We start from the raw sequence: 40888 nt of genomic DNA, 5'->3' as shown, positions 1-40888 counted from the left end.
GTCCGGACCGCCCCGCGGTCCAACTTTCTGTCCGCACCCCCTAATAGTTATTGATGAGCGCCGAGATATAGCACTCGGGATCCTTTTTGAACATCTGCGCCCAGACCTCAAAATAGGCCTTGATGTCCTCCTGCGAGGCGTACTCGTTAAAGCAGTTCTTGACGGCATCGGACTTGTCAGGGTTGTAGCGGCGGCCCAGGTTCTCGTACTTGAGCACGCGATCGATCACGACGCGCTCCTCGTCGGTCACCAAACCGTCGCAGGGCGCCTCCACGATGGTGCCGTCCTCCTTTACCGTGGGGTTGACACCCGAGTTGAGGCCATCGTGCTTTTGAACGAAACGAGCCGTCTGCTGGAACGGAATCGAGAGAATTTCGCGCTTGGAGCCGGGCGTGATGTCGTGCGCCGGCATAAAGACCTTGGTGAAGTACATATTAGAGGCAAGGCAGAGCGCGAGCACCGCGAGGACGCCAACCCAGCGGAATCGCGGCGTGACGCATGAGACCGCGGTGCCCGTCTGCTTAGCCGCACGACGAGCGACATGTACATCCCATGCGCAAAACGCCGCCGCGATCATACACGCCGCCAGCGGAAACACCAGGCCTCCATTGCGCAAAAACGTGGAACCCATGGCAGCAAGCGCAAACAACAGCCAGTCATGGCGCGCAAAGAGCACGGGGGCCTTCTCGCCCGCACGCTCGGCATTGGCATCGCGACGGGGCAGGCCGCAGGCCACGAGCTTCACGGTCTGCACCAACAGCACCAAAAACGCGTCGGCAAAGAGCACGTCTTTGGTGAGCAGGGCCGCGTAGTTAGAGAACATGGGCATAAACACAAAGAACAGCAAGATCACGCCGCGGACCGGCAGGCTCACGCCCAGTTTGCGCAGCGACGAGACGGAATAGGCCATGCAGGCGGCCGTAATGACGAACTGAGCGCAGGTGTAGATGGCAAGCCCCGCATTGGCGCTGTTAAAGACCGAAAGCCCCAGTTGAACGCACGAGCCGATAATGGCCGTGTGCACGACCGGGTGATGCCCGTTGAGCAGGACATTGGGGTTGAGTAGGCGCAGGTAGTCGCTCGTGCCGTTGGGATAGTTGAACCACTGGCGAATCTGCGCACCCGTATCTCCCATAAAAAGGCCGGGCAGCGAAGCGATGAGCGTGGGCGCCCAGGCGATCATAAGCACCAGGAAGGGCCCGGCAAAGGGATGGGCCGAGAGCACGGCGTGAGCCACACGCCATACGCGGCCAAAGTGCGCTTCGAAAAACGGAATGCGCCGAGAGCTCAGCCAATCTAGACACTCAAAAGCCAGGTAGAAGGCAACGATCGCCAAGAGCATCCAGCCCGCGCCGCCAATCCAGGCACAGATGATGCGGGCCTTGTCGCCAAGAACAATCTCGGCCGAGTCGGTGAGGTCGTAGCTGCGGCCGAACACCATGCAGATGGCGAAAAACAGCGACGGCAGAATGATCGACGGGCGCCAGGTGTCGCCACGGCCAAAGAATACGTAGCGAAACGGCAGCGTGAGCAGGCAGGCAAGCGCAAGCAGCATGACCGCGTCGGTATGGCCGGCAAACGAGAGGAGCACCTCGTAGCACACGTACAGCATGCCCGAGGCTTTGGGGTCAATCGCCAAGACTGCGTTGCTCGACACCGGGGCGGGATCGATGGAAAACGCCGTGGTCGCCAACAGCGCGAGCAGAAATGCGATGAGCGTCTGCTTGGCGGGGTAGCGCTTAAACCAGACGATGCGGGCCGCGTCGCGCGCAGCCGTTGTGGAGAGATCGGAATCCTTCACAGTCCAAAGAGCCTTTCTAGAAACCTGCCAAAAAGGGACAGGTTTATTTTGGCAGGTTTTATCTGGGGAAACGTTACGGTTCTGTCATCGTTGCCCAGCAAACCACCACAAAAGTGCCTGTCCCCTTTGTGGTGGTTAGGAGTCGAGGTAGATGCGCTGGGGACGGTTGCGGCGGAGGGCAAAGATGACGAGCGCCAGGCCCGCAATCACGAGCGGAAGGCTCAGCAGCTGACCCATCGTGATGACGCCGCCCAGCAGATAGCCCAGCTGGGCATCGGGCACGCGCACGAACTCGACGAGGAAGCGGACGATGCCGTAACCCATCACAAACACGCCCATAAACGTGCCCTGGGGCAGCAACGGCTTTTTGCGGCTGAGCACCTGCAGGATGCAGAAGAGCACAATGCCCTCAAGAAATGCCTCGTAGAGTTGGGAGGGGTGACGCGGCATATCGCCCGCAGTCCCGCCAAAGACTACACCCCAGGGCAGATCGGTCGGCTTGCCCCACAGCTCACCGTTGACAAAGTTGGCACAACGGCCCAGACACAAGGCCAGCGGCGCGCCGATGACAGCAAGGTCTGCCAGAGTCCATGCGTCGAGCTTATACATGCGGCAAACGATGATGCCGCCGATAATGCCGCCGACCAGGCCACCGTGGAAGCTCATGCCGCCTTCGTTGGTGGCAAAGATCTCGAGCGGATGTGCCCAGTAGTAGCCGTCGCCGTAAAAGATGACGTAGAACAGGCGGGCGCCGATGATAAGGCCAAAGACCACACCGACCACGACGCTCGTCAGGTCGTCAATCGTGATGCTAAAGCCCCAGCGACGCTGCGTGCGATACATGACGACCGCCGTGAGCAGAGCTCCGACCACATAGGCCAGACCATACCAGTAAATCGTGATGGGCCCCGCCGAAATCGCGACGGGATCAAGCATATGGTAGAAGTCGTTGAGCATGTCGACCCTCCTACTCCCTACATACAAATGCGGCCGCGGGCCTTGCGCTCGCAGCCGCATATTTGGGCGTAACGTCTATGCGGAGTATGCCGTCCGCAGCTTTCGCATCTTAGAACGGCGCGTACTCGTCGTACAGGTCGTCGGTCTCGCCGGAGGCATTAACCTGCTCGACACGGGTAACGCCGGGCACATGCTCCTTGAGGATACGCTCGATACCCATGGACAGGGTCAGCGCGCTCATAGGGCAGCCGGCGCAGGCACCCTGCAGCTCCAGTTTGACGACGCCCTCGTCGTCAACACCCACATACTCCATATCGCCGCCGTCGGCCTGCAGGTTGGGGCGAATCTCTTCAAGAACCTTCTTAAGCAGCTCTTCGTTAACAGCCACAGGGGCTCCTTTCTCACAATAACGCGGGCACGCCCGCGGACAGGGGCTATGTTACTACAGCCATGTACCCGCTCACGAGCCATCCATGCGCGCGGACACGACTTTCACGAGCAGTCAATTTGGGACGGGGATCTTTTAGCTGCCTGTTGTTACCAGCTGGCATTGTCACGCGCTACTGCTGAGCCTGCCCCTCGGTACCGATGTGAACATCGACGATAACCTGGCGGTAGCTAATACCGCAGGAGTCGAGAATGCGGCGGCTGATGCGGCCGTCGTCGGTGTCGGCGTACTTGTTGTCCAGGTAGACAACCTCGCCCACACCCACCTGCGCCAAAATCTTGGCGCAGTCGTGGCACGGGAACAGCGTGACGTAGACCGTGGAACCCTCGAGGTCCTTGAGCGAGCCACGGTAGTTGAGCACGGCGTTGGCCTCGGCATGGACCACGTAGTTGTGCTTGTCCTGCAGCGGGTCGTCGCTCGTACCCCACGGGAAAAAGTCGTCGTTGAGCGCCGAGGGCGTACCGTTGTAGCCCACCGAAAGGATACGGTGGTTGGTGCTGGCGATGCACGCACCCACCTGCGTGTTGGGGTCCTTGCTGCGGCGCTGTGCGGCGATGGCCACGCTCATAAAGAACTCGTCCCAGCTAATGACGTCCAGGCGCTTGCCTGACGAAGTTTGATGAAGATCGTCCGACATGGCAGACACCTCCGTAATCGCAATAGTTTGACCCATTGTAGCAGGTGAAAGGTGGGGGGCGTTTGTCCCACCGGCGCCCTCACTTTTACACGCGGCGGGGCTTTTGGTTGATGCGGTAGAGCTCGGCGAGTCCTCGCAACGTCAGCGCGTCGTCTACCGTCAGGCTGTGGCCGACCAGCGACGCGAGCGCCTCGGCATCGTCGCCGGTAATGACGATGGGCACGTCGCCCTCCCCCGCGGCCTTGGTCGCGCGCATCTCGGCGAGCACCATGTCGAGCATGCCGTCGATGCGGGCCACCTCGCCCAGAACCACGCCCGAACGCATGGCCTCGCGCGTGTTGCGGCCGATCACATGCGTGGGTGCCGAGGGCTCGACCTGCGGCAGACGCGCCGCAGCAGCCGAAAGCGAGCGGGCGCCAAGCGCCAGACCCGGCGCGATGACGCCGCCCACAAAGGTGCCGCGCGCATCGATGACCTCGATATTGGTCGTGGTACCCAAGTCGATCACGATGCACGGAGAGCCGTAGACGGCACGGGCCGCCACGGCGTCGGCAATGCGGTCGGGGCCGATCTCGGCCGGGTCGTCGTAGTGCACGGGCATGCCGGTCTTGAGGCCCGGCCCCACGGTGAGCACGCGCCCCGTACAAGTGCGGGAAAGCGCCGTCTTCCACGGGCGCTCGAGCGCCGGCACCACGCAGCTCAGCACAGCCGCAGCGGGAACGAGCGCGCCCGGCATGCCCGCATCGGCGGCAAGCGCGCCCATGACCTGCACGAGACGCATGCGCGCCTCGTCTGCTGTGATGCTCGACGGCGTGGTGATCTCGCACGTCGCAAGCGGGCATTCCTGCGCCGCGGCCGAATCCTCGGCAAACAGGCCAAAGCGAATGAACGTGTTGCCCACGTCGACCGTCAATATATATGCGCACCCATTAAGCATCGTCGGCGCTCCTTTCGTCTGCCCAGCAGTATATCGCCTACCTAAACCAGTCATCCCAAAATGACTAGCTTGCGGCTATACTGGTGCGCGGTCGCGCGCGAGCTCACGCGGCGGCCCTTGGTAACCCGACTTCCCGCGCCGTATCCGTAACGGCGCTCCCGGGGGAAGCGGATATACGCAAAGGAGTTTTATATGAGCAATCCCTCGAACCGCGCTTCGATGCGCGGGCAACTCACGCTGCGCGGCGTCGTCATCGGCGTCCTTGGCTGCGTGATCATCACGGCAAGCTCGGCCTACACCGCCCTCAAGATGGGCGCACTCCCCTGGCCGATCGTCTTTGCTGCCGTCATCTCGCTGTTCTTCCTCAAACTCATGGGCAACGCCAACCTCAACGAGGCAAACGTCACCCACACCATCATGTCCGCAGGCGCCATGGTCGCCGGCGGTCTGGCGTTTACCATCCCGGGCGCCTGGATGCTGGGCTATGCCGACCAGATTAGCTGGCTCGACATGTTTATCGTGGCACTCGCCGGCACTATCCTGGGTCTGCTGGCCACCGCGCTCATCCACCGTCACTTTATCGTGGACGCCGCGCTTGAGTTCCCCACCGGCAACGCCGCAGCTCAGACCTTGCGCGCGACCGAGGCTGGCGGCAAGACCGGCAAGCAGCTCTTTGGTTCCATGGCCATCGCCGGCATCTATAGCGTGCTGCGCGACGCTCTGGGCATTGTGCCCAGCATGCTGTGCACGCTCAACATCCCCGGCGTGACCTTTGGCATCTACAACTCGCCCATGCTGCTCTCCGTCGGCTTCCTCGTGGGCTTCGCCCCGGTCGCCTTCTGGTTTGCCGGCGCCCTGCTGGGCAACTTTGGCATCATCGTGGGCGGCACCGCTGCCGGTCTGTTCGACGTTGTGACTGCGCAGGGCATCGTCAAGTCCCTGGGCATGGGCCTCATGATGGGCTTTGGCGTCGCCGTCGTCCTCAAGGACATCCTGCCGCAGGTCGCCGGTATCGTCCGCGGTCTTGCCGCCGACAGCTCCACCGACACCGACGAGCAGTCGCTCATCTCGGGCTCCCTTAAGCTCGACGCCGGCATCATCGGCCTGGGCGCTGCCGCCATCGCCGTGATCGTCGCCATCGCGCTCGACCTTGGCCCCGTCCCGGCCGTCATCGTCACGCTGTTCACCTTTGTCACCACCATCATGAGCGCGCAGAGCTGCGGCCAGACGGGCATCGACCCCATGGAGATCTTCGGCCTCATCGTCATGCTCATCGTGGCTGCCTTCGCACAGATCGCCCAGGTCAAGCTGTTCTTTATCGCCGGCATCGTGGCCGTGGCATGCGGCCTTGCGGGCGACGTCATGAACGACTTTAAGGCCGGCGCCGTGCTGGGCACCAATCCGCGTGCGCAGTGGATCGGCCAGGCCATCGGCGGCATCGTGGGCGCCCTGGTCGCCGCTGCCGTCATGGTCGCGCTTGTCACCGCCTATGGTCCGGATGCTTTCGGCCCCGACAAGAGCTTTGTGGCCGCGCAGGCAAGCGTCGTCGCCACCATGGTCTCGGGCATCCCGAGCGTGCCGTGGTTCGCAGGCGGCTTTATCGCCGGCATCGTCATGTACTGGCTCGGCATTCCGGCCATGATGATCGGCCTGGGCGTGTACCTGCCGTTCTACATGTCGCTCACGGCCTTCTTGGGCTCCTGCGCCAAGCTCGCCTACGACAAGTGGGCCGCACGCCGCGACGCCGCTGCCGGTCTTTCGGACGAGGAGAAGGCCTCCAAGGATGCCGCCTTCCAGGAGCAGGGCCTGGTCGTCGCCAGCGGCCTGCTCGGCGGCGAGTCCATCGTCGGCGTTATCCTGGCGTTTGTCTCTGTTGGTCTGAGCCTGCTGGGGTAGGCCGAACAACAACGCACCAGCGCAGAGCGCGGGGTCGGAATCAAACCGGCCCCGCGCTTTTTTGTCTATTTGACTCTTATGATCCTCACGGCGTTTTAGCCATGTCGATTGTCCTGACTTCCAGGTCAACAAACCTTGTCTGACACCTCGCCTAACGCGGTGTAGAGTAAAGACGACAGACGCAAGAAGCGGCTCAGAAGCTAAACGAGGTAAGCATGGAACTCGACAAACAACAGATCAAGCGGCTGCGCGAGCGTCATCATCGTCGTCACGGTATACGCCCTGCACACAGCGAGGCCATGGAGAATGCCACCCGTTTCCTTAAGCAGGCGTTCAACATACGCGAGGGACGCGCGCCCTATCACGTGATTCGCAAGCGCTTTGTAAACGGGGCGCGCCTGACTGGCTCGCACTTATGCATCCTGATCATTGCCATGTTGATCGCGAGCATCGGCCTCGATATCGACTCGGACATTGCCATCGTGGGCGCCATGCTCATCTGTCCGCTCATGGGCTCGGTCCTTGCCATGGCATACGGCATCGCCACGCTCGACCGCGAGATTGCCGTCGAGGCAATTGCCGGCCTCGCGCTGCAGATGGTCTTTTGTCTAATCACGTCCACGCTGTACTTTAAGCTCTCGCCCCTTGGCACCACCACGGCCGCCATCATCGACAACTCGACACCGACTGTGTGGGACCTTGCCGTCGCGCTCGCGGGCGGCTTTGCGGGCGGACTGGGCAACTCGCGCGACCAGGAACCCGCCACGCTCATCGCCGGCGTGGCCGTGGCGACCGCGCTCATGCCGCCCCTGTGCGCGGCGGGCTATGGCATCGCCATCGCGAGCGGGTCGCTGTTTCTCTCGGCCCTCTACGAGTTTGGCATCAACGTCGTCTTTATCGCGCTGGCGGCCGAAGCCGTACTACTTCTTTTGCGCGTGCCGCTCAAGCGCGACCTCAACGGCGACGGCATTGTGACCGCCGAGGAAAATGCCGAGGTCGATGAGCTGTCACACAAGGTGCGCCGCCGCATCATCGTGGGTACGGTGATCTTTGCCATCCCCTGCATCGTCATGACCGCGGGGTCCATTGGCTCGGCACAGGCCGGCGTGCAGGACGGCTACGGCGTCACCGAAACCACGCGCGAGCTTGCCGCGGTGCTGCCGGGCTTTAAGGATTACACCGTTGCCGTCGAGACCTCGGCCACCGAAGGCGAGGAGGAGGGCCTTGTCGAGCGCGAGGTTGTCGCCCACGTGACGACAAGCGAGGCGCTTGGGGCACACGACCGCCGTGTAGCCCGCAAGCTCATCGACCTCAATGTGCCCGAGCTCGATCGCGTGGAGTTTGATGTGCAGTAATACGCGACGTGGGATGGATGCGCGCAGCCGCGAGTCACGACATGGCGCAGACGTGACGCGGGCCACGAGCAAATAGCGGGGCGCGGTCCATGGCCGCGCTCCGCTCGCTGATTTATTGCCGTGAATCATCTGTCCGCATCGACATCGCCAGACTCCACTGTAAACGCCGGACCGGTACTCACCAGATAAAAACGGGTCACCCTGGTATCTCTAAATAGGTAGAGCAAGCCCTGATCGCGTCGGCGCGAAATATACGCCACGTGGACCGCACCGAATTCTTCGCCGTTTTCCTTCTTTAATATCAGGATGTTGGGGTCATCCGTACGCTTAAACTGCCCGTCTGTGCAGATTCCGTCTTGGTCGACCAGCTGCCATCGACAGTTGTCCTCCTCAAGAAAAGCCAGGGTTTCCCGACTTGTTTCGTCATCCCGATAGTAACCATCAATGGCAAAGCCTTCGGAAACGCATTCCTGCATATAGGATGTTTCTCGATTTATAGCAAACTGCCCTGCAGCGCCCAGGAGCACAGCCAGGCAGACCACTGCGAGGGCTATCGAGATAGTACGGCGGTTCATGTCAACCAGCCCGATACTTGTTTAACGGAGTGCAAAACATACTTGGTACCTCCGGTATCATGACGAACGTCACCTACGGCCTGCCGGCAATCATATGTTTACAACATCAAACCATATGGCAACCACTCGCGAGAGGAGTATCGGCGAACGGTGCATTTTTGCGTTCTATTGGCCAAACGTCAACGCGCGCTACGGCTCTTGCTCGACCTATTCAGATCTTGTCGCATACTACCGTAGATCCCCAACGCTTCCGCCCCCAAGAGATCATTTTTAGTACGTAAAGAAGCCCTCGCCCGAGCTTTCGCCCAGCTTACCTTCGTCGAGCATCTTCTTGAGGACGGACGCCATAGCCTTAAAGTTGTAGGGCATCATCATCTTCTTGAGCAGCGGGCTCACCAAGCCCGGCACCTTCTGATACTGCATGACGATGTTGTAGGCCGTCTGGATACCCACCGTGTCGAATACGCGGAACGGGCCCTTGGGAGCGCCGGTGCCACGCGTCCATGCGAGGTCAATGCTCTTGGGGTCGCTCACGCCCGAGACGTACAGGTCAAGACCCGAAAGCAACCACGGTACCAGCATGGAGTTGAGCAGGTAGCCGTTCTTTTCCTTGTTGACGGGCAGGGCAAGCATGCGGATGTCGTTGGCGAAGTCGACGAGCTCGTCGAAGTAGCGCTTGTCGGTTTGGTCCTGTGCCATGACCTCGGTCATGTTGTTCTTCCAGATAGAGTTGGCAAAGTGCAGCGACAGGTACTTCTCGGGACGGCCGGTGTACTTGGCAAAGGTGCTCGGCAGCAGCGTGGATGAGTTGGTCACGATGACGGTCTTTTGCGGCAGAACCGGGGCGAGCTTCTTGTAGAAGTCGATCTTTGCCTGGGTGTCCTCGGCCATAGACTCGATGACCAGGTCGGCGTCGGCCACGGCCTTGGCAAGATCGAGCTCCAGCTTGAGTGTGGAGTAGGCACGCTCGACGGCGGCGAGCGCCGCTTCCTTGTCGAAGGGCTGGGTGCCATCGGCGATACCGGCGCACCACTCGCCCGTACCGTCCGCCATGCCCTCGATTGCCGCGATGTACTCCTTGCGCACGTGATCGATCTTGGGCTGGGTGCGGCCGATGCTGCCCTCGCTGCGCAGCCAAATCGTTGCACCAAAGCCGCAGTAGGCAGCCTGAAAGGCAATCTGGCTTCCCAACACGCCGCCGCCGGCAACACAAACGGTCTTGTAGCTCATGGAACGGTCCTCTCTTACGTAATTCCATAGATGTGTATTTATTCAACCGTAAGGATGGCACGCGCAGGGGTTGGGTTCTATAAACGGGCGGTATTTCGCGGCAAACGGCTACATATGTTCATTATCTCAGGGTTCTGGAGGCAATTTTTGGTGCCACCGAGACGTTGTTTTCGGAAGTATGCGGCAAATTCCGGAGCCCTCGAGCACACCCCGGTTTTTCACCAATAAAACCGCAGGTACAAAGCTTGGGCATATCCAGTGTGCTCGGCCTATTCAAATTTTGCCGCATACTTCCGAAATCCAAGTTCGCAGGGGGTGATAGTTGGACCGTTTACGCAACAGATGTCCAGTAAAAACGGGTGGTAACCGGTACGGCTGCCACCCGTTTGTCCCATATCTAGCCCATAGCAGGCCAGTTACTTCTTAATGCCGCGTCCCAGGCGCTCGGCGACCGATGCCACGGCCTCCTCGCTGGCCGGCCCGCAGCTCACACAGCCGTCATGAGCACGCATCTGGCCGGTGACCTCGTCCATCGCGAGCGGCGCCACCTTCTCGAGCTTAAAGCCCTTACCGGCGCGCATGTTCTCCTTGGCCACGCTGATCATGAGCTTAATACGGTTGAGCTGGTTGACCTCGGATGCACCGGGGTCGTAGTCCACCGCGACAATATTGCTCTCGGGATGTTGGCGGCGCAGCTCCTTGATCACGGCCTTGCCCACCACGTGGTTAGGCAGGCACGCGAAGGGCTGCGTGCAGATAATGTTGGGTGCACCATGGTCAATCAGGTCGAGCATCTCGGCCGTGAGCAGCCAACCCTCGCCCATGTTGTTGCACACCGAAAGCACCGTGCGGGCCTTGTCGGCCATGGTGCCGATGCGCTCGGGCGCCTCAAAGCGGCGAGACTTCTCGAGCATCTCCTCCACCGGCGTGCGCATCCAGTCCACAAGCTTGATGAGCGCCTGCATGCCCGCGCGCGTAGTGGCAGAGCTTCCCAGCTCGTCCTTCTGCAGCTCGGCGTTGCTCATGGAGTACAGGAAGAAGTCGAGCAGGCCCGGTACCACGGCCTCGCAGCCCTCGCGCTCGATCACGTCGACCACGTGGTTGTTGGCCGTGGGGTGGAACTTGACCAGGATCTCACCGACCACGCCCACGCGCGGCTTAGTACCCTCGCCCACGAGCGGCATGGTGTCGAACGCGCGGATGGCCTCGCGGCACAGCTTGGTGTAGTTGTGGCGGTTGAACTTGGGCGCCAGCTTGCGGGCGCGCGCCATGTACTCCTCGTAGAGTGCGTTCGCCGCACCGGGCGTGGCCTCGTACGGACGGCAGCGGTAGAGCATCTGCATCATCACGTCGCCAAAGAGCACTGCGTAGACTGCCTGCTTAAGCAGCGCCGGCGTAATCTTAAAGCCGGGGTTATCCTCGCCGAGTGCCACGGCCGAAAGCGAGATCACCGGGATCTCGGGGTGGCCGCTCTCGCGCAGGGCCTTGCGGATAAGCGCGATGTAGTTGGTGGCACGGCAGCCACCGCCGGTCTGGCTGATGACCACGGCTGTCTTGGACAGGTCGTACCGACCGCTCTCGATGGCCTCCATGATCTGACCCGTCACCAGGATCGACGGATAGCAGATGTCGTTGTTCACATAGCGCAGACCGGCCTCGACGGCATCGTGGTCAGTCGAGGGCAGCAGCTCCAGGTTGTAGCCGGCACCGCGGAACACCTCTTTGACCAGGTCAAAGTGGATCGGCGCCATCTGCGGGCACAGGATGGTGTAACCCTCCTCGCGCATCTGCTCGGTAAAGGGCACCTTGGGCCATGCGGTCGAGGCGCTCTCACGCTGCGCCTCGAACGTGTACTTGCGGCTCGCGAATGCGGGAGCATCCATGGAGGGTGCCACCGGCGCGGCGTCGCCCTGCTCGTAGGCCTCGCCCGCTGCCGTAGCCTCGGCCAAGCGCTCGGCCTCCTGGTCCTTGAGCGCCGCCATGAGCGAGCGGATGCGGATGCGCGCAGCGCCCAGGTTGGACACCTCGTCGATCTTGAGCACGGTGTAGATCTTGCCGCTGGCCTCAAGGATTTCCTGCACCTGGTCGGTGGTCAGAGCGTCCAGGCCACAGCCGAAGGAATTGAGCTGGATCAGATCCAGGTCGTTGCGCATCGTCACAAAACGGGCGACGGCATACAGGCGGCTGTGGTACATCCACTGGTCGACGACGCGAATCGGACGCTCAGGCTTTACCAGGTGCGCGAGCGAATCCTCGGTAAAGACCGCAAAGCCAAAGCTCGAGATAAGCTCGGGCAGGGCATGGTTGATCTCGGGGTCGTTATGGTAGGGGCGGCCGGCGAGCACAATGCCGTGGCCACCGTGGTCCTCGACCCACTTAAGAGCCTCCTCGCCCATGGTCTGGATGTCCTCATGGAAACGCGCATCGGCCTCAAAGGCAGCGTTGACAGCGGCATCGACCTCGGAGCGCGTGATCTTGGGCCCACGCACGCGACCGCGACCGGCTTGCGCATCGGCCACACGGTCGACGGCGAGCACCTGGTACAGACGGCGCTTGAGCTCGGTCTTGTCGTGATACGGCACAAACGGATACAGGAACTCGATGTTCTGCTCGCGGATCTCGTCGATGTTGAGTGCCAACGCCGTGGGGTAGCTCATGACGATGGGGCAGTTATAGCAGTTGCCAGCCGTCGGATCCTCCTTGCGCTCCCAGCGCACGCACGGCATCCAGATGAAGTCGACGTCACGGTCGATAAGGTTCATCACATGGCCGTGGCTCATCTTTGCCGGATAGCACACGCTCTCGGACGGCATGGACTCGATGCCCGCCTGGTAGGTCTTCTTGCTCGACTGGTCGGACAGCTGCACGCTAAAGCCCAGGCGCGTAAAGAACGCATGCCAGAAGGGGTAGTTCTCGTACATGTTGAGTGCGCGCGGGATACCCACGGTGCCGCGCGGGGCCTCGTCGGGGCTCAGCACCTCGCGGTTAAACAGCAGCTCGTTTTTCTTTTTGAAGAGGTTGGGGGCCTCGGTCTTTTGCTTTTTGTGGCCGGCACCCTTCTCGCAGCGATTGCCGGTGATAAAGCGCCTGCCGCCGCCAAAATCGTTGACGGTAAGCTGGCAGTTGTTGGAGCAACGGCCGCAGCGGACGTGCTTTTGCGTCACGGTGAGGTGCGCGATGTCCTCGGCCGAAAGGATGGTCGAGATGCCGTCGGCGCCGGCGCGATCGCGGGCGAGCAGGGCCGCACCGTAGGCGCCCATACAGCCGGCGATGTCGGGGCGCACGGCGTGAACACCGGTGAGCTGCTCAAACGCACGCAGCGTGGCGTCGGACATAAAGGTGCCGCCTTGGACGATCACCTGACTGCCGATCTCCTTGGGGTCGCGCAGCTTAATGACCTTGAACAGGGCATTCTTGATGACGGAATAAGACAGGCCGGCCGCGATGTCGCCCACCGTGGCGCCTTCCTTTTGCGCCTGCTTGACGCGCGAGTTCATAAAGACCGTGCAGCGGCTGCCCAGGTCGACGGGGGCCTTGGCATGAATGGCGGCATCGGCAAACGCGCGCACGTCCATGTTCATAGACACGGCGAAACTCTCGATAAAGCTGCCGCAGCCCGACGAGCAGGCCTCGTTGAGCATGATGTGCTCGATGACGCCGTCCTTGACGCGCAGACACTTCATGTCCTGGCCGCCGATGTCCAGGATAAACTCGACGCCGGGCAGGAATGCCTTGGCGCCGCGCAGGTGCGCGACGGTCTCGATCTCGCCGGAGTCGGCCTTGAGGGCCTCGATGAGCAGCGCCTCGCCGTAGCCCGTGGTGGTCACGTGGCCGATGGTGCAGCCCGCGGGAATGTGGTTGTAGAAATCGGCCATGATGACCTTGGCCGTGCCCAGGATGTCACCGTTGTTGTTGCCGTACCAGGTGTGCAGCAGCTGACCGTCCTCGCCCACGAGCGCGGCCTTCATGGTGGTGGAGCCGGCGTCGATGCCGATGAACACGCGGCCGGTGTAGCCGTCGAGCTTGCCCTTGGGGACGACTTCCTGGTCGTGGCGGTTCTTGAACTCAGCAAAGTCCTCGTCGGTGGCAAAGAGCGGATCCAGACGCTCGACCTCGGCACCCTGCGTGTCGCCCAAGCTGTCGATGGCCTCGATGAGCTGCGGGAACGTGCTGAGCTTATTGGACTCGTGCGCCATGGCGGCGCCGCTCGCCACAAACAGGTGAGCGTTTTGGGGCACGATACGGTGCTCCTCGTCCAGGTTGAGCGTGAGGTAGAAGCGGTGGCGCAGCTCGGAGAGGTACTGCAGCGGGCCGCCCAGGAAGGCGACGTTGCCACGGATGGGACGGCCGCACGCCAGGCCCGAGATGGTCTGGGTCACGACGGCCTGGAAGATGGAGGCGGCCACATCCTCGGGACGGGCGCCCTCGTTGAGCAGCGGCTGGACGTCGGTCTTGGCAAAGACGCCGCAGCGGCTGGCGATGGGATAGATGGTGGTGGCGTTGGCCGCGAGCTCGTTGAGGCCGCTCGCGTCGGTGTGCAGCAGGGTTGCCATCTGGTCGATGAACGCGCCCGTACCGCCGGCGCAGGTACCGTTCATGCGCTGCTCGATGCCGTTATCGAAGTAGATGATCTTGGCGTCCTCGCCGCCCAGCTCGATGGCGACGTCGGTGGCCGGGATGAGGGTCTCGACGGCGCGTTTGCTGGCGATGACCTCCTGGACAAACTCCAGCTCGAGCCACTGGGACAGCAGCAGACCGCCCGAGCCGGTAATGGCGCAGGTCATTTGGGCCGTCGGCAGCACGGTCGCAGCACCCTCGAACAGGTCACGGGCGCAAGCGCGGACATCGGTGTGATGGCGCTGGTACTTGGCGTACACGATCTGGTTGTCGTCGTTGAGCACGGCGAGCTTGACGGTGGTGGAGCCCACGTCGATGCCCAGGTGCAGGTTACCGTGGGCGGCCTCGGGGTTGAAAATCGCGCCTTCGGGGGCGTGGGCGGCGGCTACGGGCTCAGTGGCGGTAGCGGGCTCCCTAGTGACGGACGCCTCCCCTGCCACGTTCTTGGCATCGGCAACTGCCTCGGCAACTTTCTCGACAGCCGCGGTCGCGGCCTTCTGCGCGGCGTCCATCACGGTGGGCGCGGCCTCGCGTGCGGCAGCGACCACACGATCCTTAATGCCCTCGACGAGCTTGCTCATTGTCTCTCCTCTTAGTTGTTGGACTCGACGGTTGCGGCGGTGTCGGCCGCGTCCTCGAGCTGCAAGTTCAATAGCTTCATGCCGTATTCCGGCACGTTGATATCGATGGGTTGGCCATACAGGTCACCAGGGCGCACAAAAGCGAGCACCGTCATAATGCGTGCCATGGCCTCGGGCGATTCGGTGAGCCCACTCTCAAACCAGCGCTGAATCAGGCCGACCTCGGCACTCACGACGTAGGTGACGTAGTAGTCAAAGAACGTGCCCAGCGCCAGGCCCAAAATGCCCGTCTGCGCACGCGGCACCACAGCCTCACGCGCGGTGTCGATGATCCTTTTAATGAAGGCCTGGTCGCCGCCCGGACCCAGCAGCGCACCAATTAAGTCGCGGTTGGCCGCAAGATAACGCAGCAGCTCAACCGAACCGGGCGCCGGCTCGAGCTCATCGATGTTGTGATAGAGATCAGGCAGCTGAGCTGCGGTGATGAGCTCAATGCGCTCACGGATCTCAGCCAGCAAGCCGTCCTCGATTTGATTGATAAAGTCGGGGATATCGCGGTAGTGCGAATAGAACGTGCGGCGCGTAAGGCCAGCGCGCTCGGTGAGCGACGCGACATTAATGCGCGAAAGGTCGCCGCTTTCGGCAAGCTCGCTGGCAAGTGCCTGGCGAAGGGCACGCTGCGAGCGAAGGGACCGGCGGTCGCATTTCTCGAGCTGGGACAAGCGTCCTCCTTGTTACTCAGCCTGTGCGCTATTGCACAGTGCGAGTATTATTGCACACCGTGTGCATCAACACGTAAAGGCAATATTTAGAATGTGACGAGGGGCAGTCCCTTTGTCACATTATTATTCGATGATGGTGCGGGAGTTCTGCTTGCGCATGGTGGCGAGCATGTGTTTGGGGACGGCGTGGACCATGCAGTTGCCGATGGTCGCGCTCGCGGCGGCCTTAGCTGCATCGCTTGCGTTTTTGGTCGCGTAGCTGTGGCGGAAGCGTTTGAGCATGGCGATGTCGTTGCCGCCGTCGCCGTAGACCGCGACCTCATCCTCGGCAATCCCGTAGTAGCCCGCCAGCCAAGCCACGCTCTCGCCCTTGTTGCACGCCACGTCCGTGATCTCGAACATCACGGGGTCGAACGGCGCGTTGACCACGCGGTCCGAGCGCTCGGCCAGATACGCCTTAAGGTCGCGCTCCAGCTCGGGCGAGGTCACGCGACAGTTGATCTTGCACACATCGTGGCGCAGGATGTCACCGATCGACTGGCCGAAATACTGTTCCTCGTGATACCCGCCACGTGCACGCATACCGCGCATCACAATACGCTTGATGGGGCTGTCCTTTTTAAAGCCCGCCTGATGCATCTCGAACGAACCGCTCGAGTACATGCCATCGGGCGTGGAACAATCAAAGCAAATGTCCGGGAACGCCTTGAGCAGTTCCTCAGTGACCTGCGGGTCGACGGTCCAGGTTTTGAGCACCTCGCCATGACTGTCGCGCACGATGGATCCGTTGGAGCAGCAGGCGTCAAGCGCCAGGCCTGTAAAGCCATGCTCGCCGATTGGCAACGTCGAGCGTCCGGTCGCGGGAACCACATGCAAGCCGGCCTCGGTCAGCTCGCGAATGGCACGGCGGATAGTCCCGTCCGCCTCGTGCAGGGCGTTAAGCAGCGTTCCGTCTAAGTCACTCGCGAACATCTTGATCATGGGCGTGCCTCTCTTTCGTCTGCACGTTATTTTAGACGAAAGAGAGGCACGCCTATGCAAGGGTGTTCCAACGCGCCAGGGCATTCGCTTCCGCAAAACCACAGTGCCCCAGTGCGTTAAATCAATCGTTACGAGCGACTTTTCAGCCGATAAAACAGCGCCATCGTCAGCGTCAGCACCGCCAGCATGGCTGCGAATACAAACGCCGGTGCCCATCGATCATATGCAATCCCGTACACCAATTGCCCGATCGGCGTTGCGCAGGAAAGGACCATGTAAACGACCGAAAGCACTTTTCCGCAGAGTTCAGTCGGCGCTGCCCGCTGAACAAACGCGATGATTTCAACCGACGCAATGCTTGCCCACACCATGACCCATGCCGAACCAACCGCAAACACGGTGAACACGCATGCATCTGCGCTGAACAGTTGCGCGACAATAATCGGTGCGACTCCAAAACAGATCATCGCAACATATCGACATATGTCATTGAAAGAAAAACGATGCGGCGAAATGCCGACCAAGCCACTGCCGGCAAGACCACCCAAGCCCATAGCAACCTCAACTATCCCAACGCAGGACGATTGCATGCCGAGATGCTTTGTAACAATAATGGGAGCGCCAATCGTTAGCCCAACCAACGCAAGGTTCAAAACTGCCGCAAGCAAAATCACAGCGACCAATGGTGCATTTTGCAACAGATACCGAATCGACTCCCGAAAATCGTTTCGGCATGTCGTACGAGTCGCGCCGTCTCTCATCGTTTCAGATGAGGCATTTTGCTTGAGTGCGACCCCAAACAAGAGAGCTGAAATCGCAAACGCCACCGACGCGGTTGTGCAAAGAGCATCGATGCCAAAGCACCCATAGACTGCCGTCCCGACCACAGGACCCAAGATATTGCTCACCATGGTCATCTGCGAAACCAATGCAGTGGCCCGCTCAACCTTCTCTTCACCCGCCATGCGCACTGTCTCAATTTGGAGCATTGGCTTTAGCAGCGATTGAACGCCATATTGAACACAAAGTATCGCTACTACGACGACCGCAAGAGGCAATGAGTGCTTCATGGGGATAGACAGCAGTGATGCAGTCATCAGAGCAATGCCGAGTGCCACGAGGACCTCGCGATGTCTTCCCCTATCCGCCAAGATTCCGCCAACCGGAGTTGCGAGTACGCCGGGTATGAACGCCGTCGCCACGACGGCGCCATATAACGTTGACGATCCGCTGCAATCGAACAAGTAAAGCGGATACGCAAAGCACAGCGCTGACAGCATCGAATACGTGCACAGCTGCGCAACAAGAAGCTCCGTGAGCCTAATTGGCCGCACCATTTTTGGTTCCAACAAGACGCTGACGTCTCTCAGCCCAGCCATAAGTTCGCTCCCTATACATACCGATAGTATGTATTTATCGACTTGAAAAGGGCAGCCGGAGCTGCCCGTTCAAATCTATTACATACCGTTGGTATCTATATTACCACCTTACCACCCGGCGCGGTCCCATACGTCCCAAATCTGCGCCGTTGTCTGAAGCACTTCCTCGCCCAAATCGAGTCCCACCGCGGCAGCCATCTGCGCCAAACATTGAGCGCGAGCGAGCATTCGATCCTTGGTCTCGAGCGGACGGAACAGCGGCAGCAGCCAAAGATTCGCCAACAACGATACGGCCTCAGCCGCTTCGCGCGGGCATTCGCACGCAATGGAGCCATCGTCGATGCCCTCCTCGATCACTGGCAAGAGATAGCCATCGGCCGACTCGTCGAACGAGCCCTGGTACTGCATCGCCAGTAGACGCGAGCTTTTTACCGGATCTGCCGCAGGATGCATGCGTGCCCATAGCTCAATTTGTGGAACGACAGACTCGGGCGCGTACAGTCGCTTGAGCTTTTGGGCTCCGGTCATATTGCCGATACCAAGCGTTGAGCGACGTTGCTCAACAATCGGAGTCATCGCCCGATCAAATGCGGCGTTGAAAATCTCCTCTTTGCTCTTAAAGTGATGATAGACGGCACCCTTGGTCATGCCATCGAGGCGGTCGACGATATCTTGAATGCTCGTCCCCTCATAACCCTGTGTGCAGAATAGCTTCAGCGCCGCGTCGAGAATCTTCGCGACCGTCTCCTCGGGATATTTATTACGACCCATAATCCGCCCATCCGCAACGCAAGTCTTGTGCCTCATTGCAGCATTTTAACGTTGCGGATGGCAGACGGTCGATTCTACACCGCGGCCGGGCCGTGTTCGCCGGTGCGAATGCGGATGACTTCTTCGACCGGCTCGACCCAAATCTTGCCGTCGCCGACGGCACCGGTGCGAGCGGCGTTGCAGATAATGTCAACGATACCGTCGACATGCTCGTCGGCGCAGATGAGGGTGAACTGCACCTTGGGGATCGTGTTGACGAGCAGCTCGTTGCCGCGCACGTATTCCTTCCAGCCATGCTGCGCGCCGCAGCCCTGCACCTGGTTGATGGTCATGCCGCGAACATCAGCCGCAAACAGCGCATCTTTGAGAACCTCAAGCTTCTCGGCACGAACAATCGCTGTAATCTTCTTCATAGTGAATTCCTCTCTTCAATAAAAGAAATTGATTTACCTTCACATGGCACGGGTTTTCCAGGTGCCCGAGATTGCCCCGAAAGAGGAGCGCCGCGTACTTCGGTACGCAAGCGACGGTTTGAGGGGCAAGGTCGGGTGCCTGGGAAACCCGTGCCGCTAATCGAGTCCCGAGAAGGAAGGGTATGCGCTCTCGCCGTGCTGACTCGCATCCAGGCCCAGCGCCTCGTCTGCCTCGTCCACGCGCAGGCTGCCGTGGAACAGCGCCTTGACCACCGCGGCGATCACCAAGTCGAGCACCAGTACAATAGCGACCGTCACCACAATGCCCAAAATTTGCGAGATGAGCAGCGACACGTCGCCCGTGTAGAATAGGCCGCCCTTGCCGGTCCACGAGAGCTCCGGCACGCAGAACAGGCCCGTGAGCACGCCGCCCAAGATACCGCCGATACCGTGGCAACCGAACGCGTCGAGCGCATCGTCGTAGCCAAACTTGGTCTTGAGATGACTGATAGCCAAGTAGCAGACGGGCGAGACGATCAGGCCCATGACCAGCGCCGCCCACGGCTCGACAAAGCCCGCGCCCGGCGTGACCACCACAAGGCCTGCAACCAGACCGGTGCTGGCACCCACCAGCGTGGGGCGACCGGTGTGCACGCGCTCAACGACAAGCCACGAAACCATGCCCGCCGCGCTGGCCGTCACGGTGTTAAGGATGGCGAGTGCCGCCACGGCGTCGGCCTTAAACTCGCTGCCGCCGTTAAAGCCAAACCAGCCAAACCAAAGCAGGCCGGCGCCCAGCGCCACAAGCGGTACGTTATGCGGACGATAGCTCACCATGCCAAAACCGCGACGACGGCCGAGCATTAAGCAGAGGACCAGGCCGGTAAGACCGGACGAAATGTGCACCACATCGCCGCCGGCAAAGTCGAGCGCACCGATGATGTCACCGATAAAGGAGCCCTCGCCGCCCCAGACCATGTGGGCGAGCGGCGCATAGACCCCGAGCAGCCATATGCCCAGGAAGGCCGTCATGGCACCAAACTTAACGCGGCCGGCCAAGCTGCCTGTGACGATAGCGGCCGTGATCATGGCAAATGCCATCTGGAAGGCGATGTTGATGATCTGAGGGTAGACGGCACCGTCCGCGGCATTGCCCTCGGCCGCCTGCAGCACTTGGTTGAGCACCGGCAGGCACAGCAGCTGGTCAAGGCCTCCAATAAACGGGCTCGAGCCGTCGCCGCCGTAGGCCAGCGACCAGCCGACGACAATCCACAGCACACCAACCAGGCCAATGGCGCCAAAGCACATAAGCATGGTGTTGATAACATTTTTGCGCCTGGACAGGCCGCCATAGAAAAACGCCAGACCCGGTGTCATTAAAAACACGAGCATGGTGCAGATGAGCATAAACGTTGTCGATCCCGTATCGTACATTCTCTCCCCCTTGGTCGCATGAACGTTGTCGGCGCTCATGATGCGGCCGAGGGGCAACTGGTGTAGACCAGATACGGCGTTGTTAAACGCTGCGCTGTCGAATGGAAACGGTGCCGTAATCTTGGAAATGGCGCGGCAACGGACGCGAAACCAACGGGAAATACGCGAGCAAGGAAGCCGTGAGCGCGTCCGTCCCGGCTAGCGCCGGAACAGCTCGCGGGCTCGGTCGCGGAGGTCGGTAGCTCGGATGACGCCCTCGTAGCGATTGATGCGCAGGCGCGGGAAGGCGTTGAAGAAGCGTAGGTCGCGGCGGCTGAGCGACACGCTCGGCACCGGACGGCTCATGCGCTTGCCGGCAAGGCGACGACTGAGCGACGGACGCGGCATGCTCGGCGCGGCATCGGCCACGCGGCGGGCAGCGAGCGCCAGGCCGCGAGCACCATCCGAGATAAACGTCGGCATCGAAGCCTTCTCGCGCAGGGCATCGAGCGCGGCGTCACCCAGCTCGGCCAGCCACGCGTTAACGGCACGGCTACGGATGTGCGTCTGTGTCACCGAGTCAATCGTCGATTCAGGAATGCGCTCGAGCATTGAGTCCGAGGCATCGGCAAGCGACTCGTTGATGCGGTCGGCAAGGTCGGCCCGGACGCACTCCAGCTGGTCGGACAGGCGACGCCAGCTGGCCAAAGAACACACTGCGTCGCCCATCATCGCGACAGCGACGATAAAGGCGGACAGCCGCACAATCAGCACCGGCAGATGGGCAAGCAGCCCCAGCAATGCCGGCTCCACTAAACGGCAAATGCACAGCGCACCCAAGCCAAACGCGCAGGCCCAGTACAAACAGATGCGTCCGTGCAGGTTAAACGGCAGATGCGAGTAATCCCAAAAGCGCGCGCCTGTTGTTTTTTCCAACAGCACACCAACACTGTATTCGATCACGCTGCATACAAGCGCCGCGGCGACAAACTGGCTCGAGGCATCCGGAATCCCGCGCAGCAAAAGCCAGCACGCGATGCCGCCCGCACCGTAGATGGGACAACACGGCCCTAGCAAAAAGCCGCTGTTGGCAAAGCGTCCGTGGTTGAGCATGGCGCAGACTGTCGACTCCCATACCCAGCCGCAAAAACCGTAGAAGGCAAACGAGAGTACCAGCGCCGAGAGCGGACAGGCGGCAAGCGTCGCGCCGTCAAATGCCATGTCGATCGCGGTTCCCACCGTCTACCCACTCCTCTTTTCGTTCGATTCGCTGTTCACGCCATCGTCAGCCTCGTCCTTGCGCCGCAGACGGCCGGCGACCGTCTCACGCAGCGCGCACCATTTATCGGCCAGGCACACAATCCATGCCTCACGACATGTCGGCGGCACCGGTACCAGCGGAAACATATGGCGCGCGATGATATTCCGCTCGCGCGACGTCAGCTCAAAATCTTCTTCCGCACGCGCCAGGGCAAAAAACGGGTGACGAAAGCCATGCAGTCGATGGCTTGGGTCGGGATCGTGCCAGTCATAGAGAAAGTAATCGTGCAGCAGGGCCCCGCGCAGCAGCGAGGCGCGGTCGACCGAAATGCCAGCACGGCCCAAGCACTCGGCAAAGGACAGGCTCGCCCGCGCTACCGAAGTCACGTGTGCATAGACCGTCACGTCGCCATGCTGGATAAACTCGTGCGTCAGGTCCAAGCGGCCCGCCTGGGCCAGCTGACGGGCGGCATCGTCGACCTCGTGCGCGATTTTCTCGGCACGAACGGCATCAGACATGCTGCCTCCTTCCAGCGGCTCACGGCGGCAAGCCACGGCCTGCACGCATTGAATAAAATCATCATCGAATCTACCAGTATGGCATCGGACAAAACGTTTTGCCCCGCCAGTTGGCGAATTACCGCGCCGCCGTCACATATCAAACGCCAAAATGTGCGAGACTGTTTTGTGCAATTGTGCCGGCCGAGGGAGCGCCGGCGCTCGATTCGCATGGAGTAACCCACAACGATGCTGCTTACGCAAACGACAACGCCCGAGGACGTCAAGGCTCTCGACCGCGCCGAGCTTCCGCTGCTCTGCGGCGAGATCCGCCACGCCATCCTCGAAAGCTCCGCCGCCGTCGGCGGACACGTTGCCCCCAACTTGGGCGTCGTTGAGCTTACGGTTGCGCTTCATCGCGTGTTTAACTCCCCCATCGACAAGATTGTCTTTGACGTTTCGCACCAGACCTACGCCCACAAGGCGCTGACTGGGCGCGCGTACACCTATATCGATCCGGAGCGTTATGGCGAGGCTTCTGGCTTTGCCAATCCCGACGAGTCCGAGCACGACCTGTTCGCCATGGGTCATACCTCCACATCGGTGAGCCTGGGCTGCGGCTTGGCACACGCCCGCGATTTGGCGGGCGACAGCTACAACGTCATTACCATCATTGGCGACGGTTCGCTTTCGGGCGGTCTGGCGTTTGAAGGCTTTAACAATGCCGCCGAGCTCGACAGCAACTTGATCATCGTCGTCAATGACAACGACCAGTCCATCGCCGAAAACCACGGTGGCCTGTATCGCAATCTGGCCGAGCTGCGCGCCAGCAACGGCACCTGCGAGCGCAACGTTTTCCGCGCCATGGGACTCGACTACCGCTATCTGGACGCCGGCAACGATGTGTTGGCCCTGGTCGACGCGTTGCAGGAGCTGCGCGATATCAATCATCCCATCGTGCTGCACGTCTCCACCGCAAAGGGCAAGGGCTTTGAGCCAGCCCAGAGCGACCCCGAGCGCTGGCATCATGTGGGTCCGTTTGACATGGCGACTGGGCGCAAGCTCTGCCCGGGCCATCCGAGCGAGCCTGCGCCGCGCACCTATGCCGATATTACGGGCGAGGCCCTGAGCGCTGCCATCGAGCGCGATCCGCAGGTTGTGGGCATCACGGCTGCCACGCCCTACATCATGGGCTTTACACCCGAGCTTCGCGCCGCGGCAGGCAAGCAGTTTGTCGACGTGGGCATTGCCGAGGAACACGCCGTGACCTTTGCCACCGCGCTCGCCCGCTCGGGTGCCAAGCCAGTCTTTGGTGTGTACGGCACGTTTTTGCAGCGCGCCTACGACGAACTGTGGCACGACCTGTGCCTCAACGACGCCCCCGCAACCATCCTGGTATTTGGCGCGTCGATCTTTGGCACCACATCCGAGACGCACCTCTCGTTCTTTGATATTTCCATGCTGAGCGGTCTTCCCAACATGCACTACTTGGCGCCGGCCTGTATGGAGGAATATCTGTCCATGCTGAGCTGGTCGCTCGATCACCGCGAGCATCCCGTGGCGATTCGCGTGCCGGGCATTGGCTTGGTAAGCCGCCCCGACTTGGCGCCTGCCGAGGACGCCGATTACGGCGCCGTTCATTACAACGTGGTGCGCCAGGGTCGCGACGTGGCCGTGCTCGCGCTTGGCGATTTCTTTGAGTTGGGCGAGCGCGTGGCAAACCGCTTGGCTGCCGAGTACGGCATCGAGGCCACGCTCGTCAACCCGCGCTATGCAACTGAGCTCGACCGTGAGTTCCTCGACAGCCTTGCCGCCGAGCATCGCGTTGTCGTCACTCTCGAGGACGGCATCTTGGACGGTGGCTGGGGCGAGCGTGTCGCGTGCTACTTGGCCTGCACGCCCGTGCGCACGCGCACCTTCGGCATCGCCAAGGGCTTCCCCGACCGCTACGACCCCAAAGAGTTGCTCGCTCAGAACGGCATGACGGTCGAGAACATGGCCGCCGAAGCCGTAAGGCTACTCAACGAGTAAGAAAACCTCCGCAAGGAAAGCACCCCTGCGGAGGTTTTTATTTTCGCGGCGCGATTATCTCGATCTGTAACATCTAGGGCCCGAATTCCCGTCTACCTGTTACAGATCTAGACAAACCGTCTTAGTCCCTGACCTTTGTCTCAATCTGTAACAGATAGAGACCTTTTGGCCGTCTAACTGTTACAGATTGAGACATTCGAATCCCCCTGAAGAGAAAATCTCAATCTGTAACAGTTACTCGGCAAAAATGGCTGCAGATGTTACAGATTGAGACAAAACAGTAAGGCATGCCGTTGCATCGGTCAAAACCACCACGAAGGTGCCTGTGAACCTGTCCCTTTTTGGTAGGTTGAATAACCCATAAGGTAAGTATGTTTCTGAGTTATTTCGTGTTGACCCATTTGAGCGCGATAGGGTATAACTCTACTCAACCGCTAGGGATTTTATTGAGAAAGGTGTTCTACCATGAGCAAGAACCTCTCCCAGCAGGTCGTTCTCGACCGCCGCGGCTTCGTCGCCGCCACCTTCGCAACCGTCGCCGGCCTTGGTCTTGCCGGCTGCTCCGACACCAGCGCCGAGGCCGACAAGGGTTCCGCCGCCGGCTCTTCCAAGAGCTCCGAAGATGCCGAGGCTTCCACCACGCTCGACGCTAAGGCATTCGACAAGCTCGTCGACAACGGCCCCAAGGCCGATGACGATGCCATCGCCGCCAGCACCTGGGCCACGGCCGTCAAGGACGCCGGTGTCTTTAAGATCGGTGGCGTTCAGACCTCCACGCTCTTCTCCCTCCTCAACGAGAAAGACGGTCAGACCCGCGGCTTCGACGCCGGTATCGCACAGCTTCTGTCCAACTACATTCTGGGCGAGAACAAGGTCGAGATCACCCAGGTGACCTCGGACACGCGCGAGTCCGTCCTGCAGAACGGCCAGGTCGACGCCGTCTTTGCCACCTACACCATCACTGACGATCGCAAGAAGCTCGTCTCCTTTGCCGGTCCCTACTACTACACCCAGCAGGCCATCCTGGTGCTCGCCGACAACGACGACATCAAGAGCGTCGACGACCTGGCCGACAAGAACGTCGCCGTCCAGTCCGGCTCCAACGGCCCTGCCATCCTGGAGGAGCTCGCTCCCAAGGCCAGCCAGCAGGAGTTCAAGACCGACGAGGAGGCCCGCCAGGCACTTCAGCAGGGCCGCGTTGACGCCTACGTCATCGACAACAACATGCAGCAGAGCGCCCTGGTCCGCGAGCCCGGTAAGTACAAGATTGCCGGCAAGCCCTTCGGCAGCAAGGAGCCCTATGGCATCGGCCTGCCGCTCGATTCCGACGGCGTCGCCTTCGTCAACGACTTCCTTAAGAAGATTGAGGACGACGGCACCTGGACCGAGCTGTGGCAGATCTGCATCGGCGACCGCACGGGCGACACCAATGTTCCCGAGCTGCCCGAAATCGGCGCCTAGGCAACGCGCCTAGTAACGGCCGCAACGAAACCATACGGAAACGCACGGCGCGCTTTATTGCGCTAAACTGTTTCTTCACTGAGTTGTCGGGGCTTCCGTACACACGGGAGCCCCTTTCCTTATCGGCGGGAGGTCCGCATGAGTCTCTCCGAGCTCTGGTCGCTCTATGGCCAGAACTACATTGACGCGCTGCTCGCAACCTGGGGCATGACGCTTGAGTCGTTTGCCATCGCCATGGTGCTGGCCGTCGCCGTCACCGTGATGCGCGTGTCGCCGCTCAAGCCGCTGCGCGTCTTTGGCGACCTGTATGTCCAGGTCTTCCGTAACATCCCCGGCATTGCGTTGCTCATCATCGTCGTCTACGCATTGCCGCCGCTCAAGGTCGTCCTGCCCTATCGCACCTGCGTTATCGTCGCCACAGTGCTCTTGGGTTCTGCCTTTGGCTCCGAGAACTTTATGAGCGGCATCAACACCGTCGGCGTCGGCCAGGTGGAAGCCGCCCGCTCGCTGGGCATGAGCTTCAACCGCATCCTCGCCAAGATCGTGATTCCGCAGGCACTGCGCTCGAGCGTGCTGCCCATGACCAACCTCTTTATCGCCGTCATGCTCACCACCGCGCTCGGCAGTCAGGTGCCGCTTAAGCCCCAGGAGCTCACCGGCGTGGTGAGCTATATCAACACGCGCTCGCTCGGCGGCGTCGCCGCGTTCTTTATCTCGGCGCTCGGCTACCTGGGCACAGCCTTTGTGGTGAGCCACATTGGCAACTACATCGATAAGAAGGTGAGGATCCTCCGATGAGCAAGCACTCCTCCCCCGCGCTCACCATGCGCGATGCGCTCTACGAGGCTCCCGGCCCCAAGATGCGCGCCAAGATTCGCATCGGCACCGCCATCTCGCTTGTTGCCGTCGCCGCGCTCGCTGCCCTCGTGCTGCAGCGCTTTTATGTGACCGGTCAGCTTTCGGTCCACTATTGGTATTTCTTTACGCACCTCACCACCTGGAAGTTCCTGCTTGCCGGCTTTGAGGGCACCGTTAAAGTCGCACTCACCGCCGGCGCCATCGCGCTGGTGCTCGGCCTTGCCCTTATGCTCGGTCGCACCAGCGACATTAAGCCGCTGCAGCTGGTCTGCCGCGTGCTCACCGATTTCTTCCGCGGCGTGCCGAGCCTTCTGTTCATCTACTTCTTCTTTTTGGTGCTGCCCCAGTACAAGATTGCGCTGCCGTCGTTTTGGATGCTCACGCTTCCCGTCGCGCTCGCCGCAGCCGGTGTACTGGCCGAAATCTTCCGTGCCGGCGTCAACGCCGTACCGCGCGGCCAGGTCGAGGCGGCCCAGGCACTCGGTCTCTCCAAAGCTAAAATCACCTTTAAAATCGTCCTGCCGCAGGCTATTCGGTTTATCATTCCGTCGTTGATTTCGCAGCTTGTGGTCGTCGTCAAAGACACCACCGTCGCCTACGTGGTGAGCTACCCCGACCTCATGCAAAATGCCCGCGTGCTCATTACCAACTACGATGCCCTCGTGTCGGTCTACCTGGTGATCGCGGTCATCTATATCCTCATCAACGTCGCGATCAACAAGGCCGCTGTCTACGTTTCGCACAAGACCGGCGCGACCATCATCCGCTAACGCTTTACCATTTCGAGTTATAAGGAGCCGAGCACCATGGCACAGAGCACCTCTTCCACCGGCAATCAGCCGCTGATCGAGCTCAGGCACGTCGATAAGCACTATGGCGATCTACACGTCCTCAACGACATCAATCTCTCGGTCGACCGCGGCGAGGTCGTCGTTGTGATCGGTCCCTCGGGCTCGGGCAAGTCGACCATGTGCCGCACCATCAACCGCTTGGAGACCATCGACTCGGGCGAGATCCTCATCGAAGGCGAGCCCCTGCCGCAGGAAGGCAAGGATCTTGCCCGCATGCGCGCCGAGTTGGGCATGGTGTTCCAACAGTTCAACCTGTTCGCACATATGACGGTGCTGCAGAACGTCATGCTGGGACCGGTCGATGTGCTGGGCGTCTCCAAGGAGGAGGCTCGTGAGCGCGCCATGGATCTGTTGAGCCGCGTGGGCGTTGCCGAACAGGCCGATAAGGTGCCCGCACAGCTTTCGGGCGGCCAGCAGCAGCGCGTGGCCATCGCCCGTTCGCTCGCCATGCAGCCCAAGGCCATGCTCTTCGATGAGCCCACGAGCGCCCTTGACCCCGAGATGATCAACGAGGTGCTCGAGGTCATGGTTCGCCTGGCCCAACAGGGCATGACGATGATCGTGATTACACACGAGATGAACTTTGCCCGCCGTGTAGCCGACCGCGTCGTGTTTATGGCCGACGGCCAGATCGTGGAGACCGGCACGCCCGATGAGTTCTTTGACCATCCCAAGACCCAACGCGCCCAGGACTTCCTCAACTCCATCAAGGGCCACTAACCCAATTGCCACGCGGGCAAATTCATCAGTAACGTTTGTCCCGCGCCACCCCTGTGCCATGTCCATCCGGATTCGAAAGCCGCACCCATGATCGGAACCCGCACCTCATCGTCCTACACTCCGCACGTCGACGTCGATCCCGCCGACCGCCCGCTTATCCTGGTAGCACCACGCTGGGAAGAAGCGAAGCCCTATTTGAGCGAGACGCTCTCCCCCAACGAGGAAATTGCGAGCGTCTTTGTCGACGCCATTCTTGCCGCCGGCGGTCTGCCGCTGCAGATGTCCATTACTGAAGACGTCGACGTTATCCGTCATTACGTGGAAATCGCTGACGGTATCGCCATTCCCGGCGGCCCCGATGTCAATCCCAAACGTTGGGGCGATGATCGACCCTACGACCCCACCCTCTGCTGCGAGATCCGCGATAGTTTTGAGTTTAAGCTGGTTAGCGAGGTGCTTCGCGCCAAGAAGCCGCTCTTTACCACCTGCCGCGGCACGCAGCTGCTCAATGTCGCCACCGGCGGCACCCTGTGCATGGACGTGCCGAGCCTGGGCGCGCGCGAGGGCCGCACGCAGTGGCGCCATACCCACGTGCTCAACGACCCTGTGCATCCCGTCGAGGTCGTGCCGGGCTCGCTGCTGGAGCGCGCGGTTGGCGGGCACAGGCTCATCCAGACCAACTCGGCACATCACTGCTGCGTCGACCGCCTGGGCAAGAGCACGCGCCTGGTCGCCAAGGCAACCGATGGCGTACCCGAGTGCATCGAGGTCGAGGGCCAGCCGTTCTGCCTGGGCGTGCAATGGCACCCCGAGTACACCTGGCAAACGCTCGAGACCGACTTTAACCTGTGGAAGTCGTTTGTCGAGGCAGCAGCTAAGGTAAAGCAGGCCCGCTAGCTCGCGAACCACTCAGGTTAAAGCCTCCTAAGCCGGGGGGGGCGGACACCAGCTACGGTGCCCGCCCCCCCTGTATTTGATATGCTCGGTATGATTATCCCTCACAAACAATCAGAGAAATCTCGACCGTAATCGGTCGACGGTAAAGCAAGTGGCAAAAACGCTTGCTACGTTTATGAGGCAGTCAATTAAAATCGAGATGCATTGACCATTCCCCAACGGGGTCACGCCGCAAATCCACATGAGCATCGAGGCTGGAAGCGGAAGCATGAAATTGGCCCCGACCTGTATGTAGATCGCTACGACGTTGACAAGCAACAGCATGCCAATAGGACCGAAGCCGGACCCAAAATAGGAAACAACGATCACGCAAGAGACCACGTATGCAAGGCAGACCGCACTCGCCAGAAGAAGTCGATCGCAAAACATATTCAGGTTGAAACACTGCTGAGCATCCAAAACGATTGCGCAGTTAAGACAGTACAAAACGACACTCGACAGGATAAACGCGCCCAAAAGGGCAAAAGAAGACAGCACCACTCGCGCAACGATAGCGCACGCACGCTTCCCTCCCCGAGCCTCCGACAACCCCCACGGGTCCTCAATAAAGCCCGAACTGACAAAGCGCGGCACAATGCAAGCCGCGATGAACGGAAAGAACAATGCATGAGCCAACGGGGCTACGTTGAACAGCAGACCGCGAAAAACCTCTGCATTACCAAATAGAAGGACATCCTCTGCCGATAGCCGAAGCGTCGGGTCTGGGAAAAAGCCCAAGAAACTGTTCTCACGGAGGCTACAGAACCACATCGGGAAAGAATTAAGCTGCAATACCACCATGCACGCATAAGTTACCAGGATTAAGGCGTACGTCCATTTGCTCACATGCTTCAATTCTGAATGAAGGAATCTTCTAGTCTGACGAGCCATTGAGCACACCCCCAGCACGAAAGCTCACGAGAGCGTAAATCAATACCGATAGACAGCTGGCTGCCGCACCATATCCCAGAAGCGTCAGCTGCCCCATATCGCTATACCCAAGGGCACATCCGACTCCAAGGTACGGCCCCGGGAGAAAGAAGATCCATCGCAAGGACGGCATGGGCGTCTGAAGGTAAGTTCCGTAGAGCGTCAAGCTCATGACAAATCCAACTATCACCACGGCCCCGCTCAATACAGCGCTGCCCGTAATCCGATAGATGGTCACCGTCTCCAGCGCAACCGATATCACCAATACGGCGTTGACTATCATTGCAGGCAAAAATGCAGCCAGCATGCCATGCACGTAGTTTTGCCCTCCACGCGTTACGGCTATTGCAAAAAGAAGAAGGCAAAGCGCACTATATGCTGCGCCAATTATGAAAGCAGACGAAAATGCATGTGCTAGAGCGCCATTAAAGCGGGCGAGACCTCTTGCCATAGAAATTCGGTATCCCTCTTCATAGCCGCGCTCCTGTAAAATCACCAGGCAAACGATGAGCGGTACGAACAGAGACGTACCGGCAAAAGCGCTGCGCACAAGGGACTCATCGGGTGCAGAAGGATCGATTACATTCCAGCAGAAGCCAATATCCTCCCCAAAAATGCTATTGCCAAAGGCGAGCAACGTTGTTCCGTTTTTTAGAAAGATGCCGAAGAGAAGGCCGAACGCCAGCATAAGCGCAAGACCAAACTTCGCCGGAAACATCCGCTGCAAACGCATCATATCTGCCTTTATGGGATGGATCGCCCGCTTCATAGCGAGACCGCCTTCATCAAGCGCCTGTAATACTCTTTTAGGGATGGCGCCTCATCCCTTATGACGTCCATCGATTCCTTTTTCAGCAGTTTACCGTCATGAAGAAACAGGCAGCTTGTTGCAACCAATGCCAGCTCATCCAAATCATGGCTAGAGATGAGCATGGTCGTACCCTGTTCTCGATTCAATCGACCGATAAGGGCCCATATACTCTCGATGCCCAGCGGGTCCAACCCGTTTGCTGGCTCATCAAAAATAAGCAGATCAGTGTCACCCAACAAAGCCGTAGCTATATCCAGCCGCCGTTTCATTCCCAGAGAAAAACTGCTCACGCTCTTTTTCTCTTCGACGTCCAGCCCGACTAGGCTCAAAACGCGAGGAATCTCACAATTCGCATCAAGCCCCCATTCCGAACATCGGATTTGGAGATTCTCAACCGCACTGAGGGATTGGTATGCTCCGCTGGAATCTGGCACATAGCCGACACGCATCCGCATCAGGCCAAGCTCTCTTTTTGATTTGCCTCCAAAGAGCTCCACGCTCCCCGACGATGGCTCGCAGAGGCCCAAGACGATTTTAATAAGCGTGCTTTTGCCCGCACCGTTTGCACCGACAAGGGCACAAAGTTCAGACTGATTCACCTCGAAGGAAACGTCATGCAAAACGCGTCGTTTCCCATAGCGCTTTGACACCTTTGATAACTTTATCGTTGATACGCTCATCGAACTCCCGTCCTGCTTGATAGCAAAACCGCCCATATCGTTCCTTCTTTCTTTTATCGTTTTCCATTGTTGTTATTGTTTTTCGATAACTCATATTTGTCAAGATAATCTAAAAGAAAGAACCCGTGTTAGACACGGGTCCCTTCACGCTGATATTTCGTTTTAGTTGTTTGCCTTAAGCTACTCGTCGCTCAAATCGACAGCGAAGACTGATGTCGGAAGTGACGCCTCGTTGCCTCCGCCATCCCGCATCTGCCTCACGACATTTTTTGCGCGTTCGACAATAAGCTCCTCAAGCTCTTTCTCGCTCACGCGCCGAATAATATCTCCCGGTTGACAATCAAGTTCATCGCAGATATCGAGAAGCGTCTTAAGGCGAATAGCTTTTATCTTTCCGTTTCTAAGCTTTGAAATATTAGCCGGAGTATGCCCCGTGGCACGAATCAGATCAGCGCTGGTCTTTCCGGTCTTAAGCAGCTGTGTCTCAAGCTCAATGATGAGATAGCTCATGCTTCCTCCTACACAAGCTCGTCAGACTGCTCTTGGAGCAGCGAGGCATAACTCCAGATCGCCGAGATAAACAAGCAGACAACTGCGCCGATAAACGACCCCGCATCAAAGGTAGCGCCTTGGCAAATCTCAATAACGAAGGAATGAGGCACGATGTAAAGCTCCAGTCCGCCAATGGTGAGATTGACCGATTCATAGGCACCAACAAACGAAACCACGGCGTTAACAGCAAAGGCAAGTGCAAGAACACGGATAAGCCGCACATGCGCCTTGGTAAAGGGCGAGACGCCCCGAGAGATGTTATGGCTGATTCCGCACAGAACGACAAGCGAAACACCCACGACGAGTGCCAGGCACAGCCCGCTTGGGATAACGATGCTCCCGCCATCGAGAAGCGTCACGACACCGAAAGAATCGACAGAAACAACGTTTGCAACCGCATACCAGATCACGTAAACAGCCAACGCGGCAAAAGCGACGAGCATTCCCGCAAAAACGACCGCCATGCAAAAGCCAAGCTTCCTTACAGTCTCGCCCGCCTTGGCCATACGCTGAACGCTGTTGGACATACACTCACCCTCATCGACTCTATCGTTATTCGAACAGTTTATCGAACAACGATATGGATTGCATGCGGAAAGCCCCGCCAGTGCGCATGGGCCATTCACTAATCAGAAGGGGTGAGAGTGGATTTTTGGACATGTATCGAACGAGAGTGGACAATCTCCCACTTTGAGGCCGCCACCGGGCCTAAAACGGGAGATTATCAACTCTCATAGTCATCAAAGCTCGCGAGCTCTTACTCGGCCGCCTCGCGCAAGGCCGACATCGTTGCCGCATATTGCTGCTGCAGCGCATGCATTCCCTCGCGAGCGCCGTCAACGGCATCGGCGCCGCGCAGCGCTTCGGTCACCACAACCGCCGGCTCGTACAGATTATCGAATCCCAGGTTCTGGCTCACGCCCTTGAGCGTGTGCGCTGCCATAAACGCACCTTCGGCGTCTCCTGCCGCCATGGCGGCCTCCAGCTTGCCCATGCTCTCGTCATCCAAAAACTTGAGGGCAAAGCGGGCAAGCATTTCCTCGCCCATCAGCCGAGCGCAAGCGTCATCATAATTGGCACCGATCTTCTCATACGCCTCACGCATGGAAATCATGGATTAAAACTCCTTTGGTCAAACTAAATCGTGGGAAACGCAACGACGTCGGCGGGGCGTGCCAACGTCTCGGCAATTTGGTCTTGCACCTCGAGCAGGCAATCGAGCAGCAGCGGGTTAAAGGTGCCGCACTTACCGTCCAGGATCATCTGGATCGCCTCCTTGTGCGGGATAGCGTCCTTGTACACACGCACACTCGTCAGAGCATCGTACACGTCAGCCACCGAAACCACCTGCGCGGCGATGGGGATATCGTCGCCCTTGAGGCCATCGGGATAACCCTTGCCGTCCCAGCGCTCGTGATGCCAACGCGCAATCTGGTACGCATATTCCATAAGCGCATTGCCGGCGTGATGGCTACCCAGCTTAAGCAGCATATCGGCGCCGATCGTGGTATGCGTCTTCATGATCTCGAACTCCTCGGGCGTAAGGCGCCCGGGCTTGTTGAGGATCGCATCGTCAATCGACATCTTGCCGATATCGTGCAGCGCCGAAGCCAGGGCGATCGTAGAGCGTTCCTCATTGTCGAGGGAGACCGTGCCGCTACGCTGGACCAGACAGCCAAGCAGCAGCTCGGTCAGCTTCTCGATGTTCGTAACGTGTCTGCCGCTCTCGCCGTTGCGAAGCTCCATGACGCCGGCCATGATGTCGATGAGCATGCGACTGTTCTTGACGCGCTCGTTGTACTGCTGGGACAGCAGGTTCGTCAGGCGGCGCTGTTTGGCGTATAGGCGGATGGTGTTGCTTACACGGCGGCGCACGACACGGGAGTCAAACGGGCGGTTGATATAGTCCGAGGCGCCCAGCTCGTACGCGCGCAGAACCATATCATCGGAATCTTCGCTCGAGATCATGATGACAGGCAGATTGTCGATACCCGATCGGCGCGACAGATCGGCCAGTACCTCAAAGCCACTTATGCCCGGCATGATAATGTCCAGCAGCACGAGCGACAACTCATCGCCATAGCGGTCGACCATGTCGAGCGCCGCACGACCGTTATCGGCCTCGAGGATACAATACTCGTCCTTGAGCATCTCGTTGAGAATGACTCGGTTCATCTCGGAGTCATCGACAATAAGCACCAAAGGCTTTTCGCTTTGGAAGGCCTCGATGGAATCGGCATCGGTCACGACCGTACCGGCTTTTGCCTTAGCGCGGCTCAGTAACTGGGCAGCGCGGCCAACGCCCTCATCGACCGTCTCGCCATGAATGCGAACGCCACCAACACATGCCGTCAAGCTCACGTACTCATGGCCCGGAATAATCGTGGAACGAACGGCATCGGACACCTGATGCAGGCGACGGGTGAAGTCATCGGAGGGAATATTGGGCATGACAACCACAAACTTGTCGCAGCCATAGCGCACAAGCTCGTCAGTCGAACGGATTCCGCTGCGCATGGCTGTCGCCACAGCACCGAGCGCAAGGTCGCCGGCATGACGGCCACACGTATCGTTGAAGACCCTAAAATCATCAAGGTCGATCACCGCAACGCCGGCATTCACGCGGGTGCTACGGAGCTTTTCCTCGTAATATCGGCGATTGCGCACATTCGTCAGCACGTCGGTGTAGACAAGGTCCTCTTCTGCGGCCTCTTGCTCATCGATCGGACGCACCATCAGCAAGACGTGAGGCTCGCCCTCGACCTTCAAAGGGCGTAGACGGGCGCGGTACTCAGTGCCATCATTGAGCAGTTGCTCCGACACCTCATCGGAGTCTGCCAAAGCCTCAAGACTTGACTGACGCAGACAAGGACACCGATCACCGGCGAGCAGGCAGTTAGGCTCACTCTTAATCTGATCGGCCGACAGCAAACGCACCACGGGGTAGGTCTTCGCGACACGGGCGACCTCGGCGGCAGCCTCCTCGTCGGTTAGATTGACCTCGTGATTATTGAGCATATGGGGCCCTTTCGATAGTTTCGCATGGTAGCGGTGGGTTCCAAATGTTACAAGGGTAACACCTTGCCGATGCAGGCAAGCACGTGAATGCTGTTACATTTTTATGAGTTGGCAGGCGGCGCGATTGAAGCCGCAGACGTGAGGTTTTGAGCACATTTGTTAACACGGCCGAAACGTTTGCGAGTGAAGACTGTTTTGATTTTTACGGCTGCTAGAGCTCCAGGATGCTACGGACAGTCTGGGCAGCCGCTGCCGGGCGATCGCGCAGGCCGTTGTGCGCGCCCGGGATTGTCACGAGGGGGCAATCGAGATATTCGGCAGCCGCTCGCGTGCCAGCCTCGCGGGGCGTGCCAATCGAGAGCTCGCCCAGGAGCACGGCGGCCACCGTTTTTGACGCGCGAACGCTATCCCAATCGGGAACGCAGGTCATAGTAATCCCGTATTCATTGGCCATGAAGCAACGACCATTGCGCAGGGCATGTTTGGCTTCCGCTTCGGTCGTTCCAGGAGCCTCGGGGTCCAAGTCGCCGAGGGCTCCCAAGAAAAGCCGGAGCGCCCTTGAAACCTTTCCAGCCGCAATCATATCGAGCAAAACCGGGGCTGCGCCCATGCCGACGCCTTCGGCCGACACAGCCGGCTCATGCAGAATCGCACGGGCGACGAGATGGGGTTCGGTACGAAGAAGCTCCAGCGCCACCAACGTACCGGCGCTGTGCGCAAGCACATTTGTCGGAGCGCCAACGTGTTCGATCACGGCTTGCAGATCGGCGGCCTGAGCGGCAAGATCATAGCTGCCGTCTGCCGCATCGCTGCTGCCACCACAGCCGCGGCGGTCGTAGGCAATTACGCGGTAGTTGCGACTGAGCTCACAAGCGATGCCGTCGAAAAATGTGCCGTCGACACAAGCGCCGTGCACGCACACCAAGGCAGGAGCATCAGGCGACACATCCGGGTCGGCATATTCGCGACAGGCAATCGTGGTGCCCGCATTCTCGACCGTAAAATCCATGTTGTGCCCCCATCATCAATGCTCATCCAGTTGCACGTCAGCACGGTTGGATGGACCCGCATTGCTTTACACCTTGTTAACAGATTAACTTTACCCGACCCGAGGCTTTTCATGGCACGGCATCATGAGCGACGTGAAAAAACGAAACTTGTAAAGCAAGAGCCCACACCTTGCTTTGGAGCCGATGCTATGCTTAGGCACAATTGTCTTGAGGAGCATATGCCTATGTCTACGTTTTTGAATGCCAGCCCCATCTTTGGGCCCGTTCGCAGCCGTCGCCTTGGTCTCTCGCTCGGCGTCAACATGATGCCGGCCAGCGGCAAAATCTGCACGTTCGACTGCATCTACTGCGAGAACGGCCTCAACGCCGAGCGCCCCTGCCATGAGCCGTATAACACGGCTGCCGTGGTACTCGAAGCGCTCGAGGCAAAGCTGCGCGAGATGGCAGCCGAGGGCGAGCTCCCCGATGTAATCACCTTCGCAGGCAACGGCGAGCCCACCGCCGCACCGGAGTTTCCACGGGCCATCGCCGGCGCCGTCGCACTGCGCGACGAGCTTGCCCCAAACTCCAAGATCGCCGTGCTCTCCAACGGCACACGCGCCGACCGCCCCGAGGTGCACGACGCGCTCATGATGGTCGACGACAACATTCTTAAGCTCGATACCGTCGACCCGGCGTTTATCCAGCTGCTCGACCAGCCTGTTGGCCCCTACAACGTCGAACACCAGATCGAGACGTTCGCAAGCTTTGACGGTCACGTTATTATCCAGACGATCTTTTTGACCGGCGAGTATCAGGGCAAGCTCATCGACAATACCGGCGAGGAGTATGTTGCCCCCTGGCTCGCGGCGCTTGAGCGCATTCGTCCGCAGGAGGCGACCATCTACACGGTCGCGCGCGAGACACCAGTCGCCGGCCTTGCCAAAGCAGCGCCCGAGGTGCTCGACGCCATTGCCGCGCGCGTGCGCGCCCTCGGTATTCCCTGCCAGGTGAGCTACTAGCAAAACCACGCAGCAGCTAGTGCCCGCCATCCCGCCCCATCAGTTGCGGTGATATAGTTCCTATTTGTGCTGTTAAACCGCTTAAATCGGAACTATATCACCGCAACTTTTATGGCCGCGTGGGTGGGCTATACTAGCTGCGAATGAAAGGAAGTTAGCCATGTATGACAAAGGACCCGTGCCCGGCCGCAACGACGCTTGCTGGTGCGGCAGCGGCAAGAAATACAAGAAATGCCATAGCGCCTTTGATGAGCGCCTCGAGCGCTTGTGGGAAGAAGGCTGGGAGGTTCTGCCTCGCACGCTCTACAAGACTCCCGCCGATATCGAGGGTATCAAGCGCTCGGCAGCCATCAACGTGGGCGTGCTCGATTATGTGGGCGAGCATATCGCCGCAGGCATGACCACCAACCAGATCGACCAGATGATCTACGACTACACCGTCGAGCACGGTGGCACGCCGGCCGACCTCAACTACGAGGGCTACCCCAAGAGCGTGTGCACCTCGATCAATGATGTGGTCTGCCACGGCATTCCCTGCGATACGGACGTGCTGCACGAGGGCGACATCATCAACGTAGACTGCTCCACGATCTTGGACGGTTACTTTAGTGATTCGAGCCGCATGTTCTGCATCGGCGAGGTCTCGGCCGAGCGCCAGCGCCTGGTCGACGTCACCCGTGCCAGCGTGGAGGCGGGTCTGGCAGCCGTCAAGCCATGGCTACCGCTCTCCGTTATGGCCGAGGCAGTACAAAAGACCGTCGAGGACGCCGGCTTTAGCGTGGTGCGCGAGTACGGCGGACACGGCATCGGTAAGGAGTTCCACGAGGACCCGTTTGTGGGCTTTACCACCGAGGCGCCCGATGTGGACACCATCATGGTGCCGGGCATGGTCTTTACCATCGAGCCCATGGTCAACGCCGGAGCGCCCGACATCAAGATCAGCAAGGGCGACGGCTGGTGCGTGCGCACCAAGGACGGCAGCGATTCGGCCCAGTGCGAGGTACAGCTCGTGGTGACCGAGGACGGCTACGAGCTGCTGAGCTGGTAGCCGTGGATGCGCCGGGCTTCACGATGGATATGTTAACCATCGCGAAGCCCGGCGTTTTTATAGCGTTTTGCCTGATAAAACCCGCCAAAATAAACCTGTCCCTTTTTGGCGGGTCAAGCGGAAAGGACTACTTGTGAACATCTTGGTTTTGCTGCCCGTCAACGACCACCATCGCGCAATTCTTGAGTCGAGCGCTCCGGGCGAGGACTTTATCTACACGAGCGCCGACGCTATCACGCGCGAACAAGTCGCCAACGCCGACGTGATCTTGGGCAACATCGACTCTGACATGCTCACGGCATGCGAGCATCTCCAGCTGCTGCAATTGCAGACCGCCGGCTATGACGACTACCTTGCCGCCGGCACCGTGCCAGCCGACGCCAAACTGTCTTGCTCGGTGGGCGCCTACGGCCAGGCCGTGAGCGAGCACATGTTTGCCATGGTCCTTTCCATGATGAAGCGCCTGCCCGGCTATCACGACTTGCAGCGCGAACATCGCTGGGAGGATTTGGGGCCAGTTACCTCGCTCAAAAACGCCAACGTGCTGGTGCTGGGCGCGGGCGATATCGGCGGTCACTTTGCCACGCTCTGCCGCGGCATGGGCGCGCACGTCCGCGGCATCAAGCGCCATCCACTCGTCTACCCCATTGTGTTTGAGGACATGGACGGCATGGACGCCCTACCTGAGCGCCTGGCAGAGGCCGACATCGTCGCATCCTTTATGCCGAGCACGCCCGAGACCCGCGGTCTGGCGAACGCCGAGTTCTTTGCCGCGATGAAACCAGGTGCCTTCTTTGCCAACGGCGGCCGCGGCGACCTTGTGGTCACCGATGACTTGGTTGCCGTTCTGGAGTCGGGACATCTCGCCGGCGCCGCGGTCGACGTCACCGACCCCGAACCGCTGCCCGCGACAAGCCCCCTGTGGGATGCGCCCAACATGCTCATCACGCCGCACGTCTCCGGCTGGTTCCACCTGGCAGCCACGCTCAACAACGTCGTCGACATCGCCGCGGAGAATCTGCGTCACCTGCAGGCCGGCGAGACCCTGCGCTGCTGGATCGAACACTAAGAATTACGCCGTTTTACAAACGGCGTAATGAGCCGACGCTGCGAGCCCGTCTGGACGACAATCTGCCTTTCAACTTCGGCGGCATGACCAGAAGGTCAATGCCGCCTTGTTTCAAGGCACCTTGCTCGCCCAGACGGGCTCTCGCTGACTTTTGTTCAACCTGTAGGGACTGGCTGGCGCGGCCCTGCCTGGGGGCATTCGCTGACTTTTATTCGACCTGCAGGGTCTTCAAATTGCTAGAGCGTTGCTAAGTAATTCTTTGCGTCTTCTACGCTCATTGCTGCGACGGGTGCGTGTGAACAGAGTTTGACATCGTTGGTGACCAGTAGATCCGCCTGAGCACGTATCGCTGCCGCAATGATTAAATCGTCTTCGTAATCGCTATGGAGCTCACGCTGTCTGCTCGCCATCCATATGTCACTCAGGTCGCAGGGTACCGACGTGGCAAGTTGCGACAACACGTCGAGGCAATCCCATGCAAGTGATGTCGACGCCACGGCAGCATCTTGAGAAAGCGAGCCGTGCTCTCGCCGATACCATGCCTTATGTTCGCTTGAAATCAAATAAAACAGGTCTTTGGACGATGTCGCCGCATACAGCAAATCAACCTGCGCCGTGCATGCATCGCGTAAAAACTCAATCGCCACCGAACGACCACGTCGTGAGGGAATGAAGTAATCGAGCCACACGTTGGTGTCAACCAAGATGCGCTTTGGAGTCTCACTCATAGAGCCAGCTCATCTCCTCGCCATAGCGATCCGCATAGGCATTCCGTTTGAGCTCTTCGTCGTCCGATGGCTGAGCCTTGACCATATCGATTCCCGACTCACAGCAAGCGGCAGCGAACAGCTTCGACCCCTGATCCATAAGCTCGAGCTTACGTTTGGCGGCCTTTTCGCGCTCGCGCTGTTCCGCCCGGGCACGACTGGGCAGCAGGATATCCTCGAGCGCACCGGGGCGATCGGCCAGCGATGCTGCAAGCTGCCAGAGCGCTCGCACCGCTTGGCTCGGCGTCATACCGGCCTTGGAGAGAGCGGCGTCCCCACTCCTTTTAAGATCGGCATCGAGACGTACGTTGATCTGAGCGGCTGTTGTGGTCATGACCCCTCCTTAATACTTCAAAATATCATAAAGCTCTATGGTAGATACGTAAAGCATGTATAGCATTTATAAGCATTAGCCGTACTCTGTACACAAAAAGCCGCCGAGGCGCACTGCACCTCGGCGGCCACGTATCGCAGATCTAGTTCGGTTTCACCCTTTGCATTCGCCCAGATAAAACCTGCCAAAATAAACCTGTCCCTTTTTGGCAGGTTTTAGAGTTCCACGCTTTCGGCGCCGTTGATGGTCAGGTCACGCTCGTAGAAGGCGGTGAGGGCGCGGATGGCGTACATTACGTCGCGCACGCCGCCGGTCTCGTAGCTCGAGTGCATGGCAAGCT

At 59.7% G+C, this 40888-nt stretch carries 38 protein-coding genes (1 of these 38 running past the window's edge); 11 read left to right on the top strand and 27 right to left on the bottom strand.

The window, feature by feature from the left end; all coding sequences use genetic code 11:
* Positions 1–40: 40 nt before the first annotated feature.
* The 5 genes from DWZ52_RS04065 to DWZ52_RS04045 all read right to left on the bottom strand — a co-directional run bounded on the left by DWZ52_RS04065 (position 41) and on the right by DWZ52_RS04045 (position 4780).
* Complete coding sequence (locus DWZ52_RS04065) at positions 41–1801, bottom strand: DUF6020 family protein (RefSeq protein WP_199579110.1); 1761 nt, start codon at positions 1799–1801, stop codon at positions 41–43.
* A gap of 135 nt (positions 1802–1936) precedes the next feature.
* Positions 1937–2758 carry a prolipoprotein diacylglyceryl transferase gene (lgt, locus tag DWZ52_RS04060; RefSeq protein ID WP_117637655.1) on the bottom strand — a complete coding sequence of 274 codons (822 nt, stop codon included), beginning with the start codon at positions 2756–2758 and terminating at the stop codon, positions 1937–1939.
* 109 nt (positions 2759–2867) lie between these two features.
* Positions 2868–3146 carry a NifU family protein gene (locus DWZ52_RS04055; protein WP_117637654.1) on the bottom strand — a complete coding sequence of 93 codons (279 nt, stop codon included), beginning with the start codon at positions 3144–3146 and terminating at the stop codon, positions 2868–2870.
* A gap of 172 nt (positions 3147–3318) precedes the next feature.
* Positions 3319–3843, bottom strand: a complete 525-nt coding sequence (locus DWZ52_RS04050) for a dCMP deaminase family protein (protein ID WP_099432128.1) — start codon at positions 3841–3843, stop codon at positions 3319–3321.
* 85 nt (positions 3844–3928) lie between these two features.
* Positions 3929–4780: a type III pantothenate kinase gene (locus tag DWZ52_RS04045; RefSeq protein ID WP_118384958.1), complete on the bottom strand. Its 852-nt coding sequence runs from the start codon at positions 4778–4780 to the stop codon at positions 3929–3931.
* A gap of 192 nt (positions 4781–4972) precedes the next feature.
* On the opposite strand from DWZ52_RS04045, the gene DWZ52_RS04040 reads away from it, so the two are divergent.
* Both DWZ52_RS04040 and DWZ52_RS04035 read left to right on the top strand, forming a co-directional pair.
* Positions 4973–6676, top strand: coding sequence for an OPT/YSL family transporter (locus tag DWZ52_RS04040; RefSeq protein WP_118384957.1), 1704 nt, complete (start codon positions 4973–4975; stop codon positions 6674–6676).
* A gap of 215 nt (positions 6677–6891) precedes the next feature.
* The gene (locus DWZ52_RS04035; protein WP_117756877.1) at positions 6892–8031 is read left to right on the top strand and encodes a DUF389 domain-containing protein; all 1140 of its coding nucleotides are present in this window, start codon (positions 6892–6894) and stop codon (positions 8029–8031) included.
* A gap of 125 nt (positions 8032–8156) precedes the next feature.
* Here the strand turns inward: DWZ52_RS04035 and DWZ52_RS04030 are convergent, their stop codons facing one another.
* The 11 genes from DWZ52_RS04030 to DWZ52_RS03980 form a co-directional block, all read right to left on the bottom strand.
* Complete coding sequence (locus DWZ52_RS04030; protein ID WP_117637650.1) at positions 8157–8606, bottom strand: hypothetical protein; 450 nt, start codon at positions 8604–8606, stop codon at positions 8157–8159.
* Between the two features lie 270 nt (positions 8607–8876).
* Positions 8877–9836, bottom strand: a complete 960-nt coding sequence (locus tag DWZ52_RS04025; RefSeq protein WP_118384956.1) for a 3-hydroxyacyl-CoA dehydrogenase — start codon at positions 9834–9836, stop codon at positions 8877–8879.
* A 416-nt stretch (positions 9837–10252) separates the two neighbouring features.
* Positions 10253–15034 (bottom strand): 2-hydroxyacyl-CoA dehydratase, encoded by a 4782-nt coding sequence (locus DWZ52_RS04020; protein WP_118384955.1) that lies wholly within the window; start codon positions 15032–15034, stop codon positions 10253–10255.
* Between the two features lie 11 nt (positions 15035–15045).
* A complete protein-coding gene (locus DWZ52_RS04015) occupies positions 15046–15756 on the bottom strand; it encodes a TetR/AcrR family transcriptional regulator (protein ID WP_118384954.1) in 711 nt (236 codons plus the stop codon).
* Positions 15757–15879: 123 nt separating this feature from the next.
* On the bottom strand, positions 15880–16737 hold the full coding sequence (locus DWZ52_RS04010) for an HAD-IIB family hydrolase (RefSeq protein ID WP_117800702.1): 858 nt from the start codon (positions 16735–16737) through the stop codon (positions 15880–15882).
* 128 nt (positions 16738–16865) lie between these two features.
* Positions 16866–18074, bottom strand: a complete 1209-nt coding sequence (locus DWZ52_RS04005) for an MFS transporter (protein WP_255413716.1) — start codon at positions 18072–18074, stop codon at positions 16866–16868.
* Between the two features lie 150 nt (positions 18075–18224).
* A complete protein-coding gene (locus tag DWZ52_RS04000) occupies positions 18225–18887 on the bottom strand; it encodes a TetR/AcrR family transcriptional regulator (RefSeq protein WP_158571018.1) in 663 nt (220 codons plus the stop codon).
* 74 nt (positions 18888–18961) lie between these two features.
* Entirely contained in the window at positions 18962–19300 is a 339-nt protein-coding gene (locus DWZ52_RS03995; RefSeq protein WP_117629936.1) for a P-II family nitrogen regulator, read from the bottom strand.
* A 156-nt stretch (positions 19301–19456) separates the two neighbouring features.
* Positions 19457–20734 carry an ammonium transporter gene (locus tag DWZ52_RS03990; protein WP_117785899.1) on the bottom strand — a complete coding sequence of 426 codons (1278 nt, stop codon included), beginning with the start codon at positions 20732–20734 and terminating at the stop codon, positions 19457–19459.
* Between the two features lie 198 nt (positions 20735–20932).
* Entirely contained in the window at positions 20933–21952 is a 1020-nt protein-coding gene (locus DWZ52_RS03985) for a putative ABC transporter permease (protein WP_233540572.1), read from the bottom strand.
* Positions 21953–21955: 3 nt separating this feature from the next.
* Complete coding sequence (locus DWZ52_RS03980) at positions 21956–22492, bottom strand: HD domain-containing protein (protein ID WP_117785900.1); 537 nt, start codon at positions 22490–22492, stop codon at positions 21956–21958.
* Between the two features lie 228 nt (positions 22493–22720).
* On the opposite strand from DWZ52_RS03980, the gene DWZ52_RS03975 reads away from it, so the two are divergent.
* The 6 genes from DWZ52_RS03975 to DWZ52_RS03950 all read left to right on the top strand — a co-directional run bounded on the left by DWZ52_RS03975 (position 22721) and on the right by DWZ52_RS03950 (position 29289).
* On the top strand, positions 22721–24502 hold the full coding sequence (locus DWZ52_RS03975) for a 1-deoxy-D-xylulose-5-phosphate synthase (protein ID WP_117785901.1): 1782 nt from the start codon (positions 22721–22723) through the stop codon (positions 24500–24502).
* 465 nt (positions 24503–24967) lie between these two features.
* Positions 24968–25963, top strand: a complete 996-nt coding sequence (locus DWZ52_RS03970; RefSeq protein ID WP_117785902.1) for a glutamate ABC transporter substrate-binding protein — start codon at positions 24968–24970, stop codon at positions 25961–25963.
* A 138-nt stretch (positions 25964–26101) separates the two neighbouring features.
* Positions 26102–26761: an amino acid ABC transporter permease gene (locus DWZ52_RS03965; protein ID WP_006234894.1), complete on the top strand. Its 660-nt coding sequence runs from the start codon at positions 26102–26104 to the stop codon at positions 26759–26761.
* Positions 26758–27591: an amino acid ABC transporter permease gene (locus tag DWZ52_RS03960; protein ID WP_118384952.1), complete on the top strand. Its 834-nt coding sequence runs from the start codon at positions 26758–26760 to the stop codon at positions 27589–27591. Before DWZ52_RS03965 ends, DWZ52_RS03960 begins: the two co-directional genes overlap by 4 nt.
* Positions 27592–27627: 36 nt before the next feature.
* Entirely contained in the window at positions 27628–28392 is a 765-nt protein-coding gene (locus DWZ52_RS03955; RefSeq protein ID WP_118384951.1) for an amino acid ABC transporter ATP-binding protein, read from the top strand.
* 87 nt (positions 28393–28479) lie between these two features.
* Positions 28480–29289, top strand: a complete 810-nt coding sequence (locus tag DWZ52_RS03950) for a gamma-glutamyl-gamma-aminobutyrate hydrolase family protein (protein ID WP_118384950.1) — start codon at positions 28480–28482, stop codon at positions 29287–29289.
* Positions 29290–29400: 111 nt separating this feature from the next.
* Here the strand turns inward: DWZ52_RS03950 and DWZ52_RS03945 are convergent, their stop codons facing one another.
* The 8 genes from DWZ52_RS03945 to DWZ52_RS03910 form a co-directional block, all read right to left on the bottom strand.
* On the bottom strand, positions 29401–30219 hold the full coding sequence (locus DWZ52_RS03945) for a hypothetical protein (protein WP_147352142.1): 819 nt from the start codon (positions 30217–30219) through the stop codon (positions 29401–29403).
* A complete protein-coding gene (locus DWZ52_RS03940) occupies positions 30203–31027 on the bottom strand; it encodes a hypothetical protein (protein WP_118384948.1) in 825 nt (274 codons plus the stop codon). Before DWZ52_RS03940 ends, DWZ52_RS03945 begins: the two co-directional genes overlap by 17 nt.
* Positions 31024–31785 (bottom strand): ABC transporter ATP-binding protein, encoded by a 762-nt coding sequence (locus tag DWZ52_RS03935; RefSeq protein WP_118384947.1) that lies wholly within the window; start codon positions 31783–31785, stop codon positions 31024–31026. The genes DWZ52_RS03940 and DWZ52_RS03935 overlap by 4 nt, the downstream gene beginning before the upstream one ends.
* Positions 31786–31929: 144 nt before the next feature.
* Positions 31930–32259, bottom strand: coding sequence for a helix-turn-helix transcriptional regulator (locus DWZ52_RS03930; protein ID WP_118384946.1), 330 nt, complete (start codon positions 32257–32259; stop codon positions 31930–31932).
* An 8-nt stretch (positions 32260–32267) separates the two neighbouring features.
* The gene (locus tag DWZ52_RS03925) at positions 32268–32828 is read right to left on the bottom strand and encodes a hypothetical protein (protein ID WP_118384945.1); all 561 of its coding nucleotides are present in this window, start codon (positions 32826–32828) and stop codon (positions 32268–32270) included.
* Positions 32829–33058: 230 nt separating this feature from the next.
* Complete coding sequence (locus tag DWZ52_RS03920) at positions 33059–33415, bottom strand: Hpt domain-containing protein (RefSeq protein WP_199579107.1); 357 nt, start codon at positions 33413–33415, stop codon at positions 33059–33061.
* A gap of 23 nt (positions 33416–33438) precedes the next feature.
* Positions 33439–35319: a diguanylate cyclase gene (locus DWZ52_RS03915; RefSeq protein WP_117629926.1), complete on the bottom strand. Its 1881-nt coding sequence runs from the start codon at positions 35317–35319 to the stop codon at positions 33439–33441.
* A 211-nt stretch (positions 35320–35530) separates the two neighbouring features.
* Complete coding sequence (locus DWZ52_RS03910; protein WP_118384944.1) at positions 35531–36328, bottom strand: alpha/beta fold hydrolase; 798 nt, start codon at positions 36326–36328, stop codon at positions 35531–35533.
* A 225-nt stretch (positions 36329–36553) separates the two neighbouring features.
* Between DWZ52_RS03910 and DWZ52_RS03905 the strand changes: the two genes are divergently transcribed.
* From DWZ52_RS03905 to DWZ52_RS03895, 3 genes are all read left to right on the top strand, one after another.
* Entirely contained in the window at positions 36554–37330 is a 777-nt protein-coding gene (locus DWZ52_RS03905; RefSeq protein WP_117584148.1) for a radical SAM protein, read from the top strand.
* Between the two features lie 160 nt (positions 37331–37490).
* Complete coding sequence (gene map / locus DWZ52_RS03900; protein ID WP_117584149.1) at positions 37491–38378, top strand: type I methionyl aminopeptidase; 888 nt, start codon at positions 37491–37493, stop codon at positions 38376–38378.
* Between the two features lie 133 nt (positions 38379–38511).
* Positions 38512–39447, top strand: coding sequence for a D-2-hydroxyacid dehydrogenase (locus tag DWZ52_RS03895; protein ID WP_117584150.1), 936 nt, complete (start codon positions 38512–38514; stop codon positions 39445–39447).
* Positions 39448–39683: 236 nt separating this feature from the next.
* Here the strand turns inward: DWZ52_RS03895 and DWZ52_RS03890 are convergent, their stop codons facing one another.
* From DWZ52_RS03890 to DWZ52_RS03880, 3 genes are all read right to left on the bottom strand, one after another.
* On the bottom strand, positions 39684–40175 hold the full coding sequence (locus DWZ52_RS03890) for a PIN domain-containing protein (RefSeq protein ID WP_117654967.1): 492 nt from the start codon (positions 40173–40175) through the stop codon (positions 39684–39686).
* A complete protein-coding gene (locus DWZ52_RS03885) occupies positions 40168–40548 on the bottom strand; it encodes a translation repressor RelB (protein WP_117584152.1) in 381 nt (126 codons plus the stop codon). Before DWZ52_RS03885 ends, DWZ52_RS03890 begins: the two co-directional genes overlap by 8 nt.
* A 215-nt stretch (positions 40549–40763) precedes the next feature.
* Positions 40764–40888, bottom strand: the final stretch of a protein-coding gene (locus DWZ52_RS03880) for a M18 family aminopeptidase (RefSeq protein ID WP_233547258.1). 1261 nt of this gene lie beyond the right edge of the window; 125 of the gene's 1386 nt are visible here — the last part of the coding sequence; its start codon lies off the right edge, out of view — the gene reads right to left on this strand; its stop codon occupies positions 40764–40766.

This window comes from Collinsella sp. AF33-16 (assembly GCF_003475325.1).
GTDB lineage: Bacteria > Actinomycetota > Coriobacteriia > Coriobacteriales > Coriobacteriaceae > Collinsella.
Note: the sequence above shows the minus strand (reverse complement) of the source record. Positions and strands in the feature narration are given on the sequence as shown.

Excerpts from the sequence above, each read along its gene's own strand:
- DWZ52_RS03980 (WP_117785900.1), bottom strand. The coding sequence starts at position 22,492 with ATGTCTGATGCCGTTCGTGCCGAGAAAATCGCGCACGAGGTCGACGAT.
- DWZ52_RS03890 (WP_117654967.1), bottom strand. The coding sequence starts at position 40,175 with ATGAGTGAGACTCCAAAGCGCATCTTGGTTGACACCAACGTGTGGCTC.
- DWZ52_RS03945 (WP_147352142.1), bottom strand. The coding sequence starts at position 30,219 with ATGGCTCGTCAGACTAGAAGATTCCTTCATTCAGAATTGAAGCATGTG.
- DWZ52_RS03935 (WP_118384947.1), bottom strand. The coding sequence starts at position 31,785 with ATGGGCGGTTTTGCTATCAAGCAGGACGGGAGTTCGATGAGCGTATCA.
- DWZ52_RS03950 (WP_118384950.1), top strand. The coding sequence starts at position 28,480 with ATGATCGGAACCCGCACCTCATCGTCCTACACTCCGCACGTCGACGTC.
- DWZ52_RS04030 (WP_117637650.1), bottom strand. The coding sequence starts at position 8,606 with ATGAACCGCCGTACTATCTCGATAGCCCTCGCAGTGGTCTGCCTGGCT.
- DWZ52_RS04010 (WP_117800702.1), bottom strand. The coding sequence starts at position 16,737 with ATGATCAAGATGTTCGCGAGTGACTTAGACGGAACGCTGCTTAACGCC.
- DWZ52_RS03885 (WP_117584152.1), bottom strand. The coding sequence starts at position 40,548 with ATGACCACAACAGCCGCTCAGATCAACGTACGTCTCGATGCCGATCTT.
- DWZ52_RS03905 (WP_117584148.1), top strand. The coding sequence starts at position 36,554 with ATGTCTACGTTTTTGAATGCCAGCCCCATCTTTGGGCCCGTTCGCAGC.
- DWZ52_RS04000 (WP_158571018.1), bottom strand. The coding sequence starts at position 18,887 with ATGGGTCGTAATAAATATCCCGAGGAGACGGTCGCGAAGATTCTCGAC.
- DWZ52_RS03970 (WP_117785902.1), top strand. The coding sequence starts at position 24,968 with ATGAGCAAGAACCTCTCCCAGCAGGTCGTTCTCGACCGCCGCGGCTTC.
- DWZ52_RS03975 (WP_117785901.1), top strand. The coding sequence starts at position 22,721 with ATGCTGCTTACGCAAACGACAACGCCCGAGGACGTCAAGGCTCTCGAC.
- DWZ52_RS03960 (WP_118384952.1), top strand. The coding sequence starts at position 26,758 with ATGAGCAAGCACTCCTCCCCCGCGCTCACCATGCGCGATGCGCTCTAC.
- DWZ52_RS04045 (WP_118384958.1), bottom strand. The coding sequence starts at position 4,780 with ATGCTTAATGGGTGCGCATATATATTGACGGTCGACGTGGGCAACACG.
- DWZ52_RS03940 (WP_118384948.1), bottom strand. The coding sequence starts at position 31,027 with ATGAAGCGGGCGATCCATCCCATAAAGGCAGATATGATGCGTTTGCAG.
- DWZ52_RS03990 (WP_117785899.1), bottom strand. The coding sequence starts at position 20,734 with ATGTACGATACGGGATCGACAACGTTTATGCTCATCTGCACCATGCTC.
- DWZ52_RS03995 (WP_117629936.1), bottom strand. The coding sequence starts at position 19,300 with ATGAAGAAGATTACAGCGATTGTTCGTGCCGAGAAGCTTGAGGTTCTC.
- DWZ52_RS03915 (WP_117629926.1), bottom strand. The coding sequence starts at position 35,319 with ATGCTCAATAATCACGAGGTCAATCTAACCGACGAGGAGGCTGCCGCC.
- DWZ52_RS03965 (WP_006234894.1), top strand. The coding sequence starts at position 26,102 with ATGAGTCTCTCCGAGCTCTGGTCGCTCTATGGCCAGAACTACATTGAC.
- DWZ52_RS03910 (WP_118384944.1), bottom strand. The coding sequence starts at position 36,328 with ATGGATTTTACGGTCGAGAATGCGGGCACCACGATTGCCTGTCGCGAA.
- lgt (WP_117637655.1), bottom strand. The coding sequence starts at position 2,758 with ATGCTCAACGACTTCTACCATATGCTTGATCCCGTCGCGATTTCGGCG.
- DWZ52_RS03930 (WP_118384946.1), bottom strand. The coding sequence starts at position 32,259 with ATGAGCTATCTCATCATTGAGCTTGAGACACAGCTGCTTAAGACCGGA.
- DWZ52_RS04035 (WP_117756877.1), top strand. The coding sequence starts at position 6,892 with ATGGAACTCGACAAACAACAGATCAAGCGGCTGCGCGAGCGTCATCAT.
- map (WP_117584149.1), top strand. The coding sequence starts at position 37,491 with ATGTATGACAAAGGACCCGTGCCCGGCCGCAACGACGCTTGCTGGTGC.
- DWZ52_RS04025 (WP_118384956.1), bottom strand. The coding sequence starts at position 9,836 with ATGAGCTACAAGACCGTTTGTGTTGCCGGCGGCGGCGTGTTGGGAAGC.
- DWZ52_RS03955 (WP_118384951.1), top strand. The coding sequence starts at position 27,628 with ATGGCACAGAGCACCTCTTCCACCGGCAATCAGCCGCTGATCGAGCTC.
- DWZ52_RS04040 (WP_118384957.1), top strand. The coding sequence starts at position 4,973 with ATGAGCAATCCCTCGAACCGCGCTTCGATGCGCGGGCAACTCACGCTG.
- DWZ52_RS04020 (WP_118384955.1), bottom strand. The coding sequence starts at position 15,034 with ATGAGCAAGCTCGTCGAGGGCATTAAGGATCGTGTGGTCGCTGCCGCA.
- DWZ52_RS03925 (WP_118384945.1), bottom strand. The coding sequence starts at position 32,828 with ATGTCCAACAGCGTTCAGCGTATGGCCAAGGCGGGCGAGACTGTAAGG.
- DWZ52_RS04050 (WP_099432128.1), bottom strand. The coding sequence starts at position 3,843 with ATGTCGGACGATCTTCATCAAACTTCGTCAGGCAAGCGCCTGGACGTC.
- DWZ52_RS04005 (WP_255413716.1), bottom strand. The coding sequence starts at position 18,074 with ATGGTGCGGCCAATTAGGCTCACGGAGCTTCTTGTTGCGCAGCTGTGC.
- DWZ52_RS03920 (WP_199579107.1), bottom strand. The coding sequence starts at position 33,415 with ATGATTTCCATGCGTGAGGCGTATGAGAAGATCGGTGCCAATTATGAT.